Source organism: Micromonospora sp. NPDC049102 (genome assembly GCF_043197485.1).
GTDB lineage: Bacteria > Actinomycetota > Actinomycetes > Mycobacteriales > Micromonosporaceae > Micromonospora.
Genome location: NZ_JBICTE010000028.1, coordinates 22,024 through 79,694, shown reverse-complemented (window position 1 = coordinate 79,694; position 57,671 = coordinate 22,024). Strand labels below are relative to the sequence as shown.

At 71.2% G+C, this 57,671-nt stretch carries 46 protein-coding genes (1 of these 46 running past the window's edge); 24 read left to right on the top strand and 22 right to left on the bottom strand.

Features of this window, described 5'->3' with window-relative positions; translation table 11 throughout:
• Nucleotides 1-225, bottom strand: partial view of a hypothetical protein gene (locus tag ACGFH9_RS23655; protein ID WP_393222981.1) — the start only. Its footprint begins 381 nt before the window's first position; 225 of the gene's 606 nt are visible here — the first part of the coding sequence; the start codon lies at nt 223-225; its stop codon lies beyond the left edge, outside the window.
• Between the two features lie 130 nt (nt 226-355).
• On the opposite strand from ACGFH9_RS23655, the gene trmB reads away from it, so the two are divergent.
• Together trmB and ACGFH9_RS23645 are read left to right on the top strand one after the other, a co-directional pair.
• Nucleotides 356-1,057: a tRNA (guanosine(46)-N7)-methyltransferase TrmB gene (trmB, locus tag ACGFH9_RS23650; protein WP_393222938.1), complete on the top strand. Its 702-nt coding sequence runs from the start codon at nt 356-358 to the stop codon at nt 1,055-1,057.
• Nucleotides 1,058-1,151: 94 nt separating this feature from the next.
• Nucleotides 1,152-3,665, top strand: a complete 2,514-nt coding sequence (locus tag ACGFH9_RS23645; protein WP_393222935.1) for a DEAD/DEAH box helicase — start codon at nt 1,152-1,154, stop codon at nt 3,663-3,665.
• On the opposite strand, the gene ACGFH9_RS23640 is transcribed toward ACGFH9_RS23645, so the two are convergent.
• Nucleotides 3,643-4,734, bottom strand: a complete 1,092-nt coding sequence (locus ACGFH9_RS23640) for an acyltransferase family protein (RefSeq protein ID WP_393222933.1) — start codon at nt 4,732-4,734, stop codon at nt 3,643-3,645. The genes ACGFH9_RS23645 and ACGFH9_RS23640 overlap by 23 nt on opposite strands.
• Before the next feature lie 223 nt (nt 4,735-4,957).
• Between ACGFH9_RS23640 and ACGFH9_RS23635 the strand changes: the two genes are divergently transcribed.
• Nucleotides 4,958-5,602 carry a hypothetical protein gene (locus ACGFH9_RS23635; RefSeq protein WP_355237873.1) on the top strand — a complete coding sequence of 215 codons (645 nt, stop codon included), beginning with the start codon at nt 4,958-4,960 and terminating at the stop codon, nt 5,600-5,602.
• Between the two features lie 203 nt (nt 5,603-5,805).
• On the top strand, nt 5,806-6,714 hold the full coding sequence (locus ACGFH9_RS23630; RefSeq protein ID WP_393222931.1) for a hypothetical protein: 909 nt from the start codon (nt 5,806-5,808) through the stop codon (nt 6,712-6,714).
• A 109-nt stretch (nt 6,715-6,823) separates the two neighbouring features.
• Here ACGFH9_RS23630 and ACGFH9_RS23625 read toward each other — a convergent pair whose 3' ends face one another.
• The 5 genes from ACGFH9_RS23625 to ACGFH9_RS23605 are packed head-to-tail and all read right to left on the bottom strand — an operon-like array spanning nt 6,824 to nt 12,826.
• Entirely contained in the window at nt 6,824-7,771 is a 948-nt protein-coding gene (locus ACGFH9_RS23625; RefSeq protein WP_393222928.1) for an ABC transporter substrate-binding protein, read from the bottom strand.
• Nucleotides 7,771-8,670 (bottom strand): ABC transporter ATP-binding protein, encoded by a 900-nt coding sequence (locus ACGFH9_RS23620; protein ID WP_393222925.1) that lies wholly within the window; start codon nt 8,668-8,670, stop codon nt 7,771-7,773. Before ACGFH9_RS23620 ends, ACGFH9_RS23625 begins: the two co-directional genes overlap by 1 nt.
• Before the next feature lie 20 nt (nt 8,671-8,690).
• The gene (locus tag ACGFH9_RS23615; protein WP_393222922.1) at nt 8,691-9,779 is read right to left on the bottom strand and encodes a FecCD family ABC transporter permease; all 1,089 of its coding nucleotides are present in this window, start codon (nt 9,777-9,779) and stop codon (nt 8,691-8,693) included.
• Nucleotides 9,776-10,822, bottom strand: a complete 1,047-nt coding sequence (locus ACGFH9_RS23610; RefSeq protein ID WP_393222920.1) for a FecCD family ABC transporter permease — start codon at nt 10,820-10,822, stop codon at nt 9,776-9,778. The genes ACGFH9_RS23615 and ACGFH9_RS23610 overlap by 4 nt, the downstream gene beginning before the upstream one ends.
• Nucleotides 10,823-10,882: 60 nt before the next feature.
• Nucleotides 10,883-12,826 carry a multicopper oxidase family protein gene (locus ACGFH9_RS23605; RefSeq protein ID WP_393222918.1) on the bottom strand — a complete coding sequence of 648 codons (1,944 nt, stop codon included), beginning with the start codon at nt 12,824-12,826 and terminating at the stop codon, nt 10,883-10,885.
• 122 nt (nt 12,827-12,948) lie between these two features.
• Between ACGFH9_RS23605 and ACGFH9_RS23600 the strand changes: the two genes are divergently transcribed.
• Nucleotides 12,949-13,308, top strand: coding sequence for a YciI family protein (locus tag ACGFH9_RS23600; protein ID WP_355237894.1), 360 nt, complete (start codon nt 12,949-12,951; stop codon nt 13,306-13,308).
• A gap of 4 nt (nt 13,309-13,312) precedes the next feature.
• Here the strand turns inward: ACGFH9_RS23600 and ACGFH9_RS23595 are convergent, their stop codons facing one another.
• Nucleotides 13,313-13,681 carry a cytidine deaminase gene (locus tag ACGFH9_RS23595; RefSeq protein WP_393222915.1) on the bottom strand — a complete coding sequence of 123 codons (369 nt, stop codon included), beginning with the start codon at nt 13,679-13,681 and terminating at the stop codon, nt 13,313-13,315.
• 118 nt (nt 13,682-13,799) lie between these two features.
• Here ACGFH9_RS23595 and hrpA point away from each other — a divergent pair, with 118 nt between their 5' ends.
• Entirely contained in the window at nt 13,800-17,852 is a 4,053-nt protein-coding gene (gene hrpA, locus ACGFH9_RS23590; protein ID WP_393222912.1) for an ATP-dependent RNA helicase HrpA, read from the top strand.
• Nucleotides 17,853-17,904: 52 nt separating this feature from the next.
• Here hrpA and ACGFH9_RS23585 read toward each other — a convergent pair whose 3' ends face one another.
• Nucleotides 17,905-18,837 carry a LysR family transcriptional regulator gene (locus ACGFH9_RS23585; protein ID WP_393222909.1) on the bottom strand — a complete coding sequence of 311 codons (933 nt, stop codon included), beginning with the start codon at nt 18,835-18,837 and terminating at the stop codon, nt 17,905-17,907.
• Nucleotides 18,838-18,920: 83 nt separating this feature from the next.
• On the opposite strand from ACGFH9_RS23585, the gene ACGFH9_RS23580 reads away from it, so the two are divergent.
• From ACGFH9_RS23580 to ACGFH9_RS23550, 7 genes are all read left to right on the top strand, one after another.
• Nucleotides 18,921-19,604: a succinate dehydrogenase cytochrome b subunit gene (locus tag ACGFH9_RS23580; protein WP_255787444.1), complete on the top strand. Its 684-nt coding sequence runs from the start codon at nt 18,921-18,923 to the stop codon at nt 19,602-19,604.
• 1 nt (nt 19,605) lies between these two features.
• Nucleotides 19,606-21,543 carry a fumarate reductase/succinate dehydrogenase flavoprotein subunit gene (locus ACGFH9_RS23575; protein ID WP_393222905.1) on the top strand — a complete coding sequence of 646 codons (1,938 nt, stop codon included), beginning with the start codon at nt 19,606-19,608 and terminating at the stop codon, nt 21,541-21,543.
• Entirely contained in the window at nt 21,540-22,301 is a 762-nt protein-coding gene (locus tag ACGFH9_RS23570) for a succinate dehydrogenase/fumarate reductase iron-sulfur subunit (RefSeq protein WP_393222902.1), read from the top strand. Before ACGFH9_RS23575 ends, ACGFH9_RS23570 begins: the two co-directional genes overlap by 4 nt.
• Before the next feature lie 222 nt (nt 22,302-22,523).
• On the top strand, nt 22,524-23,708 hold the full coding sequence (locus tag ACGFH9_RS23565; protein ID WP_393222900.1) for a zinc-dependent alcohol dehydrogenase: 1,185 nt from the start codon (nt 22,524-22,526) through the stop codon (nt 23,706-23,708).
• A 123-nt stretch (nt 23,709-23,831) separates the two neighbouring features.
• Nucleotides 23,832-24,527 carry an SDR family NAD(P)-dependent oxidoreductase gene (locus tag ACGFH9_RS23560; protein ID WP_393222898.1) on the top strand — a complete coding sequence of 232 codons (696 nt, stop codon included), beginning with the start codon at nt 23,832-23,834 and terminating at the stop codon, nt 24,525-24,527.
• A gap of 108 nt (nt 24,528-24,635) precedes the next feature.
• Complete coding sequence (locus ACGFH9_RS23555; protein ID WP_393222896.1) at nt 24,636-25,646, top strand: serine hydrolase; 1,011 nt, start codon at nt 24,636-24,638, stop codon at nt 25,644-25,646.
• 115 nt (nt 25,647-25,761) lie between these two features.
• Nucleotides 25,762-26,907 (top strand): MBL fold metallo-hydrolase, encoded by a 1,146-nt coding sequence (locus ACGFH9_RS23550; RefSeq protein ID WP_393222894.1) that lies wholly within the window; start codon nt 25,762-25,764, stop codon nt 26,905-26,907.
• Nucleotides 26,908-26,931: 24 nt separating this feature from the next.
• Here the strand turns inward: ACGFH9_RS23550 and ACGFH9_RS23545 are convergent, their stop codons facing one another.
• On the bottom strand, nt 26,932-28,443 hold the full coding sequence (locus ACGFH9_RS23545) for a deoxyguanosinetriphosphate triphosphohydrolase family protein (RefSeq protein WP_393222891.1): 1,512 nt from the start codon (nt 28,441-28,443) through the stop codon (nt 26,932-26,934).
• A gap of 181 nt (nt 28,444-28,624) precedes the next feature.
• Here ACGFH9_RS23545 and ACGFH9_RS23540 point away from each other — a divergent pair, with 181 nt between their 5' ends.
• From ACGFH9_RS23540 to ACGFH9_RS23530, 3 genes are all read left to right on the top strand, one after another.
• Nucleotides 28,625-31,099: a Tex family protein gene (locus ACGFH9_RS23540; RefSeq protein WP_393222888.1), complete on the top strand. Its 2,475-nt coding sequence runs from the start codon at nt 28,625-28,627 to the stop codon at nt 31,097-31,099.
• A 180-nt stretch (nt 31,100-31,279) separates the two neighbouring features.
• Nucleotides 31,280-31,480: a hypothetical protein gene (locus ACGFH9_RS23535; RefSeq protein WP_393222885.1), complete on the top strand. Its 201-nt coding sequence runs from the start codon at nt 31,280-31,282 to the stop codon at nt 31,478-31,480.
• 21 nt (nt 31,481-31,501) lie between these two features.
• A complete protein-coding gene (locus tag ACGFH9_RS23530) occupies nt 31,502-31,969 on the top strand; it encodes a hypothetical protein (protein WP_393222883.1) in 468 nt (155 codons plus the stop codon).
• On the opposite strand, the gene ACGFH9_RS23525 is transcribed toward ACGFH9_RS23530, so the two are convergent.
• On the bottom strand, nt 31,899-32,846 hold the full coding sequence (locus tag ACGFH9_RS23525) for a DUF389 domain-containing protein (protein WP_393222880.1): 948 nt from the start codon (nt 32,844-32,846) through the stop codon (nt 31,899-31,901). The genes ACGFH9_RS23530 and ACGFH9_RS23525 overlap by 71 nt on opposite strands.
• 226 nt (nt 32,847-33,072) lie before the next feature.
• Here ACGFH9_RS23525 and ACGFH9_RS23520 point away from each other — a divergent pair, with 226 nt between their 5' ends.
• From ACGFH9_RS23520 to ACGFH9_RS23500, 5 genes are all read left to right on the top strand, one after another.
• Entirely contained in the window at nt 33,073-34,200 is a 1,128-nt protein-coding gene (locus ACGFH9_RS23520) for a DegT/DnrJ/EryC1/StrS family aminotransferase (RefSeq protein ID WP_393222877.1), read from the top strand.
• On the top strand, nt 34,197-35,252 hold the full coding sequence (locus ACGFH9_RS23515; RefSeq protein ID WP_393222874.1) for a GNAT family N-acetyltransferase: 1,056 nt from the start codon (nt 34,197-34,199) through the stop codon (nt 35,250-35,252). Before ACGFH9_RS23520 ends, ACGFH9_RS23515 begins: the two co-directional genes overlap by 4 nt.
• Nucleotides 35,249-35,881: a sugar transferase gene (locus tag ACGFH9_RS23510; RefSeq protein WP_355618565.1), complete on the top strand. Its 633-nt coding sequence runs from the start codon at nt 35,249-35,251 to the stop codon at nt 35,879-35,881. The genes ACGFH9_RS23515 and ACGFH9_RS23510 overlap by 4 nt, the downstream gene beginning before the upstream one ends.
• A complete protein-coding gene (locus ACGFH9_RS23505; protein ID WP_393222870.1) occupies nt 35,878-36,651 on the top strand; it encodes a GNAT family N-acetyltransferase in 774 nt (257 codons plus the stop codon). Before ACGFH9_RS23510 ends, ACGFH9_RS23505 begins: the two co-directional genes overlap by 4 nt.
• Nucleotides 36,652-36,832: 181 nt before the next feature.
• Nucleotides 36,833-38,647: a polysaccharide biosynthesis protein gene (locus ACGFH9_RS23500; protein ID WP_393222867.1), complete on the top strand. Its 1,815-nt coding sequence runs from the start codon at nt 36,833-36,835 to the stop codon at nt 38,645-38,647.
• Nucleotides 38,648-38,733: 86 nt separating this feature from the next.
• Here ACGFH9_RS23500 and wecB read toward each other — a convergent pair whose 3' ends face one another.
• The 5 genes from wecB to ACGFH9_RS23475 all read right to left on the bottom strand — a co-directional run bounded on the left by wecB (nt 38,734) and on the right by ACGFH9_RS23475 (nt 44,851).
• The gene (wecB, locus tag ACGFH9_RS23495; RefSeq protein ID WP_393222864.1) at nt 38,734-39,858 is read right to left on the bottom strand and encodes a non-hydrolyzing UDP-N-acetylglucosamine 2-epimerase; all 1,125 of its coding nucleotides are present in this window, start codon (nt 39,856-39,858) and stop codon (nt 38,734-38,736) included.
• Nucleotides 39,855-41,093: a glycosyltransferase family 4 protein gene (locus tag ACGFH9_RS23490; RefSeq protein WP_393222862.1), complete on the bottom strand. Its 1,239-nt coding sequence runs from the start codon at nt 41,091-41,093 to the stop codon at nt 39,855-39,857. Before ACGFH9_RS23490 ends, wecB begins: the two co-directional genes overlap by 4 nt.
• Nucleotides 41,090-42,217, bottom strand: a complete 1,128-nt coding sequence (locus ACGFH9_RS23485; RefSeq protein ID WP_393222860.1) for an NAD-dependent epimerase/dehydratase family protein — start codon at nt 42,215-42,217, stop codon at nt 41,090-41,092. The genes ACGFH9_RS23490 and ACGFH9_RS23485 overlap by 4 nt, the downstream gene beginning before the upstream one ends.
• Nucleotides 42,211-43,251 carry an SDR family NAD(P)-dependent oxidoreductase gene (locus ACGFH9_RS23480; RefSeq protein WP_393222857.1) on the bottom strand — a complete coding sequence of 347 codons (1,041 nt, stop codon included), beginning with the start codon at nt 43,249-43,251 and terminating at the stop codon, nt 42,211-42,213. Before ACGFH9_RS23480 ends, ACGFH9_RS23485 begins: the two co-directional genes overlap by 7 nt.
• A gap of 310 nt (nt 43,252-43,561) precedes the next feature.
• A complete protein-coding gene (locus ACGFH9_RS23475; protein WP_393222854.1) occupies nt 43,562-44,851 on the bottom strand; it encodes an O-antigen ligase family protein in 1,290 nt (429 codons plus the stop codon).
• Between the two features lie 547 nt (nt 44,852-45,398).
• On the opposite strand from ACGFH9_RS23475, the gene ACGFH9_RS23470 reads away from it, so the two are divergent.
• Nucleotides 45,399-46,706, top strand: coding sequence for a hypothetical protein (locus ACGFH9_RS23470; RefSeq protein ID WP_393222851.1), 1,308 nt, complete (start codon nt 45,399-45,401; stop codon nt 46,704-46,706).
• Here the strand turns inward: ACGFH9_RS23470 and ACGFH9_RS23465 are convergent.
• Both ACGFH9_RS23465 and ACGFH9_RS23460 read right to left on the bottom strand, forming a co-directional pair.
• On the bottom strand, nt 46,644-47,942 hold the full coding sequence (locus tag ACGFH9_RS23465) for a glycosyltransferase (protein ID WP_393222848.1): 1,299 nt from the start codon (nt 47,940-47,942) through the stop codon (nt 46,644-46,646). The genes ACGFH9_RS23470 and ACGFH9_RS23465 overlap by 63 nt on opposite strands.
• Nucleotides 47,939-49,069 (bottom strand): glycosyltransferase, encoded by a 1,131-nt coding sequence (locus tag ACGFH9_RS23460; RefSeq protein ID WP_393222846.1) that lies wholly within the window; start codon nt 49,067-49,069, stop codon nt 47,939-47,941. Before ACGFH9_RS23460 ends, ACGFH9_RS23465 begins: the two co-directional genes overlap by 4 nt.
• Before the next feature lie 127 nt (nt 49,070-49,196).
• Between ACGFH9_RS23460 and ACGFH9_RS23455 the strand changes: the two genes are divergently transcribed.
• A complete protein-coding gene (locus tag ACGFH9_RS23455) occupies nt 49,197-50,435 on the top strand; it encodes a glycosyltransferase (protein WP_393222843.1) in 1,239 nt (412 codons plus the stop codon).
• Between the two features lie 3 nt (nt 50,436-50,438).
• On the opposite strand, the gene ACGFH9_RS23450 is transcribed toward ACGFH9_RS23455, so the two are convergent.
• The 4 genes from ACGFH9_RS23450 to ACGFH9_RS23435 form a co-directional block, all read right to left on the bottom strand.
• The gene (locus ACGFH9_RS23450) at nt 50,439-50,966 is read right to left on the bottom strand and encodes a DapH/DapD/GlmU-related protein (RefSeq protein WP_393222842.1); all 528 of its coding nucleotides are present in this window, start codon (nt 50,964-50,966) and stop codon (nt 50,439-50,441) included.
• Entirely contained in the window at nt 50,938-52,440 is a 1,503-nt protein-coding gene (locus ACGFH9_RS23445; protein ID WP_393222839.1) for a lipopolysaccharide biosynthesis protein, read from the bottom strand. The genes ACGFH9_RS23450 and ACGFH9_RS23445 overlap by 29 nt, the downstream gene beginning before the upstream one ends.
• Nucleotides 52,440-53,387, bottom strand: a complete 948-nt coding sequence (locus tag ACGFH9_RS23440; protein WP_393222837.1) for an NAD-dependent epimerase/dehydratase family protein — start codon at nt 53,385-53,387, stop codon at nt 52,440-52,442. The genes ACGFH9_RS23445 and ACGFH9_RS23440 overlap by 1 nt, the downstream gene beginning before the upstream one ends.
• A 106-nt stretch (nt 53,388-53,493) precedes the next feature.
• Nucleotides 53,494-54,138 carry an acyltransferase gene (locus ACGFH9_RS23435; RefSeq protein WP_393222834.1) on the bottom strand — a complete coding sequence of 215 codons (645 nt, stop codon included), beginning with the start codon at nt 54,136-54,138 and terminating at the stop codon, nt 53,494-53,496.
• Nucleotides 54,139-54,430: 292 nt separating this feature from the next.
• On the opposite strand from ACGFH9_RS23435, the gene ACGFH9_RS23430 reads away from it, so the two are divergent.
• Complete coding sequence (locus ACGFH9_RS23430; protein ID WP_393222831.1) at nt 54,431-57,532, top strand: M14 family zinc carboxypeptidase; 3,102 nt, start codon at nt 54,431-54,433, stop codon at nt 57,530-57,532.
• The last annotated feature ends 139 nt before the right edge of the window (nt 57,533-57,671 follow it).

Below are 57,671 nucleotides of genomic sequence, written 5' to 3'. Positions count from 1 at the left end.
CAGGTAGCCGGGCTGCACGGTGCTGGGGCTCACCTCGACGAAGATGTCCACCACGGGAGTCGGCTGCGGCGCGCCACCCGGTACGCCTCCGGGCTGCGGCGCGGGCGCGGCAGCGGGGGCCGGCAGCGCGGCAGGAGCGGCGAGTGCGGGAGCGGCGGCCAGCAGGGGAAAGGCGAGCACTGTCGCCACCGACAGGAGCACGCCGCCACGGGTCACTGCCACGATGCCCCCTCTCGACGCCGTCGGACCGCGCCGGGTAGCGGACCGCCCGGCCTGCCGTACCAACTGGATCCTCTCATTCCCGGTCGCACATCACATCCGATCCGCGGACGACGTCGCGTACGCTCGGTTCGCTGTGACCACCACCGACCCTGACCCCGCCACCGTCGCGCCGACGGCCCGGATGATCCGCACCTTCCACCCCCGCCGGGGGCGGATGAGCAGCCGACAGACCGAGGCGCTGGACCGGCTGTGGTCCTCCTACGGCCTGGACGTGTCGGGCGAGCCCGTCAACCTGGCCGCCCTCTTCGGCCGCCGAGCCCCGGTGGTGCTGGAGATCGGCTCGGGCATGGGTGACACCACCGCCACGATGGCCGCCGCCGACCCGGACCGAGATTATCTGGCGGTCGAGGTGCACACGCCGGGAATCGCCAACCTGCTCGACCTGGCGCACCGCGCTGACCTGGGGAATGTGCGGGTGGCGCGGGGTGACGCGTTGGAGCTGGTCAGCGGCCTGCCGGAGGGTGCGCTGGCCGCCGTACACGTGTTCTTTCCGGACCCGTGGCCGAAGGCCCGGCACCACAAGCGGCGGATCATCCAGCCGGCGCACGTGGCGCTGCTGCGGTCCCGGCTGGCCCCCGGCGGCGTGCTGCACTGCGCGACCGACTGGGCCGAGTACGCCGAGGCGATGCGGGAGACCCTGGACGCGGACCCGGAACTGGTCGACGCGTACGGCGGCTACGCGCCACGGCCCGCGCACCGCCCGGTGACGAAGTTCGAGCGGCGGGCGATCACGGCCGGCCGGCCGGTCGCCGATCTGATCTTCCGGCGGCGCTGACTGATCGTCCGGGGACGCTGACTGATCGTCCGGCTGCGTTGAAAACAGCGCCGGTTGGCGCCGGAGGGCATGATCCAGGCACCATGGACAGGCTATGACGCTCACCGCCGCGCTGCCGACAAGCGCCGACCCCGACACCCTCTTCGACGCGTTCGCCGGCTGGGCGAAGGAGCGCGGTCTCGACCTCTACCCCCATCAGGAGGAGGCGGTCATCGAGATCGTCTCCGGCGCGAACCTGATCATGAACACGCCCACCGGCTCGGGTAAGAGCCTGGTGGCCGTCGCCGCGCACTTCGCGGCCCTGGCCGACAACCGGACGACCTTCTACACCGCGCCGATCAAGGCCCTGGTGTCGGAGAAGTTCTTCGCGCTCTGCGAGGTCTTCGGCGCCGAGAACGTCGGCATGCTCACCGGCGACGCCAGCGTCAACGCCGACGCCCCGATCATCTGCTGCACCGCGGAGATCCTGGCCAATCTGGCGCTGCGCGAGGGCGACCGGGCCGACGTCGGCCAGGTGATCATGGACGAGTTCCACTTCTACGCCGAGCCGGACCGTGGTTGGGCGTGGCAGGTGCCGATCATCGAGCTGCCGCAGGCCCAGTTCATCCTGATGTCCGCCACCCTGGGCGACACCACCCGGTTCGTGGACGACCTGACCCGGCGTACCGGACGGCCGACCGCCGTCGTGCGCTCGGCCGAGCGGCCGGTCCCGCTCATCTTCTCGTACGCGATGACGCCGCTGCACGAGACGCTCGAAGAGCTGCTGGAGACCAAGCAGGCCCCGGTGTACGTCGTCCACTTCACGCAGGCCGCCGCGCTGGAACGCGCCCAGGCCCTGATGAGCGTCAACGTCTGCACGCGCGCCGAGAAGGACATGATCGCGCAGGCGATCGGTGGCTTCCGGTTCACCTCCGGCTTCGGCAAGCCGCTCTCCCGGCTGGTCCGGCACGGCATCGGCGTGCACCACGCCGGCATGCTGCCCAAGTACCGCCGTCTCGTCGAGACCCTCGCCCAGGCCGGCCTGCTCAAGGTCATCTGTGGCACCGACACCCTCGGTGTCGGCATCAACGTGCCGATCCGCACGGTGCTGTTCACCGGCCTGAGCAAGTACGACGGGGTCCGCACCCGCCTGCTCAAGAATCGCGAGTTCCACCAGATCGCCGGGCGGGCCGGCCGGGCCGGATACGACACCATCGGCCGGGTCGTCGTGCAGGCACCCGAGCACGTCATCGACAACGAGAAGGCCCTCGCCAAGGCCGGTGACGACCCGAAGAAGCGGCGCAAGGTGGTCCGCAAGAAGCCGCCGGAGGGCTCGATCGGCTGGGGGCAGCCCACCTTCGACCGGCTGGTCGACGCCGAGCCGGAGCCGCTGACGTCCAGCTTCCAGGTCAGCCACTCGATGCTGCTCAACGTGATCGGCCGCCCCGGCGACGCGTTCACCGCGATGCGGCACCTGCTCACCGACAACCACGAGGAGCCCACCGCGCAGCGCCGGCACATCCGCCGGGCCATCGCCATCTACCGGGCGCTGCGCGCCGGGGGCGTGGTCGAGGAGCTGCCCGAGCCGGACGAGACGGGCCGGCGGATCCGCCTCACCGTCGACCTCCAGCTCGACTTCGCGCTCAACCAGCCGCTCTCCCCCCTCGCCCTGGCCACCATCGAGCTGCTCGACGCCGAGTCCCCGTCGTACGCCCTGGACGTGCTCAGCGTGATCGAGTCGATCCTCGACGACCCCCGGCAGATCCTGTCCGCGCAGCAGTTCAAGGCGCGCGGCGAGGCGGTCGCCGCCATGAAGGCCGAGGGCATCGAGTACGAGGCGCGCCTCGAACTGCTCGACGAGGTGACCCACCCGAAGCCCTTGGCGGAGCTGCTGGAGGCCGCGTACGAGATGTACCGGCAGGGCCACCCGTGGGTCGCCGACCACCAGCTCTCCCCCAAGGCCGTCGTCCGCGACATGTACGAGCGGGCCATGACCTTCACCGAGTACGTGCAGTTCTACGGGCTGACCCGCTCGGAGGGCCTGGTCCTGCGCTACCTGGCCGACGCGTACAAGACGTTGCGCCAGACCGTGCCCGAGGACGCCAAGACCGAGGAGCTGATCGACCTCATCGAGTGGTTGGGCGAGCTGGTCCGCCAGGTCGACTCCAGCCTCATCGACGAGTGGGAGCGGCTGCGCAACCCGTCGGACGTGGCCGAGGTGGCCCAGGCGCACGCGGCACTGACCGACCGGCCGCCGGCGGTGACCCGCAACGCGCGGGCGTTCCGGGTGCTGGTGCGCAACGCGCTGTTCCGACGCGTCGAGTTGGCCGCGCTCCGCCGCTGGGACCTGCTCGCCGAGTTGGACGCCGAGGACGGCTGGGACTACGACGCGTGGGCCGACGCCCTGGCGCCGTACTTCGAGGCGTACGACTCGATCGGGGTCGGCCCGGACGCCCGCGGCCCGGCGCTGCTCATGATCGAGCAGGGTCGGGAGCGGTGGACCGTACGGCAGATCTTCGACGACCCGGACGGCGACCACGACTGGGGCATCAGCGCCGAGATCGACCTCGTCGCCTCGGACGAGGTCGGCGCGGCGGTCGTGCGGATCACCGACGTCGGCCAGCTCTGACCCGTCGATCGGCGCGGTGCCGACCGGCGGCGCCCGACCGAGGGCCCGCCAGTGTCGGGGTACGTCGGGCGGCCACGTCCTCGATCCAGCCGAGCAGCAGCGCCGCCCCGACGGCCAGTAGGCACACCCCGGCCAGCCGCAGTGTGATCGAGGCGACCGAGGTGTACGGGAGCACCGGCGCGAGCAGCAGGAACATCCCGAGGCTGGCGGGGATGTGCCACAGGTAGATGGTGACCGCCCGCGCGTTGACGAACCTCAGCACAGCGTCCAGCGGCACCCGGCCGACAAGCCGGGGCCGCACTCTCAGGAGCACGGCGACGAGGGCCATCGACCACAGTGTGGTGCCACCCGCGATGTGGTTGAGGTCGACCGCCACGCCGGCCACCATGGCGGTCACGACCCACGTCCCGCCAGCCACGGCCAGACCCCCGACGAGGCAGCCGTACCAGCGCGACGGGACGCGGTGCAGCAGCCGATCGTGGTGGGCGAAGCCCAGCAGCCAACACGACAGGTAGGCGGCGACGAAGTAGCCGGTGTGCACCCCCGCGAGGTGCATCCCGATCGGCAGGGCCGTGGCGGCCCCGATGCTGGGCCACGGCCAGCGACGCAACACCCGCAGAAGGACCGGCGACATCAGCACCAGCCACAGGTAGGTGACGACGTACCACAGTCCGATGTGGAAGGCCCAGGCCCAGGACGGCCCGCCCACGGGAGGCACCCGCAGGGGCAGGACCCACCAGAGCAGCTCCGCCCAGCCGGCCACGCCCCTCGGACGCCAGCCGAAGGAGAGCACCGCCAGGGTGATCACTCCGTACGCCCACAGCGGCAGCAGCAGCCGGCGCAGCCGCCGGAGCACGGCCGACGGACCGTGCCGGTCCAGCGACGCCGCCATCAGCGAGCCGGCGATGCCGAACATCAGACCCATCGCCGGCACCAACAGGCTCAGCCAGACCCAACCGGTCACGTGGAAGAGCACGACGCGGCCCAGGGCGAGCGTCCGCAGCAGGTCCAGGTAGCGGTCCCGGTGGACGGCGGGGTCGTCGGGTTCGGCGGACGGGACGGTTCGCACCGCCCCGCCCCTGCCAGGGCGGACGACCCTGGACGTCGTAACAATGACCACAAGGCACAATAACGCCACAAATGCCGCAAAGTTGCTGCATCTCGAAGCCGGGTGAGCGATTGGCAGGGCGCGCTTCACCCCGGAACTTCGCTGGGCAATGTCAGACCCGTCGATTAGAATGTATGTACTAATAGAGATCCTGACCTGCAGGATTACGACTGGGAGGACGCCCGTGACCGCGCCCACCTCCACGCCCCTGACGCCCTACACCACCCTGCTCGGCTTCACCCGCTACGTCGACCGCACCGGCCCCACCAAGGCGACCTTCGTGGGTGGTCTGCGCAAGCAGCGCGCCAGCCGCTCCGGCTTCAACCCGCACGGCCAGTTCGTCAAGGCGCTCAAGGCCGACATCGCCTTCCACACCGGCGGCACCCACCTGTCCGGGGTGGTCGACGTCGTCAAGCCACGCTGGCGCCCGCTCTACCAGGCGCTGGTGCCCGGCGCGACGGCCTGGCTGCACTCCCTCGGCGACCCGGCCACCCTCGATCTGGCCCAGACCCGCGACGCCCTGGCCATGCTGGGCGACCTGCCCGTCAAGATCAACCCCCACTTCGGCGTACGTCACGCCGACGGTCGCGCCGACGCGGTCCGACTGCACTTCGACGAGGCGCCACCGAGTGAGGAGTCGATGCTCGCCACCCTGCACCTGATGGCCCGCCACATGGACGCGGTCCTCCCGCACGCCGAGCCGGTCCTGGTCGACGTCCGGCGCGGTCAGGCCCACCGCATGCCCACCGACGCCAAGCCCGAACAGATCGAACGCTGGCTGGCCGGCGAAGCCGCCGCCTTCCGCGCCATCTGGTCCACCGCCGCCTGACCCACCACGCCCCGACCGGCCCCGCCCCGCACGCCCGCACGCCGCGCCCAGCATGATCGCGCTCGATCCAGGATGTAGTGGCCTCGCTGTAGGAGGAGGCCACTACATCCATGTTCGAGCGCGATCATGGCGATGACGGGAGCGCTGCCGGCGGTTATCCACAGGGGCAGCGGAGGGCGACAGCGTTCGGTCAGCCTGGAGTCATGCCCAGAGCTCCTCGTCGGCCACCGCAGTTGCGGGGTCGCGTCTTCCGCGGTTCCACTGCCGTGTCGCGCGGTGTGCGGATCCGCAACGACCTCCGCAGCTCGGCATGGCGACCGCTCTTTCGCGACGTCTACGCCGACGCTCGACTCACCGTCACACACGCCATCAGATGTGCCGCCGTCGGACGATGGCTGCTTCCGCCCGGAGCGGCCATCGCCGACCGGGCCGCCGCCGGTTTGTACGGCTGCCCGAGCCCGAGGGCGGGTGAACCAGTGGACGTCCTGGTGCCCGCTGACTCCCGGATCGGTCCGACCGCCGGCATCCGCGTCCACCACGGGCAGATCGACTCCGGCGACATCATGGACCGTGCCGGGATCACGGTGACGAGCCCTGCGCGGACCTGCTGGGACGTGGCCCGTTGGCTCGACGTGGTGGAGGCGGTGGTTGTCATCGACGCTCTGCTGGCCCTGCGGCTGACCACCATGCCAGCCTTGCGCGAGTACGCGTTGAGTCGAGCAGGTCGACGCGGCTGGCGCTCACTGTCACGAGCGGTCGACCTGGCCGACGCGGGCGCGGAGTCCCCGCAGGAGTCGCGCACCCGGGTGCGGCTGGTGCTCGCCGGCCTGCCCCGCCCGGAGACTCAGTGGGTCGTGGCCGATCAGGGCCGGTTCGTGGCCCGGCTGGACCTGGCCTGGCCGCGGTTCAGGGTCGCCGTGGAGTACGACGGGCTCTGGCACGACGACCCCGAGCAGTTCCACCGGGACCGTCGACGGCTCAACCGACTGCTCGGCGGCGACTGGATCGTGTTGCACGTGGCTGCCAAGCGCCTCCGGGACGACTTCGACGGGTTCCTCGCCGAGGTCCGAGCCGCCCTTCGATCGCGCTCAGGCTCCCGCGACCTTCGATGATCGTGCTCGAACACGGATGTAGTGGCCTCCCTTCGCGTAGGAAGCCACTACATCCTGGATCGAGCGCGATCATCCGCGCCGGGGGCGCGGGGCGGGGCGCCGGGGGTGTTCAGGTGGCGGGGAGGTACTTCGCCAGGTCGTCGAGGATCTTGTTGGCGGCGCCAACTCCGATGCCGGTCATCCAGATCTCGTCGGAGACCGGGTACGCCTTGCCGGCCTTGACCGCGCCGAGGCCCTTCCAGAGGGTTCCGCCGGCCACCTTGGTCTGCTCTGCGGCGGCCTTGTCGCCGTACGCGGTCACGAAGATGACGTCGCCGTCGACCTCGTTGATCCGCTCGGGGCTGACCAGGTCGAAGCGCTTGTCCTCCTTGTTGGCCAGCATCTGCCGCTCGGGACGACCGAGACCGGTGTCGGCGATGACGATGCCGGAGAAGGAGTCCGGCCCGTACACCCGGATGTTGCCCGGAATGAAGCGCACGATCGACACCTTGCGGGCGGCGGGGTCGCCGAGGGTGGCGCCGAAGTCCTTGGCCCGCTTCTCGTACGCGCCGAGCAGGTCCTTGGCCTGCTGCTCGCGGCCGAGCGCCTTGCCGTCGAGGAGGAAGTTGTCCTTCCAGGTGATGCCCACCTTGTCGGTGAACACGGTCGGCGCGATGGCGGCCAGCTCGTCGTAGAACTTCTCCTGGCGGAACTTGCTGCCGAGGATCAGGTCCGGCTTGAGCGCGTTGATCGCCTCCAGGTCGGGCTCGGTGAGCACCCCGACCTCCTTGATGCCGGCGAGCTTGTCCGCACCGAAGTACGTCGGCCAGCTCTTGGCCTCGCCGGCGGTGGCCGCGCCGACGGGCGTGATGCCCAGCGAGAGCGCCGTGTCGATCTTGTCGGTGTCGAGTACGACGACGCGCTTGGGCTCGGCCGGGACCTTGGTGGTGCCCATGGCGTGGGTGATCTCCCGGGTCTCCCCGGTGGTGGAGCCGGCGACCGGGTCGCTCTCACCGCAGGCGGTGAGGCCGGCCCCGAGGGCGACGGTCGCGGCGAGAACGGCGACGAGACGACGCATCAGTGTCCTTTCGAGGGGTACGTGCCGGCGAGCGGGGTGGCCGCATCACCGTCGGCGGATCGGGCGTCCGGTACGGACGCCGTCGACGAATCGGGATCGCCCGCAGCGGCGGGAAGGGCCGGGCCGCCGGTGTGGGCGGGAATCACCAGCGGGGCGCCGGTCACCGGGCAGGGAACGACGACGCAGGCCAGCCCGAAGACGTCGCGGACCAGTTCGGCGGTGAGGATCTCCCGGGGTGGGCCGGCGGCCACCACCGCGCCGGCGCGCATCGCGACCAGGTGGTCGGCGTAGCGGGCGGCCTGGTTGAGGTCGTGCAGCACGGCGACCACGGTCCGGCCCCGCTCGACGCGGAGCCGGTGCAGCAGGTCCAGCACCTCCACCTGGTGGGCCAGGTCGAGGAAGGTGGTCGGCTCGTCCAGCAGCAGCGCCTCGGTGTCCTGGGCGAGGGTCATGGCGATCCACACCCGTTGCCGCTGGCCGCCGGAGAGGCTGTCCACCGGCCGGTCGGCCAGGTCGGCCACGTCGGCCAGGGCCATCGCCTCGTCGACCGCCGCGGCGTCGGACGACGACCACTGCCGCCACCACCGCTGGTACGGCTGTCGGCCGCGTCCGACCAGGTCGGCCACAGTGACGCCCTCGGGCACCAGCGGGCTCTGCGGCAGGACGCCGAGTCGACGGGCCACGTCGCGGGTGGGCAGGTCACGGATGGCGGTGCCGTCCAGCAGGACGGTGCCGCGTCGCGGGGTGAGCAGCCGGGCCATCGTGCGCAGCAGGGTGGACTTACCGCAGGCGTTGGGGCCGACGATCACGGTGAACGCGTCGGTGGGCAAATCCAGGGTGAGCCCGTCGAGCACGGTCCGCTCGTCGTAGCCGACGACCAGGTCGCGGGTGGAGAGCATCACACGACTCCTTTGAGGCGTCACGACGACCGCCGCCGTCCACGGAGCAGCAGGAAGATCAGGTACGGGCCACCGATCGCGGCGGTGAGCACGCCCGCCGGCAGTTGGGTGGGCGCGAACAGTCGGCGACCGGCCAGGTCGGCGAGGACCAGCAGCAGTGCCCCGAGCAGCGCGGCGCAGACCAGCGGGGGCCGTTCGGCGCGGACCAGTCGACGGGCCACCTGAGGCGCGACGAGCGCGACGAAGTCGACGGCGCCGACCTGGGCGGTGACCATCGCGGCGACGAGCACGCCGGTGCCGGCCAGGCCGATCCGGCGGGCCACCGGGCGCAGGCCGACGCCTCGCGCGGTGTCGTCGTCGAGGGCGGTGCTGTTCAGGGCCCAGCCGGCCCAGGCCAGCACCGGCAGCAGCACCAGCAGGGTGCCGGCGATCCAGGCGGCCTCGGTCCAGCCCTTGCCGGCCAGGGTGCCGATCAGCCAGATCTGTGCCCGCAGACCGTCGATCGGATCGGCCGTGAGCATCACCACCTCGGTCAACGCCCGGAAGGCGAAGGCGACCGCCACGCCGGCGAGGACGAACCGCTGCGCGGCCAGCCCGTGCCGGGCACCGAGGGCGAAGAGCAGCACCGCCGCCAGCAGTCCGCCGACCAACGCGCTCGGTGCCACCAGCACCGCCGCCGCACCACTGGTCAACGCCACAGTCGCGGCGAGACCGGCGCCCTGGGTGATACCGATGACGTCCGGGCTGGCCAGGGGGTTGCGCGCGACGCTCTGGATCAGCGTGCCGGCCACGCCGAAGGCCGCGCCGGCCGCCGCCGCCAGCACGACCCGGGGCAGCCGAAGATCGAAGACCACCAGGTCGTACGGGGTGTTGGCGCCGGAGAGCGCCCGCAGCACGTCGGCCGGGGCGACGTACGGGGTACCCAGCGAGAGGCTGAGCACGACGGCCAGCAGGAGCAGCACTGTCAGCACGGCGGCCACCAGCGTCGCGCGACGGCGGATCAGCAGGCTGACCGGGCCGATCCGCACCAGCGACCGCCCCGACACCCGGGCCTGACCGGCGGCCGGTGAGGCGGCGGGCGCGGCAGCCGGCAGGCTGGCCCGGGTCACGCGGTCACCACCCGGGCGCGGCGGACCAGCACGGCCAGCAGCGGCGCGCCGATCAGAGCGGTGACGATGCCGGCCGGTATCTCGCCGGGTGGGGCGACGAGTCGGCCGACGACATCTGCCCCGAGCAGCAGTGCGGGCCCGAGCAGGGCCGAGACGGCGAGGGTCCAGCGGTGGTCGGCGCCGACCAGGGCACGGGCGAGGTGCGGCACGGCCAGTCCGACGAAGGCGACCGGGCCGGCGGCGGCCACCGCCGCGCCGGTGAGCAGCACGGCGGCCAGCCCACCGCCGAGGCGGACCAGGCCGATGCGGTGGCCCAGGCCACGGGCCACGTCGTCGCCGAGGGCCAGCGCGTCCAGGCCCCGGGCCACCAGTGCGGCGAGCAGCAGCCCGACGAGGACGAACGGCAGCACCTGGGCGGTGACACCGAGGTCCCTTCCGGCCAGTCCGCCCACCACCCAGAACCGGTACTCCTCGAAGGTGCGGGCGTCGATGCTGAGCAGCGCGTACACCATGGAGGCCAGGCTGGCGTCGAGCGCCGCGCCGACCAGCGCGAGGGTGACCGGGCTCGCGCCCTCACGGGCCCGGCTGGCGATGGCGAAGACCAGCAGGCCGGCGGCGAGTGCGCCGGCGATGCCGAACCAGACGTACCCGGCGAGCGTGCCGATGCCGAAGACGGAGATGGCGAGCACCACGCCGAACGACGCGCCGGCGCTGATGCCGAGGATGCGGGGCTCGGCGAGGGGATTGCGGGTGAGCGCCTGGAACAGCACGCCGGCCACGGCGAGCGCGAGCCCGACCGCGAGGCCGAGCGCGGTACGCGGCATGCGCAGTTCCCGGACGATGATGCTCGCATCGCTGCCGTCCGGCGCGACGAGGGCGTGCCAGACCGCGCCGACTCCGAGTTGCCGGCTGCCCAGCGCGAAGCTGGCCAGTACGGCGAGCAGCAACACCAGCGCGGCTCCGACGGTGACGACGACCCGCCGGCCGGTGCGGGCACCGGAGGAGTTGCGGGCCGACGTCGGCCGGGCGACGAGGGTGGTCACGAGTCTCCTGCACGTTCGAGCTTAGGTTCGCCTAACCTTAGCCGACCTGCGGAAAGTGGCCTAACTGGCGTCGGTCGATGCTGTCGCGGCGCCCTGCGGCAGGCCCGCCGAGCCGCCGTCCCCAGCCGCCGCGCCGCCGCGTGGGAGCACGTTCAGCGGGCGCATCATCTCGTTGTCCTCGTGCTCCAACAGGTGGCAGTGCCAGGAGTAGTGGCCCGGCAGGTCGAATCGGGCCTTGATGCGGGTCACCTCCCACGGGTACGCGAGCACCGTGTCCATCCACCCGCGCTCCCCCGGCCGCGGCTCCGACCGGCCCGACCGCCCTCGGCCCAGCAGCTCGAACTGGACCTGGTGCAGGTGGACGGGGTGGACGTTGCGGGTGAAGTTGCGCACCTCCCACACCTCGGTCGCGCCGAGGAGAGGCTGTTCGGTCGCCGGATCGGTCCAGCGCATCGGCAGACCCCGGCCGCGCTCGTCGAGGGTGCCGAGCAGCATCACCATCGACCGGCCGGACATGCGCTCGTTCAGCGACAACCGCCGGACCCGTTCCGCCGGGCCGAGGCGCGGGTGCGCCGGCAGTTGCAGGTGCTCCGGCGGCACACTCGGGTCCGCGCCGGTCGCCTCGGTGACGACGAACCGCATCACCTGCCCGGTGCTCCGCGGGTCGGACGGCGCGAAGTCCACCCCGGGCCGGCCGCCGTCGTACGCCCACTCGGGTCCCTCGTTGACGAGGTACAGCTCGGTGCCGACGGGCACGCCGGTGAAGTCGACGATCACGTCGGCCCGCTGGGCGGGGCCGAGGGTGAGACCCTGGTGCGGCACCGGTTCGGGCAGGAAACCGCCGTCGCTGCCGATCTGCCAGATGGGTAGCACCGGGCGGGCCGGCCGCGCGGTGGCGTGAGCGGCGACGCTGAGCATCAGGAAGCGGCTGTTGCAGCCGTTGAGCAACCGGAACCGGTAGCGCCGGCGCTGCACCGTCAGGTTGGGCCAGGTGCGACCGTTGACCACGATGGTGGAGCCGGAGAACGCCGACGTCCACGCCGACCCGTCGTGGTGATTTCCCGGATAGACCAGCTCGCCGTCGGGGCTGAAACTGCGGTCCTGGATCAGCAACGGGATGTCGTGGTAGGCGGTGTCCGGCGGGTCGTCGTGACCGGGCGCCGGGCCGGGCAGCACTCCGTCGGGCAGGTCGTCGCCGCCGAGCAGGTAGAACCCGGCCGGTCCGGCGTAGATGTTCTCGCGGGTGAGACCCAGCGCGTGATCGTGGTACCAGAGGGTGCAGGGCCGCTGGTCGTTGTCGTACTCGAAGGTGGCCGAGCCCGCCTCCCAGCGCAGGCCGGACCGCTCGGCGAAGCGGGACCGGAAATCGTTGTACGCGCTGCCCGTCACGGCGAAGTCGGTCGGCAGGTCGCGGGCCACCGGCAGGTACCACGCCTCGGCGTGCCCGTCGCTTTCCTGCGTGCTGTGTCCGCCGTGCAGGTGGACCACCTGGGGCACCGGCCCCCGGTAGCCCCGGCGGCTGCCGTCGGGGTGGCCGTGCCCGTCGCGGTTCGCCCTTCCACCGGCCGGGTTGGCCCAGTGCAGGGTCGGGTCGACGGGTAACAGGTGCGGCAGGTAGTCACCCCGGTGGTCGACGAGTTCGTTCACCCAGGTCACCCGGACGGGGCGGTTCACCCGCGCGACGATGCTGGGCGCCGGATAGCCGAAGCTGTCGGGGTGGGCGGTGGAGCCGTAGCCCCACACCGTCGTCCGCGGCCAGGACGACGGCAGGATCTGCTGGCGGAACTGGCGTACACCGACGACGTACGTGTCCCGCTCCGGGTCGGACGTCACGCGCGGCATGGCCGGTGGGATTCGCAGCGGGGTGACGTACTTGGGGATGTCGGCGCCCCGAAGCTGGGTCGACGCGGCGAGCGCGCGGCCGGCGGCCGGCGAGCCTGCCGGAACCAGAATCGCGGCGCCACCGGCGGCACCGGCAACCAGCACCTGTCGTCTGCTGACCATGCCGCACCTCCCACTCGCATCCGTTCCTCAATAAAGAGAATGAGATTCGCGGACGAGGGCAAGTGGTGTGGACGATGAATAACACCCGTAAGAGGTACAGAAAGCGCCATAGGGTGTGAGACATGCGATTCGACCAGCACACGGTCGTCCTCCTGGTCCGACCGTCGGACCCACCGGACCTGCCCGGCGAGGCGATCGACCGGTTACGCGACGCCCATCTGGCACACCAGGCGGGTCTCGTGGAACAGGGACTCGTGCTCGCGGCCGGGCCCCTCCTGGATTCCGACGACGACCGGATGCGGGGCTTCGTCGTGTTCTCCATCGCTCCGGACGAGGTACGCGGGCTCTACGCCGACGATCCGGCCGTTCGCGCCGGCCTGCTCACCGCGCGGGTGGCGAGTTGGATGGTGCCGGAGGGCAACCTGCGGTTCGAGAGCGTGCCGATCCCCGTGTCGATGGTCGAGGCGGCGGCCGGCGACTGACCCGTCAGCCGGGCAGGTCCTCGATCGGCAGTACCCGCAGGTCGTCCGGCTCGCCCACGATGACCCGCAGCGCCGGGAAGTAGGCCGTCAGCACCGGCCGGCACCTGTCGCACGGCCCGACGACCGCCCGGCCCCGGTCGGCGACCGAGACGATCGTCTCCAGCTCGGTCACGCCCTGTGTGGCGGCGGTGCCGACCACGATCAGCTCCGCGCAGGTGTCCCCGCTGTCGTGCTGGACGCTCACGCCGGAGAACACCCGCCCGTCGGCGGTCCGCGCGGCCGACGCGCCGGTGTGGCGCTGGCTGCGGCACCGCAGCTTGGCGACCGCCGTGGCGGCCTGCACCAGCGCCCGATCGGTGTCCCGCAGCTCCATCCCGGCCCCCCGCGCTCGACGTCGGCCGCAACTGTAGACCGCCGTCGACGCACCGGAGCGCCCACGCGCGGTAACCCAGGGGCGGCGCGCCGCCGGGCTGCCTATCCTTGGGCACGACATGCAGAATCAAGCCTCCTCCGCCGCGACCGATCCCGTCCGCGACCTGCACCGCCGCCTCGGTCCCCTGATGTTCCGTGACCAGCGCCGGCTTCAGCGGCGGCTGGACGGCGCCCGCAAGTTGCGTGACCCGCAGCGCCGGGAGGCGGCCCTGACCGAGATCACCGCCGAGTTGACCCGGGCCGAGCAGCGGCTGGCCACCCGGCGGGCGGCGGTGCCGGTGATCACGTACCCGGCGGGGTTGCCGGTCAGTGAGCGCAAGGACGACATAGCCGCCACCATCCGCGATCATCAGGTGGTGATCGTGGCCGGCGAGACCGGCTCCGGCAAGACGACCCAGCTGCCGAAGATCTGCCTGGAGCTGGGACGCGGCATCAACGGCCTGATCGGGCACACCCAGCCCCGGCGACTGGCCGCCCGCACGGTGGCCGACCGCATCGCCGACGAGCTGGGCACCGAGCTGGGTGACGTGGTCGGCTACAAGGTGCGCTTCACCGACCAGGTGAGCGAGCGCAGCCTGGTCAAGCTGATGACCGACGGCATCCTGCTGGCCGAGTTGCAGACCGACCGGATGCTGCGCCAGTACGACACGTTGATCATCGACGAGGCGCACGAGCGCAGCCTCAACATCGACTTCATCCTCGGGTACCTGCGGGAGCTGCTGCCCCGCCGGCCCGACCTCAAGGTGATCATCACCTCGGCGACCATCGAGACCGACCGCTTCGCCAAGCACTTCGCTGACGCCGAGGGCAGTCCGGCGCCGGTGGTCGAGGTTTCCGGTCGCACGTACCCGGTCGAGGTCCGCTACCGGCCGCTGGTCGAGGTCGCCGAGGGCGAGGAGGACGGCGACGCCGACGAGGAGAACGTCCGCGACCAGATCCAGGCGATCGGCGACGCAGTCGAGGAGCTGGCCGCCGAGGGGCCGGGCGACATCCTGGTCTTCCTCAGCGGGGAACGGGAGATCAGGGACACCGCCGACGCCCTCGGCAAGCTGGTGCAGAAGAAACGGTCGCTGCTCGGCACCGAGATCCTGCCGCTGTACGCGCGGCTCTCCAGCGCCGAGCAGCACCGGGTCTTCGCCGCGCACAGCTCGCGTCGGGTGGTGCTCGCCACCAACGTCGCGGAGACCTCGCTGACCGTGCCCGGCATCAAGTACGTGGTGGACCCGGGCACCGCCCGGATATCCCGCTACTCCAGCCGGCTCAAGGTGCAGCGGCTGCCCATCGAGCCGGTCTCGCAGGCGTCGGCCAACCAGCGCAAGGGCCGCTGCGGTCGTACGTCGGACGGCATCTGCATCCGCCTCTACGACGAGCAGGACTTCATGTCCCGCCCCGAGTTCACCGACCCGGAGATCCTGCGCACCAACCTGGCGTCGGTCATCCTCCAGATGACCGCCATCGGGCTGGGTGACCTTGCGGCGTTCCCGTTCATCGACCCGCCGGACAAGCGCAACATCACCGACGGCGTCAACCTGCTGCACGAGTTGGGCGCGCTGGACCCGACCGAGGCCGACCCGGCGAAGCGCCTCACCGCGCTGGGCCGTCGGCTGGCCCAGCTACCGGTCGACCCACGGTTGGCCCGGATGGTGGTCGAGGGCGAGCGCAACGGTTGCGCCACCGAGATCCTGGTGATCGCCGCCGCGCTCTCCATCCAGGACCCGCGCGAGCGCCCGGCGGAGAAGCAGGCCCAGGCCGACCAGGCGCACGCCCGGTTCGCCGACAAGGAGTCCGACTTCGTCGCGTACCTCAACCTGTGGCGCTACCTGCGTGAGCAGCAGCGGGAGTTGTCGTCGAGCGCATTCCGCCGGATGTGCAAGGCGGAGTACCTGAACTACCTGCGGATTCGCGAGTGGCAGGACATCGTCAGCCAGTTGCGCCAGGTGCTGCGTACCCCGGCCGAGGGCGACCGACGTGGTGGGCGGCCGGCGCGCGACGCCTCGGCCGACGCGGACGCCGGCCGGGGTGCGGGCCGCCGGGGTGGCGCGGACCTGCCGGAGGAGATCGACACCCCGAAGGTGCACCAGTCGCTGCTGCCCGGCCTGCTCTCGCACATCGGCCTCAAGGACGCCCAGAAGCACGAGTACCTGGGTGCGCGGGGTGCGAAGTTCGCGCTGTTCCCCGGGTCGGCGCTGTTCAAGAAGCCGCCGCGCTGGGTGATGGCCGCCGAGTTGGTGGAGACCTCCCGGCTGTGGGGGCGCATCGCCGGGCGGGTCGAGCCGGAGTGGGTCGAACCGCTGGCGCAGCACCTGGTCAAGCGCAGCTACAGCGAGCCGCACTGGGAGAAGAAGCAGGCCGCGGTGATGGCCTACGAGAAGGTCACCCTGTACGGCATGCCGCTGGTCGCGTCGCGGAAGGTCAACTTCGGGCGGATCGACCCGACACTGAGCCGGGAGCTGTTCATCCGGCACGCCCTCGTCGAGGGCGACTGGCAGACCCACCACGGGTTCTGGGCCGACAACAAGCGGCTGCTGGGCGAGATCGAGGAGCTGGAGAGCCGAGCCCGCCGCCGGGACATCCTGGTCGACGACGAAACGATCTTCGGCTTCTACGACCAGCGGATCCCCGCCGACGTGGTGTCCGGCCGCCACTTCGACACCTGGTGGAAGAAGACCCGCCACGAGCGGCCCGACCTGCTCACCTTCACCCGCGACGTGCTGGTGAACGACGGCCGGGCCGGGGTGGACGAGAGCGACTACCCCGACGAGTGGCAGACCCAGGGGGTTACCCTCCCGCTGACGTACCGGTTCGAGCCGGGCACGGCGACCGACGGCGTCACCGTCGACATCCCGCTGCCGCTGCTCAACCAGGTCCCGGCGGACAGCTTCGACTGGCAGGTGCCGGGGCTGCGCGAGGAGACGGTGATCGCGCTGATCCGCTCGCTGCCCAAGGCGATCCGCCGCAACTTCGTGCCGGTGCCGGACTACGCCCGCGCCGCCCTCGCGGCGATCACCCCCGGCGAGACGTCGCTGCTGGACGCGCTCACCCGTGAGCTGCGGCGGATGACCGGTGTCACCGTGCCCCGCGACGCCTGGGAGCCGGACAAGCTGCCCGCCCACCTGCGGGTGACCTTCCGCATCCTGGGCGACGACGACAAGCCGGTCGCCGAGGGCAAGGACCTGCCGGCCCTGCAACGTCAACTGCGTCAGGAGGTACGCCAGGTCGTGGCCGCCGCCGCTCCGGAGGTCGCCCGGACGGGCCTTCGTGAGTGGAGTATCGACACACTGCCGCGCACCATCGAGCAGGTACGCGCCGGCTACGCGGTGACCGCGTACCCGGCACTTGTCGACGAGGGCGCCACCGTCGGGGTGAAGGTGTTCGACTCCCCCGCCGAGGCGGAGGCGGCGCACTGGGCCGGCACCCGCCGACTGCTGCGGCTCACCGTGCCGTCCCCGGCCCGGTTCCTCCAGGGTCGGTTGAGCAACGAGGCGAAGCTCGCGTTGAGTCGCAACCCGCACGGCGGCGTGCAGGAGCTGATCGAGGACGCAGCCGGCGCAGCCATCGACCGGCTGATCGACGCCGCCGGTGGGCCGGCGTGGGACGCCAACGGCTTCGCCGCGCTGCGCGAGAAGGTCCGCGCGGATCTGGTCGACACCGTCGTCGAGGTGATGGACCGCGCCCGCAAGGTCCTCGCCGCCGCGTACGCCGTGGAGCAGCGGCTCGGCGCGACACGCAACCTGACGGTGGTGGCGGCGCTGGCCGACATCCGCAAGCAGCTCGCCGGCCTGGTGCACGCCGGCTTCATCACCGAGACCGGGTACGCCCGCCTGCCCGACCTGCTCCGCTACCTCACCGCCATCGAACGTCGACTGGACCGCCTCGGCGGCAACCCCCAGCGGGACCGTCAACAGCAGGACCGGATCGCGGTGGTGCAGAAGGAGTACGACGACCTGCTCGCCGCCCTGCCGCCCGGCCGTCGGCAGGAGGCAGCCGTTCGGCAGATCCGCTGGATGATCGAGGAGTTGCGGGTGAACGTCTTCGCCCAGGCACTCGGCACCCCGTACCCCGTGTCGGAGCAGCGGATCTACCGGGCGATGGACGACGCCGAGGGCCGCTGAGCACGCCGGCCCGGCCGCTGCCGGCAGCTTCGCGGCGGCGGCCCCGGCGGGATCAGGTCAGTGGCTCGACGCCGGGCGGCAGCTCGCCACGGTCGATCGCGGACTGGACGTAGTCCAGCAGGATGCGCCGGAGTTCCCGGCCGGCGTGGGTGGGCACGACGTCGCGTCGGCGGGCCACCGCGATGGTCCGCCGCACCCCGGGGGGCGCCAGCGGAGTGATGCGGACCCCGGGCCGGCGGGCCAGCACGATGCCCGGCACCAGGGCGATGCCGAGCCCCGCCTCGACGAAGCTGAGGACGGCGTCCATCTCGCCGCCGTCCACCGCGAAGCTCGGTTCGAAGCCCGCCGCCCGGCACGCCTGGATGGTGGCGTCGCGCAGGTCGTAGCCCTCCCGGAACATCACCATCGGCTGGTCCCGCAGGTCGGTGATGCGCAGCTCCCCGGTGCCCGACGCGGTCGGCACCTCGTCCACCGAGGCCACCACCAGGCTCTCGCGCAGGACCGGATCGACACGCAGGCCCGGGTCGGCGCCCTGCGACGGCATGATGATCAGGGCCAGGTCGAGGTCACCGCGCAGCAGATCGCGGACGAGATCCTGTGATCCACTCTCCTCGACGCGCAGGTCGACGGTGGGGTGCGCGTCGCGGAACCGACGCAGCACCGGCGGGGCGAGCGAGGTGGCCAGGCTCGGGGTGGCCCCGAGTCGTACCCGCCCGCGGCGCAGGCCGACCAACTCCTGCACCTCGCGGGTCGCGGTCTCCACGTCGGCGAGGATCCGGGTCGCCAACGGCAGGAGCACCTCCCCGGCCGCGGTGAGGGCGATGTTGCCCCGTAGCCGTTCGAACAGCGGGGCACCGAGGTCGGTCTCCAAGGCGTGAATTTGCTTACTCAACGAGGGCTGGGTTATGCCGACGATGTCGGCGGCTTGGGTGAAATGTCGTACTTCGGCCACCGCGACGAAGTACCGGAGCTGATGGAGCTGCATCTACATAGCCTACGGCTATCAACGCTGCGAGTTTGATGCATTGGACGACTGATCGAAGTGCTCCTAGCGTCGGTCCCGTGGTAATGACGAAAACTCGGTCGCCCATCCGCTCGAACGTCGGCCTCAAGGCCGTCATGGCGGTGACGGGCATCCTGCTGGTGCTGTTCCTGATCGCGCACATGCTCGGGAACCTGAAGGTGTTCACGGGAGAGACCTCGTTCGACCACTACGCGCACTGGCTGCGCGACATCGGCAAGCCGCTGCTGCCCGGCGTCTGGTTCCTGTGGATCCTGCGCACCGTCCTCGTGGTGGCCGTCGTCGCCCACATCTGGGCCGCCACCGTGCTGGCGCTGCGGGCCCGCGCCGCCCGTCCGGTGAAGTACGCCCACCGCAAGAAGGTCCGGGGCAGCTACGCGGCCCGCACCATGCGCTGGGGTGGCGTGATCATCCTGCTGTTCGTGATCTACCACCTCCTGGACCTGACCACCGGCACGCTGAACCCGGTCGGCACCGAGGGCAAGCCCTACGGCAACGTCGTCGCCGACTTCGCGCCGGAGCGCTGGTACGTCACGCTCTTCTACACCCTGGCGATCGTCACGCTCGGCTTCCACCTGCGGCACGGCGCGTTCAGCGCGTTCCGCAGCCTCGGCCAGCAGACGCCCCGGGGCGAGCGCCGGGCGCGCAACGCCGCGCTCGTCTTCGCCGTGGTGCTCTGCGCCGGATACCTGGTGGTCCCGTTCGCCGTACTCACCGGATTGGTGTCCTGACATGGAACTCTTCACCGAAGGCGACCCGATCGCCGACACGAAGGCGCCCACCGGCCCGGTCGAGAAGCGCTGGGAGACCCGGCGTTTCGAGGCCAAGCTGGTCAACCCGGCGAACCGCCGCAAGATGACGGTGATCGTGGTCGGCACCGGCCTGGCCGGCGGATCGGCCGCCGCGACCCTGGCCGAGCAGGGCTACCACGTCAAGTCCTACTGCTACCAGGACAGCCCGCGCCGGGCCCACTCGATCGCCGCGCAGGGCGGCATCAACGCCGCGAAGAACTACCGCAACGACGGCGACTCGGTGCACCGGCTGTTCTACGACACCGTCAAGGGCGGCGACTTCCGCTCCCGGGAGTCGAACGTGCACCGCCTGGCCGAGGTCTCGGTCAACATCATCGACCAGTGCGTGGCCCAGGGCGTCCCGTTCGCCCGGGAGTACGGCGGCCTGCTGGACACCCGCTCCTTCGGCGGCGCCCAGGTGCAGCGCACCTTCTACGCCCGGGGCCAGACGGGTCAGCAGCTCCTGCTGGGCGCGTACCAGGCCCTGGAGCGGCAGATCGGCCTCGGCAACGTGGAGATGAACGCCCGGCACGAGATGCTGGAGCTGGTCATTGTCGATGGCAAGGCCCGTGGCATCGTCGTCCGGGACCTGGTCACCGGTGAGATCAGCACCGAGATGGCCGACGCGGTCGTCCTCGCCTCCGGCGGCTACGGGAACGTCTTCTACCTCTCCACCAACGCCAAGGGCTGCAACGTCACCGCCACCTGGCGGGCGCACCGCAAGGGCGCGTACTTCGCCAACCCCTGCTACACGCAGATCCACCCGACCTGCATCCCCGTCTCCGGCGACCACCAGTCGAAGCTGACCCTGATGAGCGAGTCGCTGCGCAACGACGGCCGGGTCTGGGTGCCGAAGGCCAAGGGCGACGACCGCAGCCCGAAGGACGTTCCCGAGGACGAGCGGGACTACTACCTCGAGCGGATCTACCCGTCCTTCGGCAACCTGGTCCCCCGCGACATCGCCTCCCGCGCCGCCAAGAACGTGTGCGACGAGGGCCGGGGCGTCGGTCCGACCAAGCTCGGCGTCTACCTCGACTTCGCCGACGCCATCGACCGGCTGGGCCGCAAGGCCATCGAGGCCAAGTACGGCAACCTCTTCGAGATGTACGAGCGGATCACCGGCGAGGACCCGTACGAGGTGCCGATGCGGATCTACCCCGCCGTGCACTACACGATGGGCGGGCTCTGGGTCGACTACGACCTCCAGTCCAGCATCCCGGGCCTGTTCGTCATCGGCGAGGCGAACTTCTCCGACCACGGCGCGAACCGGCTCGGCGCCTCGGCGCTGATGCAGGGCCTCGCCGACGGCTACTTCGTGCTGCCCACCACCATCGCCAACTACCTGGCCTCAGGCCCTCTCGAGAAGGTCGACGCCAGCCACCCGGCGGCGGTCGAGGCGCGTACCGACGTCGAGGACCGCGTCCAGCGGCTACTGGCCGTCAACGGCGACCGGACCGTGGACTCGTTCCACCGCGAGCTGGGCCAGATCATGTGGGAGCACTGCGGCATGGAACGCAGTGAGGCCGGCCTGCGCAAGGCGATCGGTGAGATCCGCGACCTGCGCGAGCAGTTCTGGCAGCGGGTCAAGGTGTCCGGCACCGGCGAGGAGCTGAACCAGTCGCTGGAGAAGGCCGGCCGGGTGGCCGACTTCTTCGAGCTGGCCGAGCTGATGTGCATCGACGCCCTGCACCGCGAGGAGTCCTGCGGCGGTCACTTCCGGGCCGAGCACCAGACCCCCGACGGGGAGGCGCAGCGCGACGACGACCGGTTCGCGTACGTCGCGGCCTGGGAGTTCACCGCCACCGGTGAGCCCTCGGTGCTGCACAAGGAAGACCTGAAGTTCGAATACGTCCACCCCACGCAGCGGAGCTACAAGTGAACCTGACCCTGCGCATCTGGCGCCAGAAGGGCCCCGAGGACAAGGGTCGGATGGTGACCTACCCGGTCGACGACGTGTCCCCGGACATGTCGTTCCTGGAGATGCTCGACGTGCTCAACGAGCGGCTGATCCTCGACGGCGAGGACCCGGTGGCGTTCGACCACGACTGCCGCGAGGGCATCTGCGGCATGTGCGGCCTCATGATCAACGGTGACGCGCACGGGCCGCAGCGCGGCACCACGGCGTGCCAGCTGCACATGCGGCAGTTCAAGGACGGCGAGACGATCGACATCGAGCCGTGGCGGGCCAGCGCCTTCCCGGTCATCAAGGACCTGGTGGTCAACCGGAGCGCCTTCGACAACATCATCGCCGCCGGTGGCTACATCACCGCGCCGACCGGCAGCGCACCCGAGGCGCACTCCACCCCGGTCGCCAAGGCCAACGCGGACGCCGCCTTCGAGTCGGCGGCCTGCATCGGCTGCGGCGCGTGCGTGGCGGCCTGCCCGAACGGCTCCGGCATGCTCTTCACCGCCGCCAAGCTCACCCAACTCTCGCTGCTGCCGCAGGGCCAGCCGGAGCGCTACACCCGGGTGATCGGCATGGTCGACGCGCACGACGAGGCCGGTTTCGGTGGCTGCACCAACGCCGGCGAGTGCACGGTGGCCTGCCCGAAGGGCATCCCGCTGAACACGATCGGCCGCCTCAACCGCGACTACCTCGCGGCCACCGCCAAGGGCGGCAACACCCCCGGCTCCTGACCGTCACGCGCCGTCACACCGCCGCATCCCGAGTTGCCGGGGTGCGGCGGTGTGGCGTCTAGATCAACTCGACATCCAGGAAGTCGGCCTGTCCGGGCGCCCACCACGCCCCGACTTCCTATAACCCGAGTCGATCAACCAGCACGTCCACTCTTGGCCAGCCGGTTCAACTCCCCCTTCCCGGGTAGCAGTCAGGGTAGGACGAGGGAGGGGCAGCCGGACATGAAGGCGTTGACCTGGCAGGGCAAGCGGGACGTACGGGTCGAGGACGTGCCCGATCCCCGGATCGAGGAACCGACCGACGCGATCGTCAAGATCACGTCGACGGCGATCTGCGGCTCGGATCTGCACCTGTACGAGGTGCTGGGGCCGTACCTGAAGCCCGGCGACGTCCTGGGCCACGAACCGATGGGGGTCGTCGAGGAGGTCGGGTCGGAGGTGACCGGGCTCAAGCCCGGCGACCGGGTGGTGGTGCCGTTCAACATCTCGTGCGGCAACTGCTGGATGTGCCGACGTCAGCTCTACGCCCAGTGCGAGACGACCCAGGTGACGAGCGAGGGCAAGGGCGCGGCGCTGTTCGGCTACACCTCCCTCTACGGGTCCGTGCCCGGCGGGCAGGCCGAGTACCTGCGCGTTCCGCAGGCCCACTTCGGGCCGATCAAGATCCCGGAGACCGGCGCGGACGAGCGCTACCTCTACCTCTCCGACATCCTGCCCACCGCCTGGCAGGCGGTGAAGTACGCCGACACCCCGCCCGGCGGCACCCTGGCCGTCTTCGGGCTGGGCCCGGTCGGCCAGTTCTGCGCCCGCATCGGTCGCCACCTCGGCGCGGAGCGGGTGATCGGGCTGGACCTGGTGCCCGAGCGGCTTGAGCTGGCCCGCCGGCACGGCATCGAGGTGCTCGACGTACACGAGTTGTCCGACGTGCCGGGCGCCCTGATCGACCTGGTCGACGGGCGTGGTCCGGACGCCGTCATCGACGCGGTCGGCATGGAGGCGCACGGCTCCCCGGTCGGCAAGCTGGCCCACGCGGCCGTCGGGCTGCTGCCGGACAAACTCGCCCAAAAGATGACGGACCGGGTCGCCGTGGACCGGCTAGCCGTCCTGCACGCCGCTCTCAAGGCGGTCCGCCGCGGCGGCACCGTCTCGCTCTCCGGGGTGTACGGGGGCGAGGCCGACCCGATGCCGATGATGGAGATGTTCGACCGGGGCATCCAGCTACGCATGGGCCAGTGCCACGTGCGCCGCTGGGTCGACGAGATCATGCCGCTGCTCGCCGGCGACGACGACCCGCTGGGCGTGGAGGACCTGCGCACCCACCGGCTGCCGCTGAGCGACGCGCCGCGCGCGTACGACATGTTCCAGAAGAAGGAGGACGGCTGCATCAAGGTGGTCCTCGCACCGTGAGTGCGAGGAGTGAGCCGGGGTTGCGAGCCCCGCAGTCACGAACCAAGGCGGCACCGTGAGTGCGAGGAGTGAGCCGGGGTTGCGAGCCCCGCAGTCACGAACCAAGGCTGCACCGCGAGTCGGGTGGTGGTGGTCGCGGGCGCGACCAGCGGGATCGGCCGGGCGACGGCGCGGGCGTTCGCCGAGCGCGGCGACCGCCTGGTCCTCGCGGCCCGCGCGCCGCAGACCCTCGCCGAGGTACGCGAGGAGTGCGCGGACGTCGAGGTCCTGACCGTGGCGACCGACGTCACCGAGGCAGGGGCGCTGGACGCGTTGGCGGAGGCGGCGATCGAACGGTTCGGCCGTATCGACGTCTGGGTGCACACCGCCGCGGTGATGGCCTACGGGCGCTTCGACGAGCTGCCGGAGCGGGTGTTCGAGCAGGTGGTGCGGACGGATCTGCTGGCCGCCGCCGGTGCGGCCCGGGTGGCGCTGCGGCACTTTCGGGCCACCGGCGCCGGAACGCTGATCCTCACCGGGTCGGTGCTGGGGCACATCACCGCGCCCTACGTGAGTGCGTACGTGACCAGCAAGTGGGGGTTGCAGGGGCTGGCCCGCACGCTCCAGCAGGAACTGCGCGACTGTCCGGAGATCCGGCTCTGCCTGGTCAATCCGGGCAGTGTGGACACACTCGCCCCGAACCCGGCTGGCGAGGCGGTCCGCGGCGGCCACCTGCCCGATCTGGGGCAGCTCGCCCGGGCGGTGGCCGGTCCGGCCGCGCAGCTTGGCGGCGCGGCGGCCGGAGCGATCGGCGCCGCGCTGCGCCGACGGGCCAGGTGACACTGTTCGGAACTGTTCGGAACCTCTTCCGGGGGCGTCATGGATAGATCAACTCGCCTAGGGTGGTGGGCCGGCAAGCGCTCCGGCGCTCCACGACGGGAGAGACGATTGACCATCCGACTGAACCGCAGGACAGCACTCGGACTGGGCACAGTGGCCACCGCCGGTACGGTGCTCGGCGCTGCCGCCCCGGCCAACGCGGCGAGGAGCACTGAGGCATCGCCGGTCACGCCCGCCCAGGCGGCTCGCCGGGTCGCCACCGCCGTCACCCAGCACCGCACCGAGGCCGGCGGCAACTGGCAGGCGTACGTCAGCGTGGCCGACCCGGCGGGCGCTCCGGTCGTCGCGGTGGCGGTGGACCCGGACCGGACGATCGAGGCGTACAGCGTCAACAAGATCGCGGTGGCGACGGCGGTGTTGGACAAGGTCGACCGCGGGCTGCTGACGCTGGACCAGCGGGTCGAGGTGACCGAGTCGATCGTGGTGCCGGGCGGTGACGGCATCTTCAGCCTGGACGGCGCGTACCCGAGCAGCGTGACGCTGGGACACGTGCTGGCGAACCTGCTGACCGTCTCGGACGACACGGCGGTACGGCTGTGCGGGCTGGTCGCCCCGGCTGCCGAGATCAACTCGATCCTGGTCGCCAAGGGTTTCCCGAACACCCAGGTCGAGCCGGTGGCCAACCCGAACCGGTTCTTCCTCGGCACGAGCACTCCCCGGGAGACGCACGACCTGCTGCGCGCCCTGGTCGCCGGCACGCTGCTCTCGCCGGCGTCGACGGCGCACCTGCTCGGGCTACTGCGCTCCCCGGTGGCCTTCACCGACGGCATCCGGCGCACCATGTCCTCCGACGAGCGGGCCCGCATCGCCACGAAGGCCGGCTGGTACGCCGACGCCCGGCACGAGGCCGGGGTGATCTTCGACCGTTCCGGGACGGCGGTGCTCACCTACGCCCTCTTCGCCGACGGGCAGGCCGACCCGGACAACTTCGGCGCCACCCATCCGGCGGTGCAGGCCCGGGCCGCCATGGGTCCGAAGCTCCTCGCCGCGGTGGACCGCCTCGCCGGCACGGGCACCGCGTACCGGACGACCGTCCAGCGTCCGAGCAACGGCGGCTGAGACGCGCCTCGGGCCGGTCGCCTCGGCAGCGACCGGCCCGAGGCGGGCGACCGCCGGGGCACGGACCTCGTGAGGTGACTACCGTGTAGTGCGGGACACGGCGGAGGGACGGGCGATGGCACCAGCGAAACGCACCGACGGGCAACGGTCGCTCGCGCGACGGATGGGCGGCCCGGCCGGACTGGCCGCGCTGGCCGGCCTGGCCTGGGTGGCCCGGGACGTGCCGGCGGCGCTGGGCGGCCGGCTCGCCGGGGCGCGAGCCGAGCGGGCGGCCCGCTCGCCCCAGTTCCGCGACGGCACCTTCCACAACCAGGCCGACGTCCGCACGATGGTCGCCGCCGAGCCGGGTCGCAACCTGGTCCGCGAACTGATCTTCGGCAAGCAGAAGCGTCGCCCCACCGCACCCGTGCCGCTCGTGCGGCCCGATGCGTCGCCGGCCGCCGACACCGCCGACGAGCTGAACATCGTCTGGTACGGCCACGCGTCGGCGCTCATCGAGATCGAGGGCCGGCGGGTCCTGCTCGACCCGGTGTGGAGCGACCGCTGTTCACCGTCGGGCGCGGTCGGCCCGCGCCGGCTGCACGAGCCGCCGGTGGGCATCGACGAGCTGCCCCCGCTGGACGCCATCCTGATCTCCCACGACCACTACGACCACCTCGACATGCCCACCGTGCGGGCGCTGGTCGCCGGGCAGTCGGCGCCGTTCGTGGTGCCGCTCGGAGTGGGCGCCCACCTGGACCGGTGGGGAGTGCCCGCCGAACGGATCATCGAGCTGGACTGGTCCGAGTCGCACCGGGTCGACGGGTTGGAGATCACCGCCACCGCAGCCCAGCACTTCTCCGGTCGGGGCCTGCGCCGCGACGGCACACTCTGGAGCTCCTGGGTGGTCGCCGGGGCACGGCGCAAGGTCTTCTACACCGGTGACTCCGGCTACTTCGCCGGGTACGCGGCCATCGGCGCCGAGCACGGGCCCTTCGACGTCACGCTGATGCAGATCGGCGCGTACGACCGGGCGTGGCCGACGATCCACATGTTCCCCGAGGAGGCGGTCGACGCCCACCTGGACCTGCGCGGCGGGCTGTTCATCCCGGTGCACTGGGCGACGTTCAACCTGGCCCTGCACGACTGGTCGGAGCCGGTGAACCGGCTGTGGGCCGAGGCGAAGGCCCGCGACGTGCGACTCGCCGTGCCCCGCCCGGGTGAGCGGGTGGTGGTCGACGACCCGCCGGCCGTCGACGGTTGGTGGCAGTCCGTCGCCTGAGCCGCGCCGGACGCAGGTACGGGGTCAGAGCACGAAGGCGTCGGTCCAGAGCGCGCCGGAGCGACCGGAGAGCGCGTCCAGCATGGCGACCGCCTGGCCGTCGGTGAGCTGCGCGACGAAGTCCACGATGGCACGTCCCCGGGCGCGGCCGATCCGGTGCGGCGTACGCGGGTGCAGCTCGGCCTCGGCCAGCTCGACCAGGTCGTGCAGCCGGCGCGGCAGGCGCGACTCCTCCTCCGGGTCGAGCAGCCACTCCCACAGCGCCTCGACGAGGGTGCCCAGCAACCGGGCCTGACCACGCTGGTGCAGGGCCAGGTCGGGGCGGGCCAGCACGAACCGGTGGTGGACGAACTTGAGCACCTGCACCTCGTGCCACTGCGCGCAGCCCAGCAGCACGTACCCGGAGCGCACCGACGGCTGGTCGGTCATCGTGATCGCGTCGACGAAGCGGGTGGACCAGCGGGCCGAGAAGCGCGCCACGTACTGCTCCGCCTCGATCGAACCGTCGAACGGCATCGCGAGCAGCCCGTCCACCAGCTCCTCGCGGACGTGCTCGACGGCGGCGGCGAACGCGTCGTCGTCGGCGATCCAGGCGTCCTTGCGGTGCAGTTGCCGGCGTAGCCGCTCGATGGCCGCGCCGGGCCGGCGGGCCGAGGTGGCCAGCGCCGCGTCGGTGATCGCCCGGAAGTGCCCGCTCTCGCGCTGCCAGGCCATCAGCTCGGCGGACACCGCGCCCTGCTGGAGCACACCGACCCGGTAGAAGTCCTCCACGTCGTGGATGGCGTACGCGATGTCGTCGGCGGTGTCCATGACGGACCCCTCGACGGTCTGCTGCCAGTCCGGAATACGGCCGGCGAACGGCTCCCGGGCCTGCCGCAGGTCGTCCAGCTCGGTCCGGTACGCCCCGAACTTCAACGAGCCGCTCTCCGGGTCGTCGGGCGGTGGGGTGGCGCCACGCGGCGGCGGGTCCAGGAGGCGCGGGTGGGGGTCGGGGTAGTCCAGCCTCGTCCACGGGTACTTCAGCATCGCCGCGCGGACCGCGGCGGTCAGGTCCAACCCGGTGGTGGCCGCGCCCCGGATCTCGGTGCTCGTGACGATCCGGTACGACTGCGCGTTGCCCTCGAACCCGTCGGCGAGGCCGAGGCGCTGGCGGGCCAGCCGGTCGAGCACCCGCTCCCCCAGGTGGCCGAACGGCGGGTGGCCGAGGTCGTGGGCGAGCGCGGCCGCCTCCACCACGTCGGGGTCGAGGCCACCGAGCTTGTCCAGCAGGTCGTGCCACCTGTCGTCGCCCGTCAGCCGCTCGGCGATCGACCGGGCCACCTGGGCGACCTTGAGGCTGTGCGTGAGCCGGTTGTGCACCAGCAGCCCGGAGCCGACCGGGCTGATCACCTGGGTCACCCCGCCGAGTCGGGCGAAGAACGGCGAGCCGACGATCCGGTCCCGGTCGGCGCGGAACGGGTTGGCCGTGAGGTCGCCGAGGGCGCGGGCACTGCCGCCGAAGAGCCGCCGGGCGCGCGGCTCCGCAGGTGATTCCATGATCGCCACGCTAGCGCAGGCCCGGTGGGGTCGGTCGAGGGATCGACCCGGCACGGGCGCGGAGGCGCGACGACGCGACGCACGACCGGCCGGGCGCGACGACGGCGGTCGGGGGCGCCCGGCAGAATGCAGGCGGTAGCCGCTTTTCGAAGGCGGATCGAGTCGAAGGCGGATCGAGATCGTGACCCAGTCTGTTCATCAGCGGATCGCCGACGAGCTCGGCGTGGCCGAGCGTCAGGTGCGGGCGGCCGTGGAGCTGCTCGACGGCGGTGCCACCGTGCCGTTCATCGCCCGCTACCGCAAGGAGGCCACCGGCCTGCTCGACGACACCCAGCTGCGCACCCTGGAGGAGCGGCTGCGCTACCTGCGGGAGCTGGACGAGCGACGGGCCGCCGTACTGGAGTCGATCCGCGGCCAGGGCAAGCTGGACGAGGCGCTGGAAGCGCAGATCGTGGCCGCCGACTCGAAGTCGCGGCTGGAGGACATCTACCTGCCGTACAAGCCGAAGCGGCGGACCCGGGCGCAGATCGCCCGCGAGGCCGGCCTCGCGCCGCTGGCGGAGACGCTGCTGGCCGACCCGTCCCAGGACCCGAAGGCCACCGCCGCCGGGTTCGTCGACGCCGATCAGGGCGTCGCCGACGCCGCCGCCGCTCTGGAGGGCGCGCGGGCGATCCTGATCGAGACCTTCGCCGAGGACGCCGACCTGATCGGCACGCTGCGCGAGCAGATGTGGTCGCGGGGCCGTCTGGTGTCCCGGGTACGCGATGGTCAGGAGACCGCCGGCGCGAAGTTCGCGGACTACTTCGACTTCTCCGAGCCGTACCCGAAGCTGCCCTCGCACCGCATCCTGGCGATGTTCCGGGGCGAGAAGGAGGGCGTGCTCGACCTGACCATGGAGCCCGAGGAGGCCGGCGAGGCGGACGCCGTGCCGACGGGCCCGAGCCGGTACGAGGCGGTGGTCGCCGGCCGGTTCGGTGTCTCCGACGCCGGCCGCCCCGCCGACCGCTGGCTGGCCGACACGGTCCGCTGGGCGTGGCGCACGCGAATCCTCATCCACCTCGGGGCCGACCTGCGGATGCGGCTGTGGCAGGCGGCCGAGGAGGAGGCCGTGCGGGTCTTCGCGACCAACCTGCGCGACCTGCTGCTCGCCGCGCCGGCCGGTACGCGGCCGACGATGGGCCTGGACCCGGGCCTGCGGACCGGGGTGAAGGTCGCCGTGGTCGACGCCACCGGCAAGGTCCTCGCCACCGACACGATCTATCCGCACGAGCCACGCCGGCAGTGGGACGCGTCGATCGAGACCCTCGCCCGGCTGGCCGGCGCGCACGACGTGGAGCTGATCGCGATCGGCAACGGCACCGCCTCCCGGGAGACCGACAAGCTGGCCGCCGACCTGATCAAGCGACACCCGCAGCTCAACCTGACGAAGGTGATGGTCTCCGAGGCCGGCGCGTCGGTCTACTCCGCCTCCGCGTACGCCTCGCAGGAGCTGCCGGGTATGGACGTGTCGCTGCGCGGGGCCGTGTCCATCGCCCGCCGCCTCCAGGACCCGCTCGCCGAGCTGGTCAAGATCGATCCGCGCTCGATCGGCGTCGGCCAGTACCAGCACGACCTGTCCGAGGTGAAGCTGTCCCGGTCGCTGGACGCGGTGGTGGAGGACTGCGTGAACGCCGTCGGGGTGGACGTCAACACGGCTTCCGCGCCGCTGCTGACCCGGGTCTCCGGGATCGGGGCCGGGCTGGCCGAGAACATCGTGCTGCACCGGGACGCCAACGGGCCGTTCCGGTCGCGGACCGAGCTGAAGAAGGTGGCCCGGCTCGGGCCGAAGGCGTTCGAGCAGTGCGCCGGCTTCCTGCGTATCCCCGACGGGGACGACCCTCTGGACTCGTCGAGCGTGCACCCCGAGGCGTACCCGGTGGTGCGGCGCATCCTCGCCAGCACCGGGCAGGACCTGCGCGCGGTCATCGGCAGGAGCGCCATCCTGCGCGGGCTGCGTGCCACCGACTTCGTCGACGAACGGTTCGGCCTGCCCACCGTCACCGACATCCTCGCCGAGCTGGAGAAGCCGGGACGCGACCCACGGCCGGAGTTCCGCACCGCCACCTTCGTCGAGGGCGTGGAGAAGATCAGCGACCTGACGCCGGGCATGGTGCTGGAGGGCGTGGTCACCAACGTGGCCGCCTTCGGCGCGTTCGTGGACGTCGGCGTGCACCAGGACGGCCTGGTACACGTGTCGGCGATGTCCCGGACGTTCGTGAAGGACCCCCGTGAGGTGGTGAAGTCCGGCGACGTGGTCAAGGTACGGGTGCTCGACGTGGACGTACCCCGAAAGCGCATCTCTCTGACCCTGCGCCTGGAGGACGAGCCGGCCGCCGGTGGTCGGACGAGCCAGGAGGGGCGCGGCGGCCCGGCGCAGCGCGGACCGCAGGCCGGTCGCGGCGGCCAGGGCGGGTCCGGTGGGTCCGGTGGTGGCCAGGGCGGGTCCGGTGGACGCGGTGGCCAGGGCAGGTCCGGTGGCCAGGGCGGGTCCGGCGCTCGCGGCGGGCAGGGCGCACGGGGCGGGCAGGGCGCACGGGGCGGGCAGCAGCGACAGGGTGCGCCGGCACCGGCGAACGACGCGATGGCGGAGGCTCTGCGCCGCGCTGGCCTGGCCTGATCGGTCAGCCGCCGAAAGGGCTACGCGCCGACAACGCGCCCGATTGCGGTCCAGATCTTGGACAGTTTCCGTTCGTGCTCAACGGAAACTGTCCAAGATCTGAAGTTGTCGCCCACTCCCCCTTGCGGGCGGCCGGAAGACGGGGCGCGTTTCCGCCCGTTCCTGGGTGATGATCTCGCGATGCGGAGGCATGCCGACCAGGTGGACGTTCCTGGCACGCGCCAGACGTACCGGCGGGCGGTGGGCGTGGACGACGCCACCTGGGATCGGGGGCGTGGGTGGGCCCTGGCGCAGGCGATCAACGCGCTGCCGTACTACGTCGACACCAACCCGGTGATGGCCGACACCGCCCGGCACACCCTGCGGGCCGTGCTGGACTGAGTCGGGGCGTACCGTCGCCTCGTGGGTGAGGACGACGGCCGTGAGTGGCGGGAGCGGCAGCAGCACGCGGTGCGGGCGCACGCCGACGCGGACGCGCGGCGGCGAGCCGCCGAGCAGGCGCAGGCCGCGAAGCTGGTGGCCTGGTTCGTGGCCGAGGCCGCCCGGCGCGGGCTGCCCACCACGCGGCTGGTCGCCAGGGGTTACGACGGGCGCGGTCGCTATCGGACCGGCCTGACCGGCTGGTACGTCGACCGGGCCGAGACCCGGGCGGTGGACGTGGCCGGGCGGTTCCATCTGCTGACCGTGCCGGGTGGCCTGCGGGCCCGGCTCCTCGGCGTCGACCCGGAGCCCAGTCCGCCACCGCTGGTGGTAGGTGCGGGCGGACGCGACGGTGAGTCGATCCCGTTGCGGACGCTGCTCACCCGGCTGCTCGACGGCGGGACCGACGAGCCAGGTTCCACCACCAGAGCTGCTGCACCACGAGGGTGAGCAGGCCGGCCAGGACGATCGCGCAGAGGTTGATCACCAACTGGAGGGCCGAGCCGGCGGCCTCGTCCCACACCCGGTAGGCGGCGGCGACCGCCACGTTCGCCGCGGCCGGCACGGTGGTGACCGAGATCAGCACCCCGACCAGGCTGCCCGACTTCTTCGAGGTCAGCGAGAGCATGCCGGCCACACCGGCGAGCAGGCCGACCACCCAGGACAGCGCGTCCGGTCGCCAGATGAAGTCGGTGAGCGGTCGATCGGCGAGCAGCATCTCCTTGCTGACCAGGCCCGCGGCGGTCAGCGCCCAGGTGCTCAGCACGGTCGCCACCATGGCCGCCAGGAAGCCGACCGTGAGGGCCTGCACCGAGCGGCCGATCACGTCGAGGCGACGGCGTAGCAGCGCCACGCAGAGCGCGGCGAGGGGGCCGAACTCCGGCCCGACCACCATCGCCCCGACGATGAGGATCGGCTGGTCGAGCAGCACACCGATGCCCGCGATCATGGTGGCCACCACGATCAGCACCAGATAGGTGCCGGACAGCTCGGTCTGCTCACCGGTCTTCGCGGCGATCTCGTCCCAGACCACGGCGTCCGCGCCGCTGCCAGGCGCCCGCTCGGCCGCCCGGTCGGCCGCCGCGGAGATGGTCAGCTCGACGTCGTCGGCGGCGATCCCACCGCGCGCGTCCACACCGAGGCGCTGAAGGCCCTGGAGGACGGCGTCGGCGCTCTCCCGGACCACGTCGCACTCGATGAGGTCACCGCGAGGCTGGCGGGCGGCACCGGGCAGCACCACCAGGTGGGTCACGCCGGGGTCGGCGGCCAGCAGGTCGGCCACCGCCTCCGACTGGTCCGTCGGAGCGATCACCCTCAGATGCAGCACCCACAGGCTCCCTTCGCGCGTTGAGCCCACCGGTGGGCGCGGCTCGCAGCACTGTAGCCGTCGCTGACGAGGGCTCGACGTGAAGAGCCTTCCGGGACCGGGACCCCCGCGACGAGTGGAATATCCCGGAAACAGCCTCGAATAGCGGAAACGCAGGTATGGGAGCTGGACCGATGGTAAAACCGGTTTGTCAGTTTGGCCCGGCGACGGCGGGAGTCATCCGAGCATGAGCAAGGTCTACCTCTCCCCGCCCGACGTCGGTCAGCTTGAGGAGTCGTACGCGCTGGCCGCCATCCGCTCCGGGTGGGTCGCGCCGCTGGGTCCGGATGTCGACGCCTTCGAGGCCGAGCTGGCGGAGCGGATCGGCACGTCGTACGCCGTGGCCACCAACTCCGGGACGGCCGCCCTGCACCTGGCGCTGCTGGCTGTCGGCGCCGGCCCCGGGCAGGTGGTCGTCATGCCGACCCTGACCTTCGCGGCCACCGCCAACGCCGCCGTCTACACCGGCGCCGAACCGATCTTCGTCGACTGCGACCCGATGACCGGCAACATCGACGTGGACCTGCTCGAGGCGCTGCTCGACCGGCTCGGCGCCGAGCAACGACAGGTCGCCGCGGTCGTACCGGTGGACATGTTCGGCGTCTGCGCCGACTACGACCGCCTGCTTCCGGTGTGCGCCCGTGCCGGCCATCCGGTCATCGAGGACGCCGCCGAGGCGCTCGGCGCCACCCGGTCCGGCCGGGCCGCCGGGTCATTCGGCCGGGCCGGGGTGCTGTCCTTCAACGGCAACAAGATCATGACCACGTCCGGCGGCGGCATGCTGCTCACCGACGACGCCGAACTCGCGGCCCGCGCCCGGTACCTGGCAACGCAGGCACGACAGCCCGTCGTGCACTACGAACACACCGACATCGGCTACAACTACCGGTTGAGCAACGTGCTGGCCGCGATCGGGAGGGCACAGCTGTCGCGGCTGGACGGCATGATCCGTCGCCGCCACGAGTTGCGTGACCAGTACGCCAAACTGTTCGCCGCGTGCCCGGGGGTCCGACTGCTCGGCGACGGCGATCCAGGCGCCAACTGCTGGCTGACCACCATCGTGGTGGAGCCGGAGATCTCCGGGTGGTGGCCCGGGGAGCTGGCAGCCCACCTCGCCACCCAGGACATCGAGACGCGTCCGGTGTGGAAGCCGATGCACCTGCAACCGGTGCACGCCGGGGCGCAGGCCGTGCTCACCGGCGCGGCGGAACGGCTCTTCGCCACCGGCCTCACCCTGCCCAGCGGCTCGGCGATGGCCGAACACGAGGGCGAACGGGTCCGCCGGGCCATCGACGAGTTCCTGAGCCGCCGGTGACCAGCGGATTCACGGTGACCGGCACCGGCGCTCCGGCCGCCGTACTGGACGCCTCCTGCCCTGACGTCTACTTCACCGCCGGCTACGGCCGGGCGGCCGCCGGGACCGAATCGGGCAGCTGGCAGATGATCCACGAGCACGACCGGCTCATGCTGCCCCACGTACTGCGGCCGGTGAGCGACACCGACGCCGACGCCGCGAGCCCGTACGGCTACTCGGGGCTACACGTCGACGCCGGGTCCACTACCGCGGACCTGGTCCGCTTCTGGTCCCGTGCGGTCGCATACTGGCAGGACTCCGCAGTCGTCGCGCTCTTCCTGCGCTTCTCGCCGCTGGATTCCGCCTCGGTCGAGGCGGTCCGGGGGCTCGGGTCCGTCGAGCTGACCCGCCGGGCCGACACCGTCACCGTCGACGTGTCGCAGGGGCCGGACGACGTGTGGAGCGGCATGGAGGGCCGATCCCGCACCGCCATCCGCAAGGCCCGCAGGAGTGGTCTGACCGGCACCGTCCGTCCCGCCCGGCAGGAGGACCTGCTTCCCGGCGCGCCCTTCCGCCGGCTCTACGAGTCGACAATGGTCCGACTGGGCAGTCAGCCCTGGTATCTGTTCCCGGACCGCTACTACCGGCAGCTGGCCGCCGGGCTGGACAAGGCGCTGTCCATCGCGGAGATCCGCGATGCCGACGGCGCCGTGGTGGCGGCCGCCCTCGTGCTGCGGCACCGGGACCGGGCCCACTACCACCTGGCCGGGTCCGACCCGCTCGCCGCGCGCGCCGGCGCCAACAACCTGCTGGTCTGGAGCATCCTGGAGTGGGCCACGGAGCACGGGTGCCGGCTGGTCCACCTCGGCGGCGGCGTCCGCGCCGACGACGGGCTCTTCCAGTTCAAGCGCTCGTTCGGCGGTGCCCGCACCCCGTTCTGGACGGGCTCGGTCGTCATCGCCCCGGATCGCTACCGGGAACTGGTCGCCGCGCGGGCCCGACGGCTCGACCGCACGGCCGAGGACCTGGAGTCCAGCGGCTACTTCCCGGCGTACCGGGCAGGTGTCGCATGAGCACCGCGACACTCGACACACAACGTCGGATCAAACGGCTCATCGACGTCGTGGTGAGCCTGACCATCCTGGTCGCGCTCTCTCCGGTGCTGGCCCTGGCCGCGATCCTGATCCGCCTGCGACTCGGCGGGCCGGTCCTGTTCCGCCAGCAACGGACCGGCCAGGCGGGCCGCCCGTTCACCGTCTACAAGCTGCGCACGATGACCGACGAGCGCGACGCGCACGGCGTGCTCCTGCCGGACGGAGAACGCTGCAAGGGCATCGGTCTGCTGCTGCGACGGGCGAGCATCGACGAGCTGCCCCAGCTGGTCAACGTGCTCAAGGGTGAGCTCAGCCTGGTCGGGCCACGTCCGCTGCTGCCCCGGTACGACCCGTTCTACACCGACCGGGAGCGGCTGCGCTTCGAGGTACCCCCGGGGATCACCGGACTGGCGCAGATCCACGGACGCAACGGGCTTGCCTGGAACGAGCGTCTGGAACTCGACGTCGTCTACGTCACGAACTGGTCGCTCGGACTGGAGCTGCGGATCATCGGCCGCACCGTCCGCGCGGTCCTCACCGGTGCCGGCGTCGCGGCGGATCCGTCCGCGCAGATGCTCGACCTCGACCGGGAGCGGATGCTGACGTGACCGTCCTGGTGTCGCGGACCGGCATCACCACCGTCGACGAGCCGACCGATCCGCACCTCGACGGGATCGTGGAACTGCTCCGCCAGTCCATACCCGCCGAGTGCGCGGGCTTGACGCCGTACCACGCCGCGACCTTCGCCGCCTTTCTCGGCGCCGCCGTCGCCCCGCCCAGCGGCCTCCGCACGGTCGTGCTCCGCTGCGTCCGCGACTCCTCCCGGGTACGGGCGGTCGCCGACTGGCGGGTGATCGGCAGGCGACTCTTCCTCAACGGCATAGCGGTCGCCGCGGGACAGCGGGGACGAGGGTGGGGCGGGCTGCTGCTCGACGACGGGTACGACCTGGCACGCCAACTCGGGTGCGCCGACCTCGCGCTGGACGTGTCGTCGGGCAACCCCCGGGCGCGCCGCCTCTACGAGCGACGCGGCTTCACCGACGAGTCGTACGCCCAGTGGACCGAGGTACGGCTCGACGGAGTCGCCCCCGACCCCACCGTCCGTCTGCTCGACTGGCCGTCGTTCGCGGCGCACCACACGGCGTACGGCTTCGGGGATCTTCGGATCGGGTGGGCGACCGGCACGGCGAGCGTCCGGGTCGTCGGCCCGTCCCTGCGTCTCGCCGCAGGGGCGCCCGGCCCGGGTCTCGCCGCAGCGCTGGCCCAGGTCGTGCCGGTTACCCGCTGCTATCGGATCGGCCCGACAACCGAGGCCGGAACGGCCGGAGGCTTTGCCCGATTCGTCCGGATGTCACGTCCGGTCGATCTCCGGAGCTGACCACAGCACCCGGCGAGGCGGTACGTGAAAAAGACAACTGATCAATAAAGAGGAGGTATCACTACATAAGGCACAAAGCCGCCGGTCAGGCGGCCGAACGATTGGGACGAGGACACACATGCCGCAGCGGCACATCGAAAGAGAACCACGCTCGGAAAGGGCCGGAGCGCGATGGGGGGCGGTGCCTCGGGCGTGTGTTCTCCTCGGCGCGGACGCCGGCGCCTGGATCGTCGGGGTTGTGCTGGCCACCTGGGCGCGTTACGAGTTCACCCTCACCACGGGCCAACTGACGCGCGCGGTGACCCTCGGCGGAATCGCGGCGGTCCTGCACGCGGGGTTGGTTCCGGTGCGGCGGCTCCGCTCGGGCCGGCACCCTGTCGGCAGCCTCCACGAGGTCCAGCACGTCGCCGGCACGGCGATCATGATCGCGAGCATCCTGACGGTGGGTCTGTTGCCGCTCGCCGAGCGACCGGTACCCGCCAGCACCCCCCTCATCGGCGGCGCCCTGGCCGTGCTGTTCATGCTCGCCGCGCGGTTCGCGTACCGGCACCGCCACGATCTCGCCATGCGCCCCGACGTCCACTCGGCGACGCCGGTGCTGCTGTTCGGTATGGGCGACGCGGGCCAGGGCCTGCTGCGGGCCATGCTCGGCGACCCGCGCGGACACTACCTGCCGGTCGGCGCGCTCGACGACGATCCGGAGAAGCGCGACCTGCGCGTTGGCGGGGTACGGGTGCTGGGCGGCCGACACGACGTCGGCACTGCCGTCCGACGCACGGGCGCCGGTGCCGTGATCTTCTCGGTCGCCAACGCCGACGCCGCCCTGATCCGTCAGATCCGCGAGGCGACCCTCGAGACGGGCGCCGCCTTCAAGGTGCTGCCGCCCGTCCGGGACCTGGTGGACCACCGGATCACCGTCACCGACGTCCGCGACGTGCAGATCAGCGACCTGCTCGGCCGCCGCCAGGTCGTCGCCGACCTGCCACTGAGCGGCAACAGCCTCACCGGCCTGCGGATCCTGATCACCGGCGCCGGCGGCTCGATCGGCTCGGAACTGTGCCGACAGGTCATGAAGGCCGACCCGGGTGAGGTGATGATGCTGGACCGCGACGAGACGGCCCTGCACAGCCTCCAGATGTCGCTGGCCGGGCGTGCCCTGCTCGACGGCCCGGAGCTGATCCTCGCCGACCTTCGCGACGACGAGGGCATCCGCCGGGTCATCCGGGAACGCCGGCCGGACGTGATCTTCCACGCGGCGGCGCTCAAGCACCTCACCCTGCTCCAGCGGCACCCCGGCGAGGCGGTCAAGACGAACGTCTGGGGCACCCTGTCGGTGCTCGACGCCTGCCGGGACGTGGCCAAGTTCGTGAACATCTCCACGGACAAGGCAGCCAATCCGATCAGCGTCCTCGGCTACTCGAAGCGGATCACCGAGCTGCTGACCGCGCACGCCGCGTCGCGGTTCCCGGGCACGTTCCTCAGTGTCCGGTTCGGCAACGTGTTGAGCAGTCGGGGTTCGGTGGTGACAGCCTTCCAACGGCAGATCGAGGCCGGCAACCCGCTGACCGTCACCCATCCGGACGTGACCCGCTATCTCATGACCGTCCAGGAAGCCGTCCATCTGGTCCTCCAGGCCGCCGAGATCGGTCGGGACGGGGAGGCTCTGGTGCTGGACATGGGCGAGCCGGTGCGGATCGCCGACCTGGCCCGGCAGATGGCCGAACACTCCACCAGCAGCGTTCCGATCGTCTACACGGGCCTACGGCCCGGCGAGAAGCTGCACGAGGACCTCCTCGGGGCTGGCGAGATCGACGCCCGACCGTTGCATCCTCTGGTGTCGCACGTGACGGTGCCGGCGCTGGACCCGAGGGAGGTGCGTGGGCTCGACCCGTACGCCGGGCCGGCGAAGGTCGTCGAGCAGCTCGCCCTGCTCTGCACCCAGCCGACGCTTCCGGTGGTGAACGGTCCGCTGGGCGTACCGCTGCAGTCACGCTGACGATGGCCGGAGGGCCGGGTCACCGCTCGACGCGGTGACCCGGCCCTGCCGACTGTCCGGCGCTGCCGGGTTCGGCGCTGCCTGCTTCAGCGGCGGATGCCCGCCCAGTCGTGGTGCCGGCGGACGGTGGAGAGGATGAAGTCGACGACCCGCCGGGAGGTGTCCGGCACCTGGTAGTCGACCGGGCAGGGGACCCCCTGCTCGGCCACCTGGGCCACTGTCACCTCGACCGCCTCGACCACGCCCTGCGGGTCGAGACCCGTCATGATGATGCCGCCGGCGTCGAGAGCCTCCGGCCGTTCGATCGACTCGCGCAACGTCACAGCGGGGAAGCCGAGGATGGCCGCCTCCTCGCTGACGGTCCCGCTGTCCGACAGGGTGCAGTACGCCATGGTCTGCAGGTGCACGTAGTCGAGCAGACCGAACGGCTCGTGGAAGGCGATGCCGTCCAGCGCGGTGGCGTCCGGGGCCAGCGCCTCCAGCCGTTTGCGGGTCCGTGGGTGGGTGGAGACCAGCACCGGCAATCCCCATCGGTCACGCACCGCGACCAGGCAGTCCAGCAGCCGGCGGAGTCGGTCGGGGCGGTCCACGTTCTCCTCCCGGTGCGCGCTGACCAGGAAGTACCCGCCCGGATCCAGTTCCATCTGCCGGAGGATGGTCGAGCCGGCGATCGATGTCCGGTAGTGCTCCAGCACCTCCCGCATCGGCGACCCGGTGTGCAGGATGCGGCGCGGGTGCAGACCCTCGGCGAGCAGATTGCGCCGGGCGTGTTCGGTGTAGACGAGGTTGAAGTCAGCCACGTGGTCGACCAGCCGGCGGTTGGTCTCCTCCGGCACGTTCAGGTCGAAGCAGCGGTTCCCGGCCTCCATGTGATACACCGGCACCCGCATCCGCCTCGCCATCAGCGCGGCGATGCAACTGTTGGTGTCGCCCAGCACCAGCAGCGCGTCCGGGCGCAGCTCGGCGATCGCCTGCTCCATGCCGACCAGCACACCCCCGAGGACCCGGCCGAGCGACGAGGTGTCGACCTCCAGGAACCGGTCGGGCTGGCGCAGCCGCAGCTCGGTGAAGAACACGTCGGACAACGTCGGGTCCCAGTTCTGGCCGGTGTGGACCAGAACGTGGTCGACCGTGTCGTCGAGCCGGGCGAGCACCCGGGACAGCCGAATGATCTCCGGTCGGGTTCCGACCACCGTCATGATCCTGGTCATGCCCGTCCTTTCTCCGCAGCAACCTTGGTCAGGATGTCCTCGAACTGGTCGACGCCCACCCGCAGCGACATCCGCTCCTGGTAGGTGTGTCGGGCCCGGCGGCCCATCTCGCGACGCGCGTCGGTAGGCACGTCGGCTGCCGCCACGAACTGGTCGGCGAGCGCCCGCCAGTCCTCCGGTGGGCAGACGAGACCGAGCCCGGCCGAGCGGACGAGGGCCGCGGTGTCGCCGCCCGCCGCCGCGATCACCGGAATGCCGCAGGCCAACGCGGCCTGGAGCTTCGACGGGACGGCGGCCCGCAGGGCGGGCACGTCCCGCAGGCACACCAACTGCCAGTCCGCCGCCGCGGACAGCTGCGCCATCTGATCGGGCGGGTGTCGACCGACGAACCGCACATTGTCGGCGCCCAGGTCGGCCGCGAGCCGACGGGCCGCGTCCTCGCCCGCGCCGGAACCGACAAGCACCAGGTCCAATCGGTCCCGGGCGGAGGCCGCCGCCCGGATGGCCGTGTCCAGGCCCTGCAGGAGCCCGAGGTTGCCGGCGAACATCACTGTGCACCGTCCGCGATGACCCAGCACCGCACGGGCCTCGGCGGTGACCGGCACCGGCCGGAACAGGGCGTCGTCGGTCCAGTTCCAGACCACGCGCACCCGGTCCGGGTCGGCGCCTCCCGCCACCACCCGCTCGGCCATCGTCGGGGAGATCACCACGATGGTGTCCGCCAACCGGTACGTCGCACGCATCAGCGCGCCGACGGCCCCCTCCAGCGAGCGACCGGCCCGGCCGGTGGGTGCCATGCCGGAATGCGTCACCGAATCGGGCCACAGGTCCTGCACGTGCAGCACGATCGGTGTCCGCCGGGCGGCGCGCAGCAACGCCGCGGCGGCGACGGCCGTGGGCGGTGGGTGGTAGACGTACGTGACGTCGACGTCGGCGAGCCACCGTGCCCCGGGCAGCGCGCTGCTGGCACCGAACGACAGGAGACTCACCGCCCGGCGCAGGGCGGAGGCGTCATGACTCGGATAGGCCGGCACCCGCCGGACCGCCACCGGCCCCTCGGTCTCCCGATACCCCCAGCGCTGCCGCCAGCCGGGGTAGATCCGGCCGTACGGGTAGCTCGGGAAGGTGGTGAGCACCCGGACCTGGTGGCCCCGGCCGGCGAGCCCGCTCGCCAGGTTGCCGGGGATGAACGCCCCCTCGGGGGGATACCACTGGCTGATCAGGCCAACCTTCACGCGCCGACCGCCACCGGCGCCGTCCGGGTCGCCTCCACCGGCTCAGGCCAGGTGTCCGGTCGGTCCGGATCGAACAGTTCGTTGGTCCAGAACATCGTCACCAGGTCGTCCGAGCCGGTGTTGACCAGCTTGTGCACCCACATCGTGGGCATGTCCACCAGCACCGGCTCGTCGCCGCTGACCGGGAACCGCAGCACCTCGGTGTCGTCCACCCGGCGCAGACTGATCTCGGCCGAGCCGCGCAGCACCACGAACCGTTCCACCTTCGCCAGGTGGAAGTGCTCACCTCGGGTGATGCCGGGGCGGGTGGTGGAGCAGAACGTCTGGCCGGCGCCGCCGTGCGCCTTGACCGTCTCGACCAGCTCACCCCGGGCGTCGGCCCGGCGGGGCAGCGCGAGCGGATAGTGCGCCGGGAAGCAGTGCGACCGGTAGGTGTTGAACAGCCGTACGTCGTGCCGGCTCACCAGGGACGGGAACTCCCCGGTCCGGTACGTCGCGGCCATGCCGGTCAACAGGCTGGCCAGTGCCTGCACGCCGATCCGCACCGGCGGCATGGCCGGATCCCACGAGCCGCCGGCCGGTACACCGATGAGCCGCGCGGCCGCGTCGGTGACGTGCACGAGGCCCAACTCGCGGTCGGCGTGCACCTCCGGCCGGCCGCCCTCGGCGAGCACCCGGCAGAACGTCGCCACGGCCGAGTTGTAGTACGGACGTCCGTGTTCGCCGTACAGATTCGGCAGCAACACGTCGTCGACCGTGATGCCGGTGGCCGCCAGCACCCGCGCGGCGGTGGCCTTGGCGTCGCCGTACGGGGTGCCGTTGCCGGCCTGCACGGAGTTCGCGTAGACAACCCGTGCCGGCGGGTTCCCACACCGCTTGAGACCTTCGGCGAGCTGCGCGGCGAGTTGAACGTTCCCGGCCGCGACATCGGCCGGCTCGCCCCGGTTGACGCCGGCCAGGTGCAGCACACGCTCCACCCCGGCCACCTTGGCGGCGACCACGCCGGGATCGGTGAGGTCGGTCCGGGTAAGCACGACCGGTTCCGGCCAGTTCAGCGCCCGCAGCAGCACCCGCACGTGCCAGCCGAGGAATCCTCCGGCACCGGTGACGGCGAGCCTCAGCACGCCAGCACCGGGTCCCGCAGCGCCAGCTCCGCGCGTACCTCGGGCAGCGTCTTCAACAGCGCGATGATCTCGGGTACGCCGAGCTGCGGCGCGTTGGCCGAGTTGAAGTCCTCGCTCGGCCCGCCGCCGAGGTCGCCCTCGGAGACGTACAGCGCGTAGTTGAGGTCACGGGCGTCCAGCGGCACCCGGAGGAAGTCGCCGAAATCCTCGGCCTGGGCGAGTTCCTCCCTGCTGGCGAGCGTCTCGGCCTGCTTCTCACCGTGTCGCACGCCGATCACGTCGAGCTTGGTGGGCACGTCGAAGAGCTGGCACACCGCCTCGGCCAGGTCGCCGACCGTGCAGGCGGCGGCCTTGCGGATGAAGATGTCACCGGGTCGCGCGTGGTGGAAGGCGTGCTCGACCAGCTCGACCGAGTCGGCGAGCGACATCAGGAACCGGGTCATCCCCACGTCGGTCACGGTCGGTGCCCGGCCGGCCTTGATCTGCTCGACGAACAGCGGGATCACCGATCCACGCGAGTACATGACATTGCCGTACCGGACGCAGGACACGGTGGTCGAGCTGTTCGGGTTGTTCCGGGCGTGCGCCTGGGCGACCTTCTCCATCAGCGCCTTGCTCATGCCCATCGCGTTGACCGGGTAGACGGCCTTGTCCGTACTGAGCACGACGACCGATCCGACGCCGTTGCGCTCGGCGGCCTCGATGACGTTGGTACTGCCCAGCACGTTGGTCCGGACGGCCTCCAGCGGGAAGAACTCACACGACGGCACCTGCTTGAGGGCTGCCGCGTGGAAGACGTAGTCGATGCCCCGACTGGCCTTGAGCACCGAGTCGTAGTCGCGCACGTCTCCGACGTAGTAGCGGACCCGCTCGTCGCCGAGCAGCCGACGCATGGCGTCCTGTTTGGCCTCGTCCCGGCTCAGCACCCGGACCTCGCCGGCACCACGGTCGAGGAGCCGGCGCACCATGGTCTGGCCGAAGGAACCCGTACCGCCGGTGATGAGAACACGGCGTCCGGTGGTTGCAAAATTCATTGATTCTCCCGTGTCGTCGCTGCGCCGGTCCGCAACCCGACGACTCGACGAGAGAGTCACGGGGCGCCCGCGCACCCGTCCCGGAGCAAGGGCCAAATCGGCCAGTTTCAGCATCCGGGATAACGAGAGGCGACCTCCACAGATACGCACTCCGTCGCGATTCGACCACAAGGCATGACCAGCAGCGAATCGATCCGGACGTCCAATGTGAATCGGACACTTAATCGTGGCGCGGGCCAAGACGAATTGCGTTCGCGGACTAGAGCCCACTGCGTTTCCGATCGATTCGGAAAACATCTCGCACCCAGCGTCACGACGAGCCAGCGCGGACGGGGAAGATCGAAGTGGGCGAAGAGATCACGGGCGGCACGTCCTCGTCGGCCCTGTGCCGTCCGGCCATCGTTCCCGACCTCGGCAGTATCGACGTTCCCTTGGCCGCCCACCGCCACGTCCCTGGTGACATCCGCGACCACAGCGCCGCGACCAACCAACCGGCGGGAGACAGTTCCCAGTGACCGGACAAGAGGATCGGCAGCCACGCCAGGACCAACACGCCGGCGAGGCATTTGCCGACCGTGCCCGAGCCCGCCGGCCCGACCAGCACCGCCACCCCGAGCGCGGCGAACAGCGCCAGCCCGACAGCGCCCAACTCCACGGCGATGGTCAACGGAACGCTGTGCGCTCCGATGCCGGTGACGGTCGGGAACATGCCCGGCCCGATGCCCGTCCAGATGTGGCCCTCCCACACCTGCCGGGCCAGCGCCCACAGATAGAGCCGCCCCGACATGTTGTCGTCCCTGCGGGCGAAGAACTCCTGCAACCACAGCAGCCGTGAGTCCCCGTACACCCCGAAAGGGATGGCGATGAGCAGGGCCGGAGCCGCTACCGCGATCGAGGTCCACGCGACCCGGGGCGCGGCCCGAGCCGCGAGCAGATATCCGGCGACCAACACGAGGGCCATGAGCGCGCCCCGGGTGCCGTTCCACACCACCGCGTAAGCCAGCAGCGGGATCGCGGCCAGCACGGCGAGCCGCAGCCGCCGGGACAGCCCACCCGCCCGCGCCACCGCGACCGCTACCACCACCCCGGTGACCAGCGAATAGGCTGTGTAGTTCGGGTTCACCGCGCCGATCCCGACGCGGATCAGAGCCGGGTCGATCGTGGGGTCGACCCCACGAGCGCTGCTCACCACCTCGACGGCCGCCCACACGCACCCGCCGAGATAGGCGCAGCCCACCAACGCGAAATGCGAGGCGTTGGTCACCGCTCCACGCGCCGCGACGAACAGCGTGCACATTCCCCAGTACGCCCACAGGGCGTTGGCAGACGACGGCACCCCGGTCACGCTGATTGCCGCGGCGCTCGCCCAGACAGCCAACACGACCGCGAGGAGATCCGGCCATCCCAGACAGCGCCACGCCGACGGCACGATCAGCAGTAGTGCAATCAACACGTACCGCCCCTGCACAGTGGCCGGCGCCACCGGAGCCACTGCGGCGAGCACGCACACGAGGACCAGCCCCAGCCCGCCCCACAGGTTCACCGCCGGCAACTGGTGGTCCCGACGGTAGCCGAGCTGCGCCCCCATGGTTCGCACCATGCCGTTGCGTCCCCTCTTCAAGGTGGCCCTGTCCCGCTCCTGCGGCCCGACCGATACCCCCTTCATCGCCCAACGCGACCGGGAGCCGCCGGGAAACTGTTGGACTGCACCCAATATCGGGAACCTTGGAGCCAGCTACGAGACGACCGACGCCGCCCGCGCTGTGGAGAGCCGCCATGTGCGCGACCGGCATTCGCGAAAGCTGCCAGATATCGTTTCGGCCACTGATATAAAACCCTCAACACTTGTGACACCACCATCGGGAATGCCCCGCCCGCGACCTGACCTGCTCGCACGGCGACAGGCCTCTGGTCGATCCACGTGTCGACCCGGCGGACCAGATCGGGAACGAGTGGAACCAGCCCGGCCGGGAGGCACCCGGCGGATCGGGAACTGACGCGGGAGCACCAGCCGGATGACCACGACAGCACCGAGCACCACACGTTGGAACGCACCCGCGCCCGTTCCCACGGAGCCCGTTCACCACCAGGGACCCTTTCGCCATTCGTCGCGCGCCTGGTTGCCGCTACTACTGGCCGTCGGCTGGATGCTGGGGACATTCGGCTTCTTCTGGGCCGGGGCGCTGGCGCAACAGGTCCCGAACCCGGCCAAGCTGTGCCTATTCGTGTTCAGCGCCACCGGTGCCTTTGCCGCCGGTTACGCTGCGCAGCTCTACCGCCGCAGCACACCTCGACGATCCGGCGGCGCGACGAGGTCGACCGACATCCGGCGGATCCGCAGGCTCGTCCTGGCCGGCGGGATCTACCACGTCGCGCTCGGCGTCGCCCTGCTGCTCGAATACGGGGCGACCGGCCCCGGCAGCATCCTCGCCAGTCTGCAGAACCCCGCGGCGGCCTACCTGAACAAGTTCACGGTCTACCAGCAGCAGCAGGACAGCGGGCGCACGAATCCGGCCATCCAGGTTCTCACTCTGCTCGGCGTGCTGGGTACGGTGCTCGTCCCACTGCTTGTCGTCCACTGGCGACGGCTGTCGAGCGGCCTGCGAGCCGCCGGCATCGCGGGCGTCGGTGTCTACAGCCTGTTCTTCCTCTATATCGGCACCCTCAAAGGGCTCGGCGACTTCGTGCTCATGATGGCGGCCAGCCTGCTCATCGCCGCCTCGCGTGGGCCGGGCCGGCTCGGCCGGACGAAGAAGCGTCGGCGCGCGACAGTGCTGGTGGCGGTCGTCGTGGCTCTCTTCTGCGCCTATCTGGTCAGCAACCAGGCCGATCGGGTGGACCAGTTCGGCACCCAGGACCGTGTCCGTGCCAACCCGACAGTGGAGCGGATCGTCGGCGAGCATGCCGCGACCGGAGTGGCCGCTCTGATGATCTATCCGACCCATGGCTATCTCGGTCTCGCGTACAACCTCGACACACCGTTCGTCTGGTCGCACGGTCTCGGCAGCACCCCGGCCGTCACCTCGTACGGCACCCAGTACTTCGGGGTCGACGCGGACCGGTATCCGGCCTATCCCACGCGTACCGAGGCCCGGACGGGATGGCCGGCGGGTATGTACTGGTCGACGATCTATCCCTGGCTGGCCTCCGACCTCACGTTCCCGGGGACCGTCCTGTTCATGGCATTGCTGGGCTGGTTCTTCGCCGGGCTCTGGCGTGCGGTCAACCTCGCTGGCGGCATCCTGCCGACCCTGCTCTTCGTGCAGATGTGCCTGCTCGTCACGTACATCCCGGCGAACAATCAGCTCGGCATGTCACGCCCGGGGATGATCGGCCTCGCCACCCTGCTGATGCTGTACCTGTGGAACGCCCTGACGAACGGCGCGGGCGATTCACGGCCGCCCGAGGTGCAGCGGCGACCCGCGCCCCTGCTCGGCGGTGTCCACATCCCCTGAGTGGGCGACCGACAGGCCGACCAGGAACGACCGGATGCGTCGGCCCTGCGGCGCCGGACCGCGGGTCTCCCGCACGAAGGCGGCACCGGCAGAGCCGAGGGCGGCTCTCTCCCCGGGAGGCATCGCCAGCAGGTGCCGCAACGCGTCGCGCAGCCCGTCGGCCGTGTCCGTCTCGGCGAAGCGCAGGTACGGCTCGTAGTCGGGCGGAATGCCCGGCAACCGCGTGGTCACCACCGGAACGCCGGTGGACAGGTACTCGATCAGCTTCGACGGGAACGAGTAGCGGACGAACGACTGATCCACCGGCCGCGGGTTCACCAGCACCGACGCGCCGGCAAGGCGTCGCACCAGCGCGGCGCGGTCCAGCAGCTCCGGCGGGGAGATCCGGGGATCGGCCTCCGCCTGCGTCCGCGCCCACTCCTCCAGCTCGCCCCGCCCGAACAGCAGCAGGCGCAGGTCCGGGTCAGCCATACCGCGGAACGCCTCGACGAGACGGTCGACACCGTACGCGCGGGTGAGCCCACCGGCGTAGACGATGTCGCGGGTGGCGGCGTCCGGTCGGAACGGGACGGCAGCGGGTCCGCCCGGTGACGCCCCGGCGGCGGGTGGATCGCAGATCCCCTCCATGACCAGGCGGGGAATCGATGGCGCGAAATCCTCGCCAAGCGCCGCAGTGAGCACCACGACGCCGGAGGAGCGACGCAGCGCCATGCGGACCAGCGCGTGATCCAGCCGGCGCAGCGCGCGGACGATCCGCCCGTCGGAGGGGAGGACCACCCCGGGGGGATCGGTCAGCACCGGCACCACCCGTGCCGTGCCGCGCTTCGCGACCAGGACACCGAACCACAGGAACGGCGTGTGGACGCCGTGGATGAGCAGGACGTCGTCGCCGTGCCGGCGCAACGTCCGCGACCCGGCGCGTACGGCGGCAACGAACCGGGTCAGGTGCTTCAGGCCGAGCAGATTGACGAAGCCGAGCAGTTCCCCGTGCACGCCGTCCTGCTGGAACTGCCCCGAGCGGAAACGGATCTGCCGGTTGCGCGGGAATGTCGATGCGGGTGCCGCCGAGAGCAGACGTACCCCACAGCCCGCCGCGCGCAGGCTCCGCACCAGGGACCAGGCGAACGAGTGCGTCTGGGTGGGCAGGACGACATCGCGCGCCACGATCTCTCGGAACACGTCGTCGGCGACCGTGAAGCCGAGCAGCAGTACGCGGGGACAGTGCTCGTCGGTCACGCCGCTCCTCGCAGGATGCGCTGGTAGACGTCGTCGAGGGACCGGAGCATCACCGGCAGGCTGTACGCGTCGTGTACCACCTTGCGACCTGTCTCCCCCAGGTGCCGACGTTCGGCGGCGTCGTCGAGCAACGGCTCGAGGGCGGCGGCGAACGCGACCGGGTCTCCCGCCGGCACGAGATGACCGCCTCCCTGGCGCAGCACCTCGACGTTGCCGCCGACGGCGGAGGCCACGACGGGCAGCGCGTGGGCCATCGCCTCCAGCAGCGCGTTGGACAAATTCTCGTGCAGGGTGGGAAAGACGAAGATGTCGGCGGCCGAGAGGAGGTCCGGCACGTCGAGCCGATTGCCGAGCAGTCGCACCTCGGTGCCGTGGACATCGGCCAGGGCTTCGGCGATTCCCGCGCGGTCCGGTCCGTCACCGGCGACCAGCAGCACCCGGCGGCCCGGTGGCGGCGGCAGTCGCCGCAGCGCGTCGGCCAGCACCCCGAAGCCCTTGTCCCAGTTCAGCCGGGCTACCGCGATCATGACCACGTCCTCGTGGCCCAGGCTGAGGGCGGTACGTCGAGTGCTCCGCACGCTGCCGACGTCGGCGGGTAGTGGGACCCCGTTGGGGATCACGCCGACGAACCTGCCGGCATGTGCCCGCACGAAGTCCCGGCCGGCGGCGTACTCGCACACCGTGGCGACGTGGCTGGCCATCCGCAGAGTGGCCGGTTCCGCGCCACCGGCCAACAGCGCTCTACGCCAGCTGCGGCCGGCGTGCCTCAGATCCCGCACGGTGCCGTGCACGGTGACCAGGATTCGGGGACAGCCGGCCAACCGGGCGGCGAGCACGCCGTGAAAACCCTCGTTCTGCAGGCCGCGCACGTGCACCAGGTCGGGTCGCACCCGCCGCAGGAGCCGGACCCATTCGCGCAACAACGGCACATTGAGGCCGCCGTTGCCGCCGACCTGATGCATGCGGACGAACTCGTACCGCTCGCCGAGGGCGGAATCCAGCACCCGCCCCACGGCGGTCAGTGGCCCGTTGGCGCCGGGCGTGCCGGCCGAGTGCTGCACGACGACCGGCAGTGCGCGCACCGGTGGAGCGCTCGGACCGTGGTCGTCCCGGCGAACTGGCTGCACTGACACTCCATCGTCGACCGTGGGCCACCGACGGCGCGCCCTGATGCCCGGTAACCGCATCGGTGCGTACAGTAACACCGGCAATAGCCGTCAAACGTTTGAGACACGCCTTATACGAACGGAAAGCATGAAAAGTGACGAGACCCTCACCTCTCCAGCTCGGTCGTCGATCGCCCCGGGCGAGCCGGTGCCACGAGTGGTCATGGTGGCGGCGTACCGGTTCCCGCACGGTGACGCCATGTCGAACCGGCTGCTCCAACTGGCCCGCTCCGCGACTCCCCCGGGCGCGACGACCGTGATCGTGAACGACTGGCCCGGCACCGAACGCCCACCCGAGCCGGTCACCCTGCCACCCGAACTGCGACTGATCACGCTGTTCGCCGCCGACGGGGGCGGGAGACTCCGGCGCTGGGCGCGCCGGCAGAGCCGCCCACTTCGCGTGCTCAGAGCCCTGCGTCGGGCGGGGATACCCACCGGTGAGGTCACCGGCATCTGCCTCCCGCTGGGCTTGTGGAACCTGAGCACCTGGATCGTGTTGCGGCTGACGATGCGCTGTCCGTTGACGGTCGACGTGCTCGAACGGCACGAGCCCGGACAGTTCCGCCACGGACGCCTGACGCCCTACTTCATCCGGCACCGGTGGCACTCCCTGCTCGCGGCACGGTTGGCGGATCGGGTCGTCGCGATCTCCACGACGCTGCAACGACGCCTCGCCCGGTCGCACCGCCCCATCCTGGTGGTGCCGCCCCAGGTCGACTGCGCCGACTATCGCGAACCCGCGCCGCCGTCACTGAGGGACGGTCTGCGGTTGCTGTACGCCGGCACCGCAGGGCCCAAGGACCGCCTCGCCGCGGTGCTGGAGGGCATCCGCCGGCTGCCGGAGCCTGCGCGTCAGCGGGTGCGGCTGACCGTGGCCGGGATGACCCGGGAGCAGGCCGCTGCCATGTCCGACCTGGACGACACGTTCGTGGCGGACCTCACCGACCAGATCGTCTTTCTGGGTCGGGTGTCGCGCGACCGCGTTCTGGCGGAGTTGCGCACGGCGCACTTCTCGGTGCTGGTCCGACCCACCGGGGGCTACGCCGATGCGGGCTTTCCGTCGAAGGTGCCCGAGAGTCTGGCCGCCGGCTGCCCGGTCCTGCTCAACCACACCAGTGACCTGGCGACGTACATCGACGACGGGCGGGAGGGCATCGTGCTGGCGGGGCCCGACGCGGACGACGTCCGGGACGGCCTCCGGCGGGCACTCAACCTCGACGACGCGCAGTGGTGGCAGATGAGCCGCCGCGCCCGGGAGCGGGCGACGGCGTTCGACTACCGCGCCTGGATACCCACGGTCAGCGCGTTCGTGGCTGGTCGCCCCTGACGTCTAGGACCTCGACACGCCGTAGATCTCGCGGATCACAGCGGCCTTCTCCTGCGCAGGCAGGTGGCCGCAGCCGAGCGACTTGGCCCTCATCGCTGCGAGGTACTCGTCGGTGGTGCGCAGAACGCGCGCGGGCACACCAGCGGCGACGCTCCCGTCTGGAACGTCACGGGTCACGACGGAGCCCGCTCCGATGATGCATCGATCCCCGATCCGGACCCCCGGCATGATGATCGACCGGACACCGATGTAGACATCGTCGCCGACACTGATCGGCGCGGTCCACTCGAGATCCGGATACTCCCGGCGCAGGATGAGGGTGCCGCCGTCATGCGTGAGGAACTGCACGCCGGCCGTGATGTAGACGTTGTCGCCCAGTGTGATCAGCCAGGGCTCGGAGCCGAACATGCTCCGGTTGACGCCGTAGAAACGCACGCGCCCGCGTAGGTTCACCCCGATCGAGCGCGCGAACTCTTCCGGGTCGCGGGTCGCCGCTCGGCGATCACGCAGGGCAGCGAGGATGCTGCGCACCATCATGCTCCATCTCAGGTGAATTGGACATTCTCGCGGAAACTCCCGCCAACGCCTTGCGGTAACCGACGAGGGCGGCGGGGAGCACGGTCACCCCGTACGACAGCGCCGAGGCGAGTGCGACACCGGACAGGCCTTCGCTGCCCGCCAGCAGGACCTTCAGCGGTACGGCGACAATCAGGCAGGCCACCCAACCGAGGAACTGCGGCCCCAGCAGCCCGATGCTGTTCTGCACCATGAACAGCGGCGACGCGACGGCGACGGACACCGACCAGACGGCGAGCGCGACGAACAGCGGGATCGGCACCCGCCCGAGGTCGTCGGACCGTACCCAGATCCGCAGGATGTCGTTGCCACCCACCACGAGGCACAGCGCGGGCGGCGCCACCGCCGCGGCGGACAGGAGGACCATCCGTCGGGTGCTGCGCCGGACCCAGCTCACGTCGCCCCGGGCGAGGGCCTCGCCATTGGCGGGCCAGAGCGGCAGGTTGACCAGAGTGACGAACAGCGCCAGCACGGCGAACATCCGCAGGATCACCGCGTAGTTCGCGGCCGCGTGCAGACCGAGCACCCGACCGACGAGGAAGCCGTCGATGTTGAGTGCGAGGGAGGTGAGCACGGAGAGCCCGAAGAATCGGATCCCCAACCTCAGGAGGCCGCGCACCTTCGTGGCGCGTACGTCCCTGAGGCGCGGTCGGAGGTCGGGCTGCTGCCAGCCGAAGAACCAGACGGAGTTGGCCAGGCTCATCAGGGGCACGGCAAGCACCGCGGCCGCGATCACCAGGACCGGGTCGGCCTTCGCGCCGGCGGCGACCACCACCAGGCCCGCCGAGATCAGGCTGCCGGCAGCCTGCCAGAGGTTGCTCGCTCCGACCTGCTGGTGGGCGTACTGCACCCGCTGGATGAGGGCCAGCGGAATGTTGACGAGGAACGCGCCGAAGCAGAGCAGCACGACCACTCGGGCGTCCCGGGCGACCACCGGGTCGTTGACATTCAGCAGCGCCGGCCAGGCCACCAGCCGGATGGTCGCCACCAGCACCAGCACCAGCGTCACCGCCAGGGAGCCGAGCAGGGCGTACGCGCTCGCGATCTCCCGGGCCGCCGCGCCGCGATCGCCTGTGGCGTAGAGCCGGGAGAGTCGGGTGAGCAGGCCGTTTCCGAGGCCGAAGTCGGCGAACAACGCCATCGCGGTCAGTGAGGTGATCGCCATCCACATGCCGTACCGCTCGGGGCCGAGATAGCGGAAGGCGATCGGGGTGATCAGCAGTGGCGCGACCAGGCCGACGGCCTTGCCGGCGAGTGACGAGGCGATGCCCGCGACGAGTGCCCGGCCACGCGAGCGTCGCGCCACCGACAGGTCGTCCTCGCCCACCGCCGACTCCACCGTCGTGGCCTGTGCCGTCGGCGCGGTGTCCACGGGCGTGTCGACCAGGGCAGGTGCGGCCGCCCCGGCCTCCGGGGGCCGGTCGAGCATCAGGCGGGCTGCTTCAACACATGCGCCTCGAACCATTCGACGGTGGCGCGCAGGCCGTCGATCCGGGGAGTCGGCACCACGTCGGGAAAGAGCGAGCGGAGCACCCGGTTGTCGGCCTCGGAGTGGCGGACGTCCCCCGGGCGGGGCTCCACGTGCCGCCGGGCGATCGGGCGACCGATGATCTGCTCCAACTCGGACACCACCGTGTGCAGCTCCGCCCGGGCGCCGAAGGCGAGATTGACCGGCTGAGGATGGGAGACCGAGCGCTCCACCGCGTCGAGCAGCACCGCGCAGACCGTCTCGACGTAGGTGAAGTCGCGCGACTGCCGACCGTCGCCGTGCAGCTCGACAGGTTCACCGCGCAGTGCCGCGTAGACGAAACGGGGTATGACGGCCGCGTAGCCGTGGTCGTGCCGTTGGGCGGGGCCGAAGACGTTGAAGAACCGGAACGCGAGGGTGGGAAGGCCGAAGGACGACTGGTACGCCAGCGCGTAGGCCTCGGTGGCGAGTTTGCTGACCGCGTACGGACTGAGCGGGCGGGTCCAGGCGAGCTCGGTCTTGGGCAGCACCGGGTTCGCGCCGTAGACCGAGGAGGACGAGGCGACGACGACGTGGCCCACCCCGTGACGGCGCGCGGCCTCCAGCACCCGCAGCGTGCCGGTGGCGTTGGCGTGGTGCGACGCGATCGGGTCACGCAGCGAACGCGGCACGCTGGGCAGCGCCGCCAGGTGCACCACCGCGTCCCGGCCGGCCATCGCCCGGTCCAACGCCTCGTCGTCGAGCATCGAGCCCGGGATCGTGTCGACGTCGAGACCGTCGAGATTGCTCATCTGCCCCGTTGCGAGATCGTCGAGGATCCGGATGTCGGTGACGCTGCGGCGCAGGATCGCGGCACGGGCCAGGTTGGACCCGATGAAGCCCGCGCCGCCGGTGATGAGTAGTCGCATGCCTTCGCCTCCGCGATCCATGGAGTGGTCACCCGTTCCAACGAGCATCCACAGCGACCGTCACGTTTCGTCATCGGGCGACTACAAGACGGCGACGGCCCCGCCGTCAGTGCAGGGCAGCTGCGGTCGAGTTCGTTCGCGGCTCGGCCCCGGGCAGGCCCCGCAGGGCCGTCAGATCCGCCGGCGTCAGTCGGCGTTCCGGTGGATAGAGCAGTTGCTCATGGGAAATGATCGTCTCCACGGGCCAGCGCAACCGGATCACGCGGGCCGGGTTGCCGGCGGCGACCGCGTAGGCCGGCACCGGGCGGGTCACCACGGCGCCGGCCCCGATCACCGCACCACGACCGATCGTGACGCCGTGCAGGACGACGGCGCGGGTGCCGACCCAGACGTCGTCACCAATCGTCACCCCCCGGTCGAGGTCGCCGTCGGCGTGCCCCTTCTCGACGGCGATCATCGGCACGCCGACGCGGTCGATCCGGTGGTTGCCACCCCGGATGGTCACCTCCGGGCCGAACATGACGTTGTCACCGATCCGGATCCGGGATCGAGCAGCCATGAGGATCGGACGGTGCCCGAGATCGACGTTGTGGCCCACCTCGATCGTCTCGTAGGTGTAGACGCCGTCCGGGTCGAAGGCGAAGTTGTCCCCATGGGCGGCAAACCGACCGGCGTTCGCCAGACCCCGGACGGCCCTGCGGGCCCGGGACCCGTTGGTCCAGACCAGATCCAGGAGCCGGGCGAACCCCACGAGCACGCGTCCTGGGCCGCGCGAGGACACGCGCATCAGGCGCCACACCACCCTGTGCCGACCAAGCCCCGCGGGGCCACACCAAGGACCTGACGCATCGACGTGCTCCCTATCCGATGTCGTCACCACCACTGCGGACACGGGTGAGCGTACGTGCGGAATGCGGCTTCGATGGCGAAATGCTTGTTAACTGCGATACGGGCGCTCCATCGTCACCACTCATCGACCTATTGACATCCTTCAGAACAGACCGAAGGCTCGCGCCAACAGGTCCTTCACACAAGGAGGCGCGATGAGACCGAGACGACTGGCGATCGCCGGGGTGGTCACCCTGCTCGGAGCCCTGGCACTGGCGCCACCGGCGAGCGCGCGACCACCGTCGGACCCCGGCGCCCGCGAGGGCCTGGAAGTGTACGTCGGCACGGTCGACGGCAAGCAGCGGGACCTGCTGCGCGAGGCCGGTGTGGACCTCGGACACGACGCGACGGCGGACTCCACCGGACGCACGGCCGTCGAGACGGTCCTCACCCCGCGGCAGGCGAAGCGACTGATCGACAAGGGCGTACCCCTGCGGGTGAAGAAGGTGCGCGGCAAGGACGCGTCGCAGGCGCTACGGGAGCAGGCCGCCGGCGGCTGGTCGGCGTTCCGCCCGTACAGCGAACCAGGCGGCCTGCGCGACGAGATGACCGCCACCGCCGCGCGGTTCCCGAAACTGGCCAAGTTGGAGACGATCGGCAGGACCCAGCAGGGCAAACCGATCCTCGCCGTCAAGGTAACCAAGGACGCGCGCACGGTCCGCGACGGACAGCGACCGGCCGTCCTCTACTCGGGCGCCCAACACGCCCGCGAGTGGATCACCCCGGAGATGACCCGCCGCCTCATGCACCACGTCCTCGACGGCTACGGCGTCAACCGGGAGATCACCCGCCTGCTCGACACGACCGAGCTGTGGTTCCTGCCCGTCGCCAACCCGGACGGCTACGACTACACGTTCACCCCCGGCAACCGCCTCTGGCGCAAGAACCTGCGGGACAACGACGGCGACGGCCAGATCGGCCCCGGCGACGGCGTGGACCTGAACCGCAACTTCGCCTTCAAGTGGGGGTACGACAACGAGGGCTCGTCGCCCGATCCCAACAGCGAGACCTACCGGGGCCCCCGACCCTCCTCCGAACCGGAGACGAGGGCCCTGGACGGGCTGCTGCGCCGGGTCGGCTTCGAGTTCTACGTCAACTACCACTCGGCGGCCCAACTGCTGCTCTACGGCGTGGGCTGGCAGGTCAGCACACCGACGCCCGATGACGTGATCTACGAGGCGATGGCCGGTGACGATGCCCATCCGGCCGTTCCCGGCTACGACCCGGACATCTCCGCCGAGCTGTACACCACCAACGGTGACACCGACAGCCACGCCACCGTCCGCTACGGCACGCTGGGCTTCACGCCCGAGATGTCCACCTGCGACTCCGCCGCGGCCGTCGATCCGGACGACGAGTGGCGCCCGGAGGACTGCGTCAGCGATTTCATCTTCCCCGACGACGAGACGCTGATCGCCGGCGAGGTCGCCAAGAACCTGCCGTTCGCGCTGGCCGTGGCGAAGTCCGCGGTCGACCCGGACGACCCGGCGTCGGTGGTGGGCCGCAGCACCCCCGACTTCGTGGTGGACGCCTTCGACACCTCGTACGGGCGCACCCAGCAGGTCGCCTCCATCACCCGTCGGGCCCTGAAGAACGTGCGGATGCACTACACGGTCAACGGTGGTCGGCCGAAGACCGTCGGGGTCCGCGAGTGGCGCGGCGGCGAGCGGTACGGCGACACCAACGACGACTACTACGCCGAACTTCGCGGCACGGTCACCGGCACGAAGCCCGGCGATCGGGTCGAGGTCTGGTTCACCGGCGTCAAGCAGCGCGCCAAGGTGGTCGCCAGCGAACACTTCACCTACCGGGTGCACACCGACATCGGCGGTGACGTGCTGGTCCTCGCGATGGAGGACGTCACCGGGCTGAGCCCGACGCAGACCGGCGCCACCGCGAAGTACGCGGACGAGATCGCCGCGTCGCTGACCGCCGCCGGCCGCACCAGCGACGTGTACGACTTCGACGCCATGCGCCGTACCGCCCCGCACCCGCTCGGTGTGCTGTCGCACTACAAGGCGGTGGTCTGGGAGACCGGCGACGACGTCATCCTGCGCTCCCCCGGTCAGGTGGCCGGCACCGCCGGCAAGGCGGCGCTCGACACCGAACTGGCCGTACGTGACTACCTCAACGAGGGGGGCAAGCTGCTCGTCAGCGGCCAGTACGCCCTCTACGCGCAGGGCGCCAACGGCGCGTACCTGTACCGGCCGGACGCGCCGCCGGAGTGCACCGACGGGGACGACCCGGCCTGCCTGCCGCTGCTGAACGACTTCCAGCAGTACTGGCTGGGCGCGCACACCTACGTCAGCGACGGTGGCACGGGCGACGACGGCCCGTACCCGATCCAGGGCGTCGACGGGGCGTACACCGGCCTGTCCGGCACCCTCAACGCGCCCGGCTCGGCCGGCAACCAGACCCACACGGCCTCGTTCCTGACCACGTCGAGCTTCCTGCCGGTGGACGACTTCCCGCAGTTCGCCAGCTCCGCGCCGGTCGGCTGGGTGCGTCCGGGGGCGGCCCCATTCGATCCGCGCACCGGTGACTGGTACCTGTGGAGCGGGCAGGCCGACGAGTCGTTCAAGCGGCTCACCCGGACCGTGGACCTCACCGCGGCCACGAGCGGCGAGCTGCGTTTCGCCGCCTCGTACGACATCGAGACGAACTGGGACTTCCTGGTCGTCGAGGCGCACGAGGTGGGCAGCGACGACTGGACCACGCTGCCCGACGCCAACGGGCACACCGGCCAGGAGACCGGGGACAGCTGCGCGTCGGGGTGGCAGACCCTGCACCCGTTCCTCACGCACTACCAGAGCGCGGGCTGCTCGCCGACCGGCAGCACGGGTGCGTGGAACGCGATCACCGGAGCGTCCGGTGGCTGGCAGGAGATTTCGGTCGACCTGTCAGCGTACGCCGGTAAGCAGGTCGAGGTGTCGATCTCGTACGTCTCCGACTGGGGGACCCAGGGCCTGGGCGTCTTCCTGGACGATGCCCGGGTGCTCGTCGACGGTGCCACGGTCACCGAGACCTCGTTCGAGACCGAGGACCTGGGCGGCTGGACGGTGGCCGGTCCGCCAACCGGTTCCACTGGTAACGCCACCGACTGGTCGCGCAGCCAGCAGGCGTTCGAGGAGGGGTCGGTGGTGGTCACCGGGGACACCGTCTACCTGGGCTTCGGGCTGGAGGGCCTGCCACCGGCCGCGCGCGACGACCTGGTCGCCCGCTCGCTGACCCACCTGACCGGGCGTCCGCGCCGCTGACGGCACGGGGTGGGCCCGCGGGGCCCGCGCCCCCCCCCCCCCCCGGGGGGGGGGGCCCGGCGCGGGCGCCGCCGGGGGGGGGGGGGGTTGGGGGGGGGGGGGGGGGGGTGGTGGTTCACCCCACCCCGGGTGTAGCCCC

Bases quoted from the DNA above. Each gene is read 5' to 3' on its own strand.
- ACGFH9_RS23510 (WP_355618565.1), top strand. From the start codon at position 35,249: ATGAGCACCGCGACACTCGACACACAACGTCGGATCAAACGGCTCATC.
- ACGFH9_RS23645 (WP_393222935.1), top strand. From the start codon at position 1,152: ATGACGCTCACCGCCGCGCTGCCGACAAGCGCCGACCCCGACACCCTC.
- ACGFH9_RS23520 (WP_393222877.1), top strand. From the start codon at position 33,073: ATGAGCAAGGTCTACCTCTCCCCGCCCGACGTCGGTCAGCTTGAGGAG.
- ACGFH9_RS23625 (WP_393222928.1), bottom strand. From the start codon at position 7,771: ATGCGTCGTCTCGTCGCCGTTCTCGCCGCGACCGTCGCCCTCGGGGCC.
- ACGFH9_RS23475 (WP_393222854.1), bottom strand. From the start codon at position 44,851: ATGGTGCGAACCATGGGGGCGCAGCTCGGCTACCGTCGGGACCACCAG.
- ACGFH9_RS23480 (WP_393222857.1), bottom strand. From the start codon at position 43,251: ATGAATTTTGCAACCACCGGACGCCGTGTTCTCATCACCGGCGGTACG.
- ACGFH9_RS23565 (WP_393222900.1), top strand. From the start codon at position 22,524: ATGAAGGCGTTGACCTGGCAGGGCAAGCGGGACGTACGGGTCGAGGAC.
- ACGFH9_RS23605 (WP_393222918.1), bottom strand. From the start codon at position 12,826: ATGGTCAGCAGACGACAGGTGCTGGTTGCCGGTGCCGCCGGTGGCGCC.
- ACGFH9_RS23440 (WP_393222837.1), bottom strand. From the start codon at position 53,387: ATGCGACTACTCATCACCGGCGGCGCGGGCTTCATCGGGTCCAACCTG.
- ACGFH9_RS23580 (WP_255787444.1), top strand. From the start codon at position 18,921: ATGACGAAAACTCGGTCGCCCATCCGCTCGAACGTCGGCCTCAAGGCC.
- ACGFH9_RS23575 (WP_393222905.1), top strand. From the start codon at position 19,606: ATGGAACTCTTCACCGAAGGCGACCCGATCGCCGACACGAAGGCGCCC.
- ACGFH9_RS23585 (WP_393222909.1), bottom strand. From the start codon at position 18,837: ATGCAGCTCCATCAGCTCCGGTACTTCGTCGCGGTGGCCGAAGTACGA.
- ACGFH9_RS23455 (WP_393222843.1), top strand. From the start codon at position 49,197: ATGAAAAGTGACGAGACCCTCACCTCTCCAGCTCGGTCGTCGATCGCC.
- ACGFH9_RS23535 (WP_393222885.1), top strand. From the start codon at position 31,280: ATGCGGAGGCATGCCGACCAGGTGGACGTTCCTGGCACGCGCCAGACG.
- wecB (WP_393222864.1), bottom strand. From the start codon at position 39,858: ATGACCAGGATCATGACGGTGGTCGGAACCCGACCGGAGATCATTCGG.
- ACGFH9_RS23595 (WP_393222915.1), bottom strand. From the start codon at position 13,681: ATGGAGCTGCGGGACACCGATCGGGCGCTGGTGCAGGCCGCCACGGCG.
- ACGFH9_RS23470 (WP_393222851.1), top strand. From the start codon at position 45,399: ATGCTGGGGACATTCGGCTTCTTCTGGGCCGGGGCGCTGGCGCAACAG.
- hrpA (WP_393222912.1), top strand. From the start codon at position 13,800: ATGCAGAATCAAGCCTCCTCCGCCGCGACCGATCCCGTCCGCGACCTG.
- ACGFH9_RS23445 (WP_393222839.1), bottom strand. From the start codon at position 52,440: ATGCTCGACCGGCCCCCGGAGGCCGGGGCGGCCGCACCTGCCCTGGTC.
- ACGFH9_RS23620 (WP_393222925.1), bottom strand. From the start codon at position 8,670: ATGCTCTCCACCCGCGACCTGGTCGTCGGCTACGACGAGCGGACCGTG.
- ACGFH9_RS23600 (WP_355237894.1), top strand. From the start codon at position 12,949: ATGCGATTCGACCAGCACACGGTCGTCCTCCTGGTCCGACCGTCGGAC.
- ACGFH9_RS23430 (WP_393222831.1), top strand. From the start codon at position 54,431: ATGAGACCGAGACGACTGGCGATCGCCGGGGTGGTCACCCTGCTCGGA.
- ACGFH9_RS23630 (WP_393222931.1), top strand. From the start codon at position 5,806: ATGCCCAGAGCTCCTCGTCGGCCACCGCAGTTGCGGGGTCGCGTCTTC.
- ACGFH9_RS23545 (WP_393222891.1), bottom strand. From the start codon at position 28,443: ATGGAATCACCTGCGGAGCCGCGCGCCCGGCGGCTCTTCGGCGGCAGT.
- ACGFH9_RS23550 (WP_393222894.1), top strand. From the start codon at position 25,762: ATGGCACCAGCGAAACGCACCGACGGGCAACGGTCGCTCGCGCGACGG.